Origin of the sequence: Clostridium kluyveri (genome assembly GCF_001902295.1) — a bacterium.
GTDB lineage: Bacteria > Bacillota > Clostridia > Clostridiales > Clostridiaceae > Clostridium_B > Clostridium_B kluyveri_B.
The window spans coordinates 3,114,262-3,171,932 of sequence record NZ_CP018335.1; the positions used below are offsets into that span (position 1 = coordinate 3,114,262).

55 protein-coding genes and 2 riboswitches (1 of these 57 running past the window's edge) are annotated in these 57,671 nt (G+C 33.2%); of the genes, 14 read left to right on the top strand and 41 right to left on the bottom strand.

The window, feature by feature from the left end:
- From BS101_RS15030 to BS101_RS15065, 8 genes are all read right to left on the bottom strand, one after another.
- Window positions 1–461, bottom strand: the start of a protein-coding gene (locus BS101_RS15030; RefSeq protein WP_073539562.1) for an SNF2-related protein. 901 nt of this gene lie to the left of the window's left edge; the window shows 461 of its 1,362 coding nt (coding positions 1–461); its start codon is at window positions 459–461; its stop codon lies off the left edge, out of view.
- Window positions 442–723, bottom strand: coding sequence for a VRR-NUC domain-containing protein (locus BS101_RS15035; RefSeq protein WP_073539563.1), 282 nt, complete (start codon window positions 721–723; stop codon window positions 442–444). Before BS101_RS15035 ends, BS101_RS15030 begins: the two co-directional genes overlap by 20 nt.
- 143 nt (window positions 724–866) lie before the next feature.
- The gene (locus BS101_RS15040) at window positions 867–3,116 is read right to left on the bottom strand and encodes a phage/plasmid primase, P4 family (protein ID WP_073539564.1); all 2,250 of its coding nucleotides are present in this window, start codon (window positions 3,114–3,116) and stop codon (window positions 867–869) included.
- Window positions 3,113–3,541, bottom strand: a complete 429-nt coding sequence (locus BS101_RS15045) for a DUF4406 domain-containing protein (RefSeq protein WP_073539565.1) — start codon at window positions 3,539–3,541, stop codon at window positions 3,113–3,115. Before BS101_RS15045 ends, BS101_RS15040 begins: the two co-directional genes overlap by 4 nt.
- A 4-nt stretch (window positions 3,542–3,545) precedes the next feature.
- Window positions 3,546–4,343 carry a phage antirepressor KilAC domain-containing protein gene (locus tag BS101_RS15050; protein WP_073539566.1) on the bottom strand — a complete coding sequence of 266 codons (798 nt, stop codon included), beginning with the start codon at window positions 4,341–4,343 and terminating at the stop codon, window positions 3,546–3,548.
- Window positions 4,344–4,418: 75 nt separating this feature from the next.
- Window positions 4,419–4,904: a hypothetical protein gene (locus tag BS101_RS15055; RefSeq protein ID WP_073539567.1), complete on the bottom strand. Its 486-nt coding sequence runs from the start codon at window positions 4,902–4,904 to the stop codon at window positions 4,419–4,421.
- 391 nt (window positions 4,905–5,295) lie between these two features.
- A complete protein-coding gene (locus BS101_RS15060) occupies window positions 5,296–7,092 on the bottom strand; it encodes a hypothetical protein (protein ID WP_073539568.1) in 1,797 nt (598 codons plus the stop codon).
- A gap of 73 nt (window positions 7,093–7,165) precedes the next feature.
- Window positions 7,166–9,049: an ImmA/IrrE family metallo-endopeptidase gene (locus BS101_RS15065; RefSeq protein ID WP_073539569.1), complete on the bottom strand. Its 1,884-nt coding sequence runs from the start codon at window positions 9,047–9,049 to the stop codon at window positions 7,166–7,168.
- 210 nt (window positions 9,050–9,259) lie between these two features.
- On the opposite strand from BS101_RS15065, the gene BS101_RS15070 reads away from it, so the two are divergent.
- From BS101_RS15070 to BS101_RS15090, 5 genes are read left to right on the top strand one after another with little or no spacing between them, the layout of a single operon-like run.
- The gene (locus BS101_RS15070) at window positions 9,260–9,475 is read left to right on the top strand and encodes a helix-turn-helix domain-containing protein (protein ID WP_073539570.1); all 216 of its coding nucleotides are present in this window, start codon (window positions 9,260–9,262) and stop codon (window positions 9,473–9,475) included.
- A gap of 18 nt (window positions 9,476–9,493) precedes the next feature.
- Window positions 9,494–10,642 (top strand): restriction endonuclease PLD domain-containing protein, encoded by a 1,149-nt coding sequence (locus BS101_RS15075; protein ID WP_073539571.1) that lies wholly within the window; start codon window positions 9,494–9,496, stop codon window positions 10,640–10,642.
- A gap of 11 nt (window positions 10,643–10,653) precedes the next feature.
- Window positions 10,654–12,510, top strand: coding sequence for a Z1 domain-containing protein (locus tag BS101_RS15080; RefSeq protein WP_073539572.1), 1,857 nt, complete (start codon window positions 10,654–10,656; stop codon window positions 12,508–12,510).
- Window positions 12,511–12,524: 14 nt separating this feature from the next.
- Entirely contained in the window at window positions 12,525–13,493 is a 969-nt protein-coding gene (locus BS101_RS15085) for a restriction endonuclease PLD domain-containing protein (protein ID WP_073539573.1), read from the top strand.
- 19 nt (window positions 13,494–13,512) lie between these two features.
- Window positions 13,513–13,935 (top strand): very short patch repair endonuclease, encoded by a 423-nt coding sequence (locus tag BS101_RS15090; protein WP_073539574.1) that lies wholly within the window; start codon window positions 13,513–13,515, stop codon window positions 13,933–13,935.
- 48 nt (window positions 13,936–13,983) lie between these two features.
- On the opposite strand, the gene BS101_RS15095 is transcribed toward BS101_RS15090, so the two are convergent.
- The 6 genes from BS101_RS15095 to BS101_RS15115 form a co-directional block, all read right to left on the bottom strand.
- On the bottom strand, window positions 13,984–15,036 hold the full coding sequence (locus BS101_RS15095) for a DNA cytosine methyltransferase (RefSeq protein WP_073539575.1): 1,053 nt from the start codon (window positions 15,034–15,036) through the stop codon (window positions 13,984–13,986).
- Window positions 15,037–15,038: 2 nt separating this feature from the next.
- A complete protein-coding gene (locus BS101_RS15100; protein WP_073539576.1) occupies window positions 15,039–15,389 on the bottom strand; it encodes a helix-turn-helix domain-containing protein in 351 nt (116 codons plus the stop codon).
- A gap of 144 nt (window positions 15,390–15,533) precedes the next feature.
- Complete coding sequence (locus BS101_RS22880) at window positions 15,534–15,674, bottom strand: hypothetical protein (protein ID WP_156876062.1); 141 nt, start codon at window positions 15,672–15,674, stop codon at window positions 15,534–15,536.
- A gap of 461 nt (window positions 15,675–16,135) precedes the next feature.
- Window positions 16,136–16,990, bottom strand: a complete 855-nt coding sequence (locus tag BS101_RS15105) for a hypothetical protein (protein WP_073539577.1) — start codon at window positions 16,988–16,990, stop codon at window positions 16,136–16,138.
- Window positions 16,938–17,867 (bottom strand): recombinase family protein, encoded by a 930-nt coding sequence (locus BS101_RS15110; protein WP_073539578.1) that lies wholly within the window; start codon window positions 17,865–17,867, stop codon window positions 16,938–16,940. The genes BS101_RS15105 and BS101_RS15110 overlap by 53 nt, the downstream gene beginning before the upstream one ends.
- Window positions 17,868–17,902: 35 nt before the next feature.
- The gene (locus BS101_RS15115; RefSeq protein ID WP_073539579.1) at window positions 17,903–18,463 is read right to left on the bottom strand and encodes a hypothetical protein; all 561 of its coding nucleotides are present in this window, start codon (window positions 18,461–18,463) and stop codon (window positions 17,903–17,905) included.
- Window positions 18,464–18,574: 111 nt separating this feature from the next.
- On the opposite strand from BS101_RS15115, the gene BS101_RS15120 reads away from it, so the two are divergent.
- Window positions 18,575–18,976, top strand: coding sequence for a hypothetical protein (locus BS101_RS15120; protein ID WP_073539580.1), 402 nt, complete (start codon window positions 18,575–18,577; stop codon window positions 18,974–18,976).
- Between the two features lie 220 nt (window positions 18,977–19,196).
- Here BS101_RS15120 and rlmD read toward each other — a convergent pair whose 3' ends face one another.
- Both rlmD and BS101_RS15130 read right to left on the bottom strand, forming a co-directional pair.
- Window positions 19,197–20,558, bottom strand: a complete 1,362-nt coding sequence (gene rlmD, locus BS101_RS15125; protein ID WP_073539581.1) for a 23S rRNA (uracil(1939)-C(5))-methyltransferase RlmD — start codon at window positions 20,556–20,558, stop codon at window positions 19,197–19,199.
- A gap of 30 nt (window positions 20,559–20,588) precedes the next feature.
- Entirely contained in the window at window positions 20,589–21,317 is a 729-nt protein-coding gene (locus BS101_RS15130; RefSeq protein WP_073539582.1) for a hypothetical protein, read from the bottom strand.
- A 254-nt stretch (window positions 21,318–21,571) separates the two neighbouring features.
- On the opposite strand from BS101_RS15130, the gene BS101_RS15135 reads away from it, so the two are divergent.
- Both BS101_RS15135 and BS101_RS15140 read left to right on the top strand, forming a co-directional pair.
- On the top strand, window positions 21,572–23,434 hold the full coding sequence (locus BS101_RS15135) for an LTA synthase family protein (protein ID WP_073539583.1): 1,863 nt from the start codon (window positions 21,572–21,574) through the stop codon (window positions 23,432–23,434).
- 18 nt (window positions 23,435–23,452) lie between these two features.
- Window positions 23,453–24,190 (top strand): TatD family hydrolase, encoded by a 738-nt coding sequence (locus BS101_RS15140; protein WP_073539584.1) that lies wholly within the window; start codon window positions 23,453–23,455, stop codon window positions 24,188–24,190.
- 75 nt (window positions 24,191–24,265) lie between these two features.
- Here BS101_RS15140 and BS101_RS15145 read toward each other — a convergent pair whose 3' ends face one another.
- Window positions 24,266–24,583, bottom strand: a complete 318-nt coding sequence (locus BS101_RS15145) for a hypothetical protein (RefSeq protein ID WP_242951300.1) — start codon at window positions 24,581–24,583, stop codon at window positions 24,266–24,268.
- Between the two features lie 171 nt (window positions 24,584–24,754).
- Between BS101_RS15145 and BS101_RS15150 the strand changes: the two genes are divergently transcribed.
- Window positions 24,755–25,651 carry an MBL fold metallo-hydrolase gene (locus BS101_RS15150; RefSeq protein ID WP_073539586.1) on the top strand — a complete coding sequence of 299 codons (897 nt, stop codon included), beginning with the start codon at window positions 24,755–24,757 and terminating at the stop codon, window positions 25,649–25,651.
- Here BS101_RS15150 and BS101_RS15155 read toward each other — a convergent pair.
- From BS101_RS15155 to purE, 9 genes are all read right to left on the bottom strand, one after another.
- Window positions 25,648–26,700 carry a hypothetical protein gene (locus BS101_RS15155; protein ID WP_073539587.1) on the bottom strand — a complete coding sequence of 351 codons (1,053 nt, stop codon included), beginning with the start codon at window positions 26,698–26,700 and terminating at the stop codon, window positions 25,648–25,650. The two genes, BS101_RS15150 and BS101_RS15155, sit on opposite strands and share 4 nt — an antisense overlap.
- A 15-nt stretch (window positions 26,701–26,715) precedes the next feature.
- Window positions 26,716–27,732, bottom strand: coding sequence for a phosphodiester glycosidase family protein (locus BS101_RS15160; RefSeq protein WP_073539588.1), 1,017 nt, complete (start codon window positions 27,730–27,732; stop codon window positions 26,716–26,718).
- A gap of 184 nt (window positions 27,733–27,916) precedes the next feature.
- Window positions 27,917–29,158 (bottom strand): phosphoribosylamine--glycine ligase, encoded by a 1,242-nt coding sequence (purD, locus tag BS101_RS15165; protein ID WP_073539589.1) that lies wholly within the window; start codon window positions 29,156–29,158, stop codon window positions 27,917–27,919.
- A 62-nt stretch (window positions 29,159–29,220) separates the two neighbouring features.
- Window positions 29,221–30,720: a bifunctional phosphoribosylaminoimidazolecarboxamide formyltransferase/IMP cyclohydrolase gene (gene purH, locus BS101_RS15170; protein WP_073539590.1), complete on the bottom strand. Its 1,500-nt coding sequence runs from the start codon at window positions 30,718–30,720 to the stop codon at window positions 29,221–29,223.
- 19 nt (window positions 30,721–30,739) lie between these two features.
- A complete protein-coding gene (gene purN, locus BS101_RS15175) occupies window positions 30,740–31,354 on the bottom strand; it encodes a phosphoribosylglycinamide formyltransferase (RefSeq protein ID WP_073539591.1) in 615 nt (204 codons plus the stop codon).
- The gene (gene purM, locus BS101_RS15180; protein ID WP_073539592.1) at window positions 31,342–32,337 is read right to left on the bottom strand and encodes a phosphoribosylformylglycinamidine cyclo-ligase; all 996 of its coding nucleotides are present in this window, start codon (window positions 32,335–32,337) and stop codon (window positions 31,342–31,344) included. Before purM ends, purN begins: the two co-directional genes overlap by 13 nt.
- A 13-nt stretch (window positions 32,338–32,350) precedes the next feature.
- Entirely contained in the window at window positions 32,351–33,802 is a 1,452-nt protein-coding gene (gene purF / locus BS101_RS15185) for an amidophosphoribosyltransferase (protein WP_073539593.1), read from the bottom strand.
- A 40-nt stretch (window positions 33,803–33,842) separates the two neighbouring features.
- The gene (gene purC / locus BS101_RS15190) at window positions 33,843–34,550 is read right to left on the bottom strand and encodes a phosphoribosylaminoimidazolesuccinocarboxamide synthase (RefSeq protein ID WP_012103030.1); all 708 of its coding nucleotides are present in this window, start codon (window positions 34,548–34,550) and stop codon (window positions 33,843–33,845) included.
- 2 nt (window positions 34,551–34,552) lie between these two features.
- The gene (gene purE, locus BS101_RS15195; protein WP_073539594.1) at window positions 34,553–35,032 is read right to left on the bottom strand and encodes a 5-(carboxyamino)imidazole ribonucleotide mutase; all 480 of its coding nucleotides are present in this window, start codon (window positions 35,030–35,032) and stop codon (window positions 34,553–34,555) included.
- Window positions 35,033–35,234: 202 nt separating this feature from the next.
- Window positions 35,235–35,335: riboswitch (purine riboswitch) on the bottom strand.
- 180 nt (window positions 35,336–35,515) lie between these two features.
- On the opposite strand from purE, the gene BS101_RS15200 reads away from it, so the two are divergent.
- Both BS101_RS15200 and BS101_RS15205 read left to right on the top strand, forming a co-directional pair.
- Window positions 35,516–36,094 (top strand): GDSL-type esterase/lipase family protein, encoded by a 579-nt coding sequence (locus BS101_RS15200; protein ID WP_073539595.1) that lies wholly within the window; start codon window positions 35,516–35,518, stop codon window positions 36,092–36,094.
- Window positions 36,095–36,303: 209 nt separating this feature from the next.
- The gene (locus tag BS101_RS15205; RefSeq protein ID WP_012103033.1) at window positions 36,304–36,495 is read left to right on the top strand and encodes a hypothetical protein; all 192 of its coding nucleotides are present in this window, start codon (window positions 36,304–36,306) and stop codon (window positions 36,493–36,495) included.
- 53 nt (window positions 36,496–36,548) lie between these two features.
- Here BS101_RS15205 and BS101_RS15210 read toward each other — a convergent pair whose 3' ends face one another.
- From BS101_RS15210 to BS101_RS15230, 5 genes are all read right to left on the bottom strand, one after another.
- Window positions 36,549–37,139, bottom strand: a complete 591-nt coding sequence (locus BS101_RS15210; RefSeq protein WP_073539596.1) for a YdcF family protein — start codon at window positions 37,137–37,139, stop codon at window positions 36,549–36,551.
- Between the two features lie 414 nt (window positions 37,140–37,553).
- The gene (locus BS101_RS15215) at window positions 37,554–38,960 is read right to left on the bottom strand and encodes an NCS2 family permease (protein WP_073539597.1); all 1,407 of its coding nucleotides are present in this window, start codon (window positions 38,958–38,960) and stop codon (window positions 37,554–37,556) included.
- A gap of 76 nt (window positions 38,961–39,036) precedes the next feature.
- A riboswitch (purine riboswitch) is annotated at window positions 39,037–39,137 on the bottom strand.
- Window positions 39,138–39,252: 115 nt separating this feature from the next.
- A complete protein-coding gene (locus tag BS101_RS15220; RefSeq protein ID WP_073539598.1) occupies window positions 39,253–39,462 on the bottom strand; it encodes a hypothetical protein in 210 nt (69 codons plus the stop codon).
- Window positions 39,459–41,147, bottom strand: a complete 1,689-nt coding sequence (locus BS101_RS15225) for a TaqI-like C-terminal specificity domain-containing protein (RefSeq protein ID WP_073539599.1) — start codon at window positions 41,145–41,147, stop codon at window positions 39,459–39,461. The genes BS101_RS15220 and BS101_RS15225 overlap by 4 nt, the downstream gene beginning before the upstream one ends.
- Before the next feature lie 39 nt (window positions 41,148–41,186).
- Window positions 41,187–42,572 (bottom strand): MATE family efflux transporter, encoded by a 1,386-nt coding sequence (locus BS101_RS15230; protein WP_073539600.1) that lies wholly within the window; start codon window positions 42,570–42,572, stop codon window positions 41,187–41,189.
- Between the two features lie 236 nt (window positions 42,573–42,808).
- Here BS101_RS15230 and BS101_RS15235 point away from each other — a divergent pair, with 236 nt between their 5' ends.
- Entirely contained in the window at window positions 42,809–44,026 is a 1,218-nt protein-coding gene (locus tag BS101_RS15235; RefSeq protein ID WP_073539601.1) for a S1C family serine protease, read from the top strand.
- A gap of 35 nt (window positions 44,027–44,061) precedes the next feature.
- Here BS101_RS15235 and lgt read toward each other — a convergent pair whose 3' ends face one another.
- The 3 genes from lgt to pckA all read right to left on the bottom strand — a co-directional run bounded on the left by lgt (window position 44,062) and on the right by pckA (window position 47,514).
- On the bottom strand, window positions 44,062–44,829 hold the full coding sequence (gene lgt, locus BS101_RS15240) for a prolipoprotein diacylglyceryl transferase (protein WP_073539602.1): 768 nt from the start codon (window positions 44,827–44,829) through the stop codon (window positions 44,062–44,064).
- Window positions 44,830–44,916: 87 nt separating this feature from the next.
- Window positions 44,917–45,750, bottom strand: coding sequence for an undecaprenyl-diphosphate phosphatase (locus tag BS101_RS15245; RefSeq protein WP_073539603.1), 834 nt, complete (start codon window positions 45,748–45,750; stop codon window positions 44,917–44,919).
- A gap of 177 nt (window positions 45,751–45,927) precedes the next feature.
- The gene (pckA, locus tag BS101_RS15250; protein WP_073539604.1) at window positions 45,928–47,514 is read right to left on the bottom strand and encodes a phosphoenolpyruvate carboxykinase (ATP); all 1,587 of its coding nucleotides are present in this window, start codon (window positions 47,512–47,514) and stop codon (window positions 45,928–45,930) included.
- A 526-nt stretch (window positions 47,515–48,040) separates the two neighbouring features.
- Between pckA and BS101_RS15255 the strand changes: the two genes are divergently transcribed.
- Both BS101_RS15255 and BS101_RS15260 read left to right on the top strand, forming a co-directional pair.
- Window positions 48,041–49,399 (top strand): Mur ligase family protein, encoded by a 1,359-nt coding sequence (locus tag BS101_RS15255; protein WP_073541355.1) that lies wholly within the window; start codon window positions 48,041–48,043, stop codon window positions 49,397–49,399.
- Window positions 49,400–49,426: 27 nt separating this feature from the next.
- The gene (locus BS101_RS15260) at window positions 49,427–50,158 is read left to right on the top strand and encodes a type 1 glutamine amidotransferase (RefSeq protein WP_073539605.1); all 732 of its coding nucleotides are present in this window, start codon (window positions 49,427–49,429) and stop codon (window positions 50,156–50,158) included.
- Between the two features lie 73 nt (window positions 50,159–50,231).
- Here BS101_RS15260 and clpB read toward each other — a convergent pair whose 3' ends face one another.
- The 7 genes from clpB to BS101_RS15295 all read right to left on the bottom strand — a co-directional run bounded on the left by clpB (window position 50,232) and on the right by BS101_RS15295 (window position 57,635).
- On the bottom strand, window positions 50,232–52,832 hold the full coding sequence (gene clpB, locus BS101_RS15265; protein WP_073539606.1) for an ATP-dependent chaperone ClpB: 2,601 nt from the start codon (window positions 52,830–52,832) through the stop codon (window positions 50,232–50,234).
- Between the two features lie 90 nt (window positions 52,833–52,922).
- Window positions 52,923–54,182: a helix-turn-helix domain-containing protein gene (locus BS101_RS15270; protein ID WP_073539607.1), complete on the bottom strand. Its 1,260-nt coding sequence runs from the start codon at window positions 54,180–54,182 to the stop codon at window positions 52,923–52,925.
- Window positions 54,183–54,201: 19 nt separating this feature from the next.
- Window positions 54,202–55,506, bottom strand: coding sequence for a helix-turn-helix domain-containing protein (locus BS101_RS15275; RefSeq protein WP_073539608.1), 1,305 nt, complete (start codon window positions 55,504–55,506; stop codon window positions 54,202–54,204).
- Between the two features lie 212 nt (window positions 55,507–55,718).
- The gene (locus BS101_RS15280) at window positions 55,719–55,883 is read right to left on the bottom strand and encodes a YtxH domain-containing protein (RefSeq protein WP_073539609.1); all 165 of its coding nucleotides are present in this window, start codon (window positions 55,881–55,883) and stop codon (window positions 55,719–55,721) included.
- 162 nt (window positions 55,884–56,045) lie between these two features.
- A complete protein-coding gene (locus BS101_RS15285) occupies window positions 56,046–56,693 on the bottom strand; it encodes a cyclase family protein (RefSeq protein WP_073539610.1) in 648 nt (215 codons plus the stop codon).
- A 42-nt stretch (window positions 56,694–56,735) separates the two neighbouring features.
- Window positions 56,736–56,972, bottom strand: a complete 237-nt coding sequence (locus BS101_RS15290; RefSeq protein WP_073539611.1) for a DUF2164 domain-containing protein — start codon at window positions 56,970–56,972, stop codon at window positions 56,736–56,738.
- Between the two features lie 30 nt (window positions 56,973–57,002).
- The gene (locus BS101_RS15295; protein WP_073539612.1) at window positions 57,003–57,635 is read right to left on the bottom strand and encodes a DUF6198 family protein; all 633 of its coding nucleotides are present in this window, start codon (window positions 57,633–57,635) and stop codon (window positions 57,003–57,005) included.
- Between the last annotated feature and the right edge of the window lie 36 nt (window positions 57,636–57,671).

Genomic DNA, 57,671 nt, shown 5'->3' on the forward strand with positions numbered 1-57,671 from the left:
ATACGTTTTACTTTAGGTCTTACTTTCAATAAACTTTTAAATCTTTTTGCCTGATAAGACTTAAATGACGATAATTCATCAATTACAACCATATCGTAGTCAAAAGTCAGACCACTTTCATTTATCAGCCAGTCTACATTTTCACGATTGATAAGATATATATTTGCTTTTTGCATAAGTGCTGATTTTCGCTGTATTCCACTGCCGATAGCAACTGAGTAAGTAAGCCCTTTAAGGTGGTTCCACTTTTTTATTTCCGCAGGCCATGTATCTCTGGCAACTCTAAGTGGTGCAATAACTAAGACCTTTGAAACTTCAAAGCTATCAAGGCAAAGATCAAATATTGCAGTAAGTGTTATTACACTTTTACCTAAACCCATATCAAGTAGTACTGCTGCGATAGGATTTTCTAATATGAATTTAGTTACAAATCTTTGATAATCATGAGGATTGTATTTCACTTAAAATTCCTCCAATCTGACTGGCATCATCTATGCAGTAAACCAAAAATCCTAACTGTTCCAGCTGTCTTTTTCTCTTTACTTGCAGTGGTCTCATTTTCTTACCTTTTGCTTTTAATTCAACAAAGGCGAACTTGCCCTTTGGTAAAAGCACCAATCGGTCTGGCATACCATCAAATCCCGGAGATGTGAACTTCGGACAAATGCCACCCATCATTTTTACTGCTGATACCAATTTCTGCTCTATTTCTTTTTCTCTCAAATGCACTACCTCCATCATATTTATTTTAGTGTGGAGGTCATTGGAGTGTATTTCCATAACTTTATATATATCATTATTTTTTACTTCTAAGAATAGTTATATAAAAGACCTCCATAGACCTCCACACTTTAAGAAAAATGGCTTTATTCCAAGAAATCTGACTTTAATCTTAATCCAATGATCAGGTTGCAATCTCGGGTCTTTTTACGGTCGAAACCGCTGCTTTCCAAGGCTGTGTAAAAATCAGCTGTGCTACGAATAAAGTCACCCACCTGCGTACAATATGCACGGTATGAGTTATAAACCTCTCCTGATTTTGCCGTATAACCTTCATCCACTTCACAGCACTCCATCAAAAAGTGGGACATCCAGTCATTATTTTCCTTGTATTTATGAATAGCGTCCTTAACCTTCTGAGGAGGTTCAATATTGAAGTTTTCTTGGATCACTTTTTTCGCACCCTGGATTACCCAAGATAAAATAGCACCACCCGCATTCTCAAACAGATAATCTGCAAAATTCTTTACATCTGCACTGCCTTCAATCTTCGCCTCAAAGGGAATAACAATCAGTCTTCGCCATGTACCTTTATCGATGGCACCAACCTTTGGCAGGTGGTTGGTATAAAGCACAAGCGTATGGTTTGGAATATAGGAAAAAGGTGCTTTGTATTTTTTCTCTGCGTAGATTTCATCCGTGGAGCAAAGTTGTTTTACATTGGAGGTATTAAGTCGCATCCCTTCCTCCAGTTCTGCTGCAATTAAAAGTCTTTTACCCTTCGCCTCCGCAAGTTCCGGCTTTACATTTCTTTTGCATCCTACCGTTAATACATCAGCAGAAATATTACCACTATAACTACCAAGTACACGGGATACCACATTCCAGAAAGTAGATTTTCCGTTTCGGCCCTCACCATAGGCAATAATAAGAGCCTCCACATATACCTTTCCGATAGCAGACAAACCCACGATTTTCTGAACATAATCAATTAGGTCCTTATCTCCACAGAAAAATGTATCAAGAGCATCCTCCCACAATTTCGCAACCATATCGGTTGCATCCACTGCAGTCTGCTTTGTAATATAGTCAAGTGCCTCATGATTTCTAACTTCGCTGATGCCTTTTCTAAGGTCATAAGTGACACTGGGAGCGTTAAGTAAAAACTCATTTTCATCAAGTAGGTTCTGCATAATACCTACCATCGGTCTTACTTCCTTTAGTGCCGATGAGATGTATTTTGAGTCACGTCTTTTGATGGCATATTTCTTATAATTGATGGCATCCTCATACAGTTCAAAGGAATGTACCTGAACTTCATTAAATGCTGAAACAGCTTTTTTCGCACCCATCTGTGCCAGTATCTCAAAGGCACCGTTTTGCTCCATTTCCTTTAGTCTTTTTTTAATTTCAACCTGCGCCTCGGCAAGCTGTCTTGTGGTTAGCTCCTGTGCCACCTCCTGCGACAAAGGGTCTGACTCTTCCCAAAAACTACCGTTATATACAAGGTATCCTGTAGATGGAGAGTATCTTAAACGGTTATAATATTCCCTTGATAGCACAACTGCCTGTCCCACATCAGAGTAATCTTCCGGTTCTAATTGAAAACCTGCATTATACTGCTCTGGTGGAATATATCCTTCCTGCGCAGATACCTTTGCACCAAACTTTAAGGCACTATTCCATATAGTTTTCAGTTCAGCGTTCTCAAGGGGAGGATTGCATTTTTCAGCTTTTTGCAAATATAACTGATATGCCTCCTCGGTATCCCCATAGCGTTTGATGATTTTTCCAGCATAGTGTGACATGGTATTATTACGCTTTCCCTGCGGAACTTGGCTTTGCTGATTATCCCATTCTTCAAAGTCCAGATCATCAAGAAAATCTACAATAGTTCTTCTGCCCTCATAAAACTCCACTTCTGGATTTGTAACACCAAAAAGCAGCCTTGCACTATCAAGAGCATTACTGTCAAAGTAGGGGAAAGCAGCTGTAATTCTCTTTTTTAGTGATGCATATTCCTTGGAATCTGTAACAGCTGGTATCACAAAATACACATGAAATCTTGGACGTGCAGACTTTTCGTCTTTTACCTTCATATGCTTTCTGCTATATACAGCCACAAAGGACACATCCGGAAATGCCATTGCAACTTCAAACGGAGTAATCCATTCATCCGAGTTATCACTATGGTCATTGTCGCAATCAAGAGGAACATTGTCGGCACTGATAAAGTTGGAATTGCTACGGTAATTATCCTTATACTCTGCCGTTACATGGTCATGCTGCATTGCAGCTCTCATTGACTGCTCATCCGTAATAATATTTTTATTTGGATAAATACAGTTAGACAGACCGCCAACGCAGTCTGCCATATAAATCGTTAACTTTATCATTGCGACACCTCCTGTAATTCTGCCGTGAAATATCTTATTTTCTTTCTCATTTTTCCTGCCTGTTCTATTTCTTCAGACATTCCTGCAGATACTTCACTTCCGAACACCCATAATTCATCACATTTACCGAGAAACACCTTATTCATAAACATAGCAAGTCCACGCTCATGCCCCTCTGAAATATACTGAGGCAACAACAGATGTGGTGCAAATGGTATGTTTTTCTTTGCCACAGCAAATCTTGAGTACATTCTTGCATTTGCTGTATTTTTTTCGATATTCCCGGAATAAGGACTGCAAATATACACCATAGGGCGAAAAGCGGCAACCTTTCGTGCTGCTCGCTCTTCCTTTTCAATTTTCATTAATGCCTCATAAGTAACAGGGGCGTAATAACCCTCTGTATTGTATTTATTAATTGACATAAGTTTAATCCTCCTGTTCCATCGTAGGCAAAATACCATCTGCCTTTAAAAGTCCATAGATGAACAAGCGTCCCTGTTGTGTCCAATAAGTATGAACCTTGGTATGCATTGTTCCGTCACTTCCGGGATAACTGTGGGTTTTGGTACTTGTGTAACCCACCTCTGCGTACTTCTGATACAAGAGCCATATTTTATTGCCCTGCTTGTACTGAATACCCTTATCGTGAAGATACTGATTCATTCTATTGGCACTCCAGCCGTAGTCTTTAGCAATCACGGAAATAGCAACAAGGTCTTTGCAGTTAAGTACTACATCGTAGTAACTGGCTTTCGGTTTCATCTCCACAATCTGCTGATTCTGAACAGCCACCGTAGCCATAAGTGCATTAGTCTTTTCACGCTCTGCTTTCAGTTTTGTAAGTGCTGCAATCAACATATCTGGGTCATTAAGCAATTCATCTACTGCATAGATGCCATGCTTTCTAATAGCAGGAAGAACCTCTGATGTAACCCAACGCTTAAATTTTTTAGCATTCTGTACCTTGCTTGAAAATACAAGACTGTAAAGACCACTTTCGTTGATAACTGTCAATCCTCGGTTTGGAATTTCAAAGGTCGTATTTTCCGACCTTTGGATTACCATCTTATCTTCAGCATCAACATGAGTAGCAAGTGCATCCTTTGTATTACTGTAACCAAGGCTTTCTGCTACATCTTTACCTACAAAATACGGCTCATCATTAATCACAAGTGTACGAATAGAGCCAAACTCCGCATTCTTAAAAATCTGTAATTCGCTCATAAGAATTACCTCCTAAAATTTAATTGAGGTCGACCCTCACCTAATAGCCTTGAGTGAGGGTCAGATTGGACACTTTTATAAAATTTCTTGATATTTTTTCTTGGCTCTCTGCAAACGCTTGTACACCATATCTCTTTTTTCACCTATTTCTGCTGCATATTCTTCCGGGGTCTTTTCCTCTAAACAAACAGCAATGATGACTTCAGCGTATTCCGATTTCAATACCTCACGGAGTTTTTGGCACAAATCCTCATATTCATATTGGCGATTTAATTTTTCTTCCTGCGAATTATCTGCTACTGTATCCATTCCATCACTGTCATCAGCATCTTCATCATCTTTTCTGAACTGCTTTTTCAGGTTCCCTCGATGGCGGTCGAACTTATGCCAGTTATTGTATTCCGGTTTATTGAATTGCTCCTCAAAAGTATCTTGAATAAGAGTTTCCTTTTCTTCCTGAGTTAGGTCTTCGCTACCTTCAAGTGACAAGCTGACCCACATCTCTTCACTGTTAACCTCCACTATTTCGTACTTTTGTTCATAACGAATCTTTAATTTCATTCTCTTGTCCTTTCTGCCTGTTTCTTACAGAAGGGCAAGGAATACAACTATACGTTGGTGCTTTAGAAGTACTGACTCAAAAAAAGCCTGATTAGACCATAAGAAATAAAGGGTACCTCTATCGCACCTTTCACAGCTTTCGCTGCGAAGGTTCCGATATTTGTATCCCAATGCCCTATAGCTAATCAGGCCTTGTGATATTGATTTTAATTGAACAGTTTTTTCTGCTCGATTATAAGTATAGCGATGAGCAAGCTATTTTTCTCGGACATGCTATGTCCGTCAGCTGTACTTCACCCAAACAAAAAGAGCCATGAAAACAAGCTTACTTTACTTGTCTTCATGGCTCTCATTGTACCTTTTATAAAATTTTGTAACGGGAGTAATTCCCCTAAAAAAACATCGGATAGTTATTATTAGCAAATTTTTCTAAGCCGAGATTTCTCATTCTATCGATATCCTCATCTGGACATACTTCTACAAACTGTTGATATTCAAACTGATTATTGTATCTGTTAACTGTAAATGTCAAAAGAAAATCTCTATAATCCGTTTTACTAGTACATACCTCAAAATCACATCTCATACCTCTTGAAATGACTGTGCTATCTTCTTGGTAGAATTCATTAATCTGTTTTGCTAAATCTGCTACCACTAAATCCTCGATATTATATTTGTCCACGGTAAATTCTCTAAACATATCATAAACATTTACCGCCTCTGGCCACATAATAAATCTGACTCTTCTTGCATTTCCCTTTAGCTGACTATAGATTTTATCAGCAAACCTATTCCCTATGAACCTTGCAAGGTCGCGGCTTACAACAGAGCGAGCAACGAAATGATAGAGTACATCATTCGAAAATTCTAAATCTTCCAAGTTTTGATAGGAATAAACGAACTGCTTAATTTTATAAATTGTATTCTCTACTTGACGCTTTTTCTTGATTAAATCATATGCTCCAAAATTTACCGCTACTCTGTTTTCTATCTTTTTCTTCCAAGCTTGCACTGCAACAGCCTCAGCCTCTTTAGGCTTTGTAACTGCTACTGAGAGTGACCGATTTGGATTATTGTAGCCATAATAATCATTACGGAATCCTTCTTTATTCTTCTTCACAGAAACCATCTCTTGTATGATTACTGCAAGAGTATCTAATGCAACTCCATTTGAAACATCAATATCTTCGTTTTTTGCAATCCACCACTCAAGAACTGTTCTAAAATGCTTAAATGCAAATTTATAATTCTTCAAGTCAGAATCTTCAATCAGTTGACCATATGAAATAAAATAAAGAACTATATCAGCATCCGAATCTTCAATTTCCCCATCAAGACGTTTTTGAATTATGGGAAATAACTCCCACTTTACTTCACAGCCCTCCCATTTTCTAAAATTCTTTATATATTCATCCTCAGGAGGTTCTTCAATACAAATACGATAGTTGATGTTCAATCTGTCTGCCTCATTACACATCAGTTTATGACAAACAAGAATATTATAGAATGTATTCATAACCCCTTCCTTATTAGATATGGATGAAGGATAGGTTGTTGACAATCTCCCGAGTACATTCTCATTCAAGAAACGATCAATTCTCTCTAATTCTCGGATTGCATTTTCTGGCTCATCTAAGGCTCTATCGGAAATAACATAATCAAATATCTTTCCTGTGATATATTCCCAATGCATATTTATTGCTTCTATTTTCTTATCTCGTACATCAGCATCAGTGATTTCACTCCGTACTTTATCAAACATCTCGCTAAAAATGCTACCATAAACACTCTTTTCAGAATAATCTGTCATAATATTTTCAAGCCTTGGTTTGGCAAGAATGTCAGTAATTTGTATTTTCAAATCCTTATTATCCAACGGTTTGTATTTTGGTTCTCCAGACTTTTCTATATAATATAAAAGTTTCAGTAGTTTTAGTTCATCAAACTTTTCGGCATTACTTTTTTCTGCTATAGCTTCAATGTCAAAATGCAAACAGCGTTTCAGTTTATCTATCAATCCAGACTCATCATCATTTTTGAACAGTTTCCACAATGTTTCTGGGTTTCTCCATTTATTCTCATCATTCGGATATTTATCTTCATATTCATTTACCAATTCTTTACACAGTTCTATAAAGGTCAGCTGGCATAACCTACTTTGCTTTTTTCCAATATCATATTTCCCCAAAATTACTCCCCCCTATGGAAAATGCAACCAGACATCCTATGTCCGGCTACAATGAAAATTATTATGAAATTTTCTAAGCAACTCTATTTTGCTTGCCAAGTGGTTTCAAATCCTGTGATACCAACATATCATTGCACTCATATATGGTCTTCGTATAACAGGAATTCAACAGAAACTGATACATCAGGTGCTGTTCTGTCATCATAAAGGATTTCCCAGAAACTCTCAATAGACAATTACTTAACATTGGTGGCAATTTCATCCCAATACAAAGCTGTACTACTGTTTCAATGGTTACATTATCTGGTTCATTATTTCTAAGTCGCTGTATTGTCTTTTCACTCATTTCAGCAGCTTCAGCAAGTTCCTCTTCCGTCATCTCAGACCATTCGATAAGAGCATCCAACGCTCCTGAAAAATTCATTGGTAGCTTACGAGCCACTGACAACAAATCAGCATTGTATTGCTTAATCATTTCTGTGTGGTTTAAATTATCCTCATTTTCAGAAGAGAAATGTGCCTCAAAAACAATACTTGATGCGGCATCTCTATTAAGATAACATTCACTATGGTATTTTTCTCTATAACCAGCCTTTACTGATAAATCAAAAATCAAGCAGCACTCGTCCATATGATTTAGTACATAATTAGTTAATACTATAAGCCCATTAGCATCTTGTGTTAAGTATTTTTGATTATTTAAAACAAAATGTGAATCTACATATTGATAAATACCATCTGCTCCAATAGAACTCAGTTGAGGATTAATCATACTTTCAATCGCAGCATCTATTACACCAATTGAAAAAGTTTGATTTCTTTGCAATGTGCCTTTCTTGAATCTGTGTGGCTTGACATAATGACCATCAATGTAAGTAAAAGTACCTATAGCCTCTTCATATCCAGCATCAATCATGCGAATTTTAGCTGCTAACCTTGATACACAGAAGAATGTTGCTAATGCATCAATAACTGGTTCCATTACATCTATAAGTTCAGATGTTCCAAGTTCAGCTCGGAACTGCTTGATAAATTCAAAAGCCTTTGTTTTAAACATAACTAATGGCATTTGAATCCTCGGCGCAAGTGCATTTGCCTGCCACTCCATCCAGTCAGTTGCATCTCTAATGTTATCTTTTATACCACCTACTACTTGACACTTAATTTTACTAGCACTGCTGTTATATAATCGCTCCAATTCAAATGCTTTCCTATGTTTGTCCCAATGAACGCACTCGTGCACAATGGTGTTATTGACTGATCCAAGATTACGAAGAAAGTACGCTTTTGGATCCACAAATATAGTACTGGCATCCACATGGGTCTGCAGCATTTCATCGCTGTTTTTATTATAAAATTCTGCATCACAGTCATGAAAGTATATCTGTCCAAAAGTAGAGAAATCTTTTGTAATCTCTCTCATTTCTACTGTAAGGCCCATTTTTTCTGTCAACACTTGTGGTTCAACTGCCATTGGGGTTTTTAATGCTTCTGGGTAATTTCTACGAAGGAAGTCTGTAGCAACAGACTCTAGTTGTTCTTTATTAATAATAGGGACAAGAGAGTCCGACATAGGTTTTGACTGTTTATTTTTGCTGGTATACTCTGTTACACTGGAGATTGTAAAATCATCCAAATTGCAATCCAGATCTCCAGAACACTTCAGCATAAACCACTGCCTACAATTTTCGGATTCATCATAGTGATAATCTGACTCCCGGACCTCTAGTTCAGCTTCAACAGCAACATCAAAGTCTATTTTCATATCCGGCAAATCATTAACAGATACAAACTTTACCTCTATATCTGACATTTCTATGCCACCGATGTTTCGAACTCTATATAACCTTAAGTCTAAGTCATCGTAGTTATCTGCAGTGTAACTTTGTATGGCAGTAAATAATTCATTATAGAATCTATCAGTCACATAATCTTTAAAAGAACGATTACCTGCCAAGACATTCCCTCCTCACTCCATATGAAATTAATATCTTTAATAATTTTCATTGTTTCAAACATTCAAACATTAGTTTATAGGTAAATTATAGCATATGTTACACCTATCTCAATGTTTATTTTGCATTCATGAATTTTAATTGTTACATCGCTAATTTTGTGATAAACTTTATTTTGTAACTAAAATGAGTAACTAAGGTGAGGTGGCATTATGTCCATAAGTTATAAAAAGCTTTGGAAACTTCTAATTGATAAAGACATGAAAAAAAAGGACTTAAGAGAAGCCTCTGGTATTAGTACTGCTTCAATGGCTAAACTCGGAAAAAACGAGAATGTTAATACTGACATTTTAATAAAAGTATGTAAGGCTCTTAACTGTGATATTTCAGACATTATGGAAATTGAAAAAACTGAGGAAACCCATTAAACACAAAGGAGTGAGCTAATGAAACTGTTGTATTCAAATATCCTGCCGCTTGCTACATTACAGGGTCAAGAAACAATTATTGACTGCTTTAACCAACAAATTGCAAAGTCAGACCGAGTTGAAATTGCGGTTGGATACATCTCCCGTGTAGCCTTGGAAGAACTAGGCCGCCTGGTCGAAGAACTCAATATATCCAGTATATGCCTTACTATTGGTATGTACTTCATCGAAGGAATGCCGGAAGGATCATACAATGCTGTGCTTGAACTGAATAAAAAATGGAGAGAGGCGGGCATTGGCGAAATTAAGATTGTAAAGGCATTTAAGTACCACGGTAAATTATACTGTTTCTATAAGGATGGACAACCTTTTTCAGCTATCATTGGTTCTGCAAACTTAGGTGTAATCAAATTAGATGCAAATAACCGCCGACAGTATGAAATCTCATCAATTACTGATGATGCTAATGAATGCAGAGAAATTGCAGATTTTATAGAGAGGCTAAAAATGCAGAATTGCTCAGATAATATTGCCAGCATAACGAGAATGCCAATAATCAGGGAAATTAACACATCACTTAGCGGTATTGATATGGTAACACAAATTCCCCAAACTGGTGTACAGCTTTATGCACAGCATAAAACAGGTGTTTCTTTTGTGTTGCCGTTAAAAGTTCCTGCTTACAAAGAGCGACACATGGACGATGGCAAGCATTTTACAAAATCAAATATTAACGTTAGCTATGCCGCACCGAGAAGCAGGAGAAAATCCCGTGATTGGTATGAGACCCAGTTGACCGTGAGCAAAGAGATAACTCGCTCCGAGGGATACCCTGAAAAGAACAAAACTTTCTTTGTTGTTACCGATGACGGCTATTGGTTTAAAGCTCATACTACAAGTGATGGCAATAAACAGTTCAGTGCTGTTGGAGATGAACTTATTCTTGGCCGTTGGATTAAGGGCAGACTTGCGGCTGCAGGACTTGTAAAACCTGTGAATGATACTCAAGCTGATACAGACCGTAAGGGCATGATTACGAAAGAAATGCTGCAGGCATATGGCTGCGATAGCCTTGTGCTTTCTAAAACTGACCAGAAAGCATTGGACGAAGACGGCTCTGAACTTGATGTATGGGTTTTATCATTTGAAACAACTACTAACGAATGAGAGGTTAAACTATGCAATACTTAAAAACATACCTTCAAAAGATTACAGACCGAGGCAATGTAAAATTGGCGGAATCTATTTTAACAACTGCTGAAGATGTTGGCGAGCAGTATATTCGCAATTTTTCATTTACTAGTCATGAGATTGGACTATTATTTGGAAATGTACAGTCTGGAAAAACTGGTCAAATGTTTGGCATCATGTGCAAAGCCGCCGACTTAGGTTTCCCGGCATTTATCTTGCTCACTACGGACAATGTTGCTTTGCAGCAGCAAACTTTGGAGCGTGTCAGAGAAGATTTAGATGGTTTCTGTATTTGCGGTGAAAACGACTCAGGATTGTTTATTGAGAATAGCCTTGTAAAGCCAGCGATTGTCATCTTAAAGAAAAATTCAAGAATGCTGAGACTGTGGGCGAATATATTTAACTCCACGGGTTTCATGAAAGGAAATCCTCTTTTTATAGTTGACGACGAGGCAGATGCCGCTTCCTTGAATACACTTGTAAACCGCAATGGTCAGTCATCGATTAATAGGTATTTGGACTCTATAAAGAATGGTGCATCAAGCAGTCTATATCTACAGGTTACCGGTACTCCTCAAGCAATCTTACTACAGACACTTGCTTCCGGATGGCATCCGTATTTTACATATTACTTCCATCCCGGCGATGGTTATTTAGGTGGAGACTTTTTCTTCCCAACAAGTGGCAAACCTGAATGCATTGATTATCTTGAGACAATCAAACGACCAACAAGAAGTGTTGTTATACGACATATAGCTGTTTCTGCTCAAATTTTAGCATCCAACGGCAAAGTGTCAAATTGCCTTATACATCCGAGTGTACGTCAAGCTGTCCACCAGCGTTTTGCTGACGACGTCACAAAAGAAATAAATTGGTGTATTGAACATATCAATGATGAGTTCATCACCGAATTACAAAACCATTACGACGCTTTAATGCCTGACAAAAGTAAAAAACTTTCCTTCGATATTATATATAAAACTGCTAGGGACTTGATGGAAAACAAGTGTATAAAAGTTCTTATAATGAATGGAAAGACAGATGTTGAGAGCCCTGAATATGCAGCAGGCTGTAATTTTATCATTGGCGGAAATACTCTTGGTCGAGGCGTTACTTTTCCCGGTCTGCAGACAATTTACTATACAAGAACAAGCAAAAAGCCTCAAGCTGACACTATGTGGCAGCATAGCCGGATGTTCGGTTATGACAGAGACCCCGGCATGATCAAAATATTTATAAATGAACAACTCTATAAATTATTTGCGGATATTAATGCTACTAACAATGCCATAATCGCCCAAGCAGAGCAGGGAATTGATAATATTAAAATCTATTATCCAGTTGGATTGAATCCAACTAGAAAGAATGTTCTTGATAATAAACGAGTCAACATTCTCTCCGGTGGAACGAACTATTATCCATTTTATCCTGATAATGACTCTATAGAGGATATATCAAAGCTGTTGAAGCCTTTCTCTGATAATGAACCTTATTACCAAGTAAATTTAAGATTTATTAAGAAAATTTTGACCCATATTATTGCCAGTCCGGATTTTAAGTTAGACGCATTCCTTTCTGTCATTGACATATTTCTTTCAGAGCAGCCTGCTGGACAGGGTATTTTGGTAGTTAGAAGAGAAAGGAATGTAGCACAAGGCACAGGTGCGTTGTTATCTCCAAATGACTGGACACTTGGCGGCACTTTTCTCAATAAAGTCGTCCTTACCATGTATCAAGTGACTGGTACTAAGGGATGGGGCGGGAAAACTCTCTGGGTGCCAAATATTAAACTTCCTCACGATACAATGTATTATGATGTGTGTGAAGATAATACAGAAGCATAGGAGGGCAAGCATGGATGTTTACCAATAATATAGCACAAAAAATTTTATTTGCTCCTCCACTCCAAGGAGCAGATACATTATTAATATTAAGTGGATATGCTACTCCTAATATGGCATCGTGGCTAATAAAGAGTTTTCAGGAGCAAAATATGCACCTTGTCAATATTTCATTGCTTATAGGCATGGTACCTTACGATGGGTTAAGTGTTCCTATACATGAAGGTTTTAAGGAACTCCATGGCAAGGCATATCCAAATGCCGTGGATAGCTTTTCCTGCAGCTATGTTTGCGAAAACCCTCCGGTCCATGCAAATTTGTACATTTGGCTAAAAGGTGAATTGCCAATGCAGGCATATACAGGTTCTGCTGATTTTGTGCAGAATGCATTTATTCCATCTCGAAAGGAAATCGTGGAATGCTGTAATCCAGAAGAAGCATATAAATTTTTTGAGAAAGTTGAAGCAAATTCCATCTATTGTAACCATGCAGAGGTCGAAGACCATATTGTTCTCCGTCCAACACATCAAATTCTAGATGCTGAAAGTAAGCCAATAACCACTTTGGCTGGAGAAGGTATTATTTCCACAACACTATCTCTTCTTACAAATAGAGGTGATGTTGGAGAAAAGTCCGGTTTAAATTGGGGGCAACGTAAGGGCAGAAATAGAAACCAAGCTTATATACACCTTCCTGCTAAAATTGCAAGAAGTGGTTTCTTCCCGCTTGACAAACAGCATTTTACTGTTGTTACAGACGACAGTCACACGCTTCTTTTAAGGGTCGAGCAACAAAACAACAAGGCAATTACAACACCTCTTAGCAATGCTCAGCTTGGAGAATACTTTCGAAACCGTTTAGGTCTCGGAAATGGTGCATTTGTTACAAAACAAGATTTATTGAACTACGGAAGAACAGATATTACCTTTTACAAAATCGATGACGAAGAATATTATATGGATTTTTCTCCGCATCCCTCAATATGAAGGAGGTGATAAACTTATTATGTCAGATAATCACTCAAAAGAAGTTCGCAGCATGAACATGTCCCATATTCGAAGTACAAACTCTAAGCCAGAAGAAATTGTCAGAAAATATTTATTTGCCTGCGGATTAAGATATAGAAAAAATGTACGAACTCTTCCCGGATGTCCAGATATTGTTTTACCAAAATACAAAACCATTATATTTGTAAATGGCTGCTTTTGGCATCATCATGACTGCGGACGTTTTGTCTGGCCGTCAACAAATAAAGAGTATTGGTACGAAAAGATAAACAAGAATGTTGAACGTGATAAAAAGAATTTTCAGTTACTTAAGCAGCAGGGTTGGAATGTCCTTGTTATCTGGGAGTGTCAATTAAAAAAATCTGTTGCTGAATCCAATTTAACTTCACTTTACAACGATATTATTGCACAGCGACATTAAAAAACAACAAAGCATAAGTTTTTATCTTGCTTACTGCTTTGTTGTTTTTTATTCATCAATGTTAGGTTCTACTGATTCATAGGGAATCCCTGCAAAACTTTTTAGAATAGATTCAAAGATAATTTTTGCCCCTCTGCACGGAACAGCCATACCAATTTGCTTTCTGACACTTTCCTTGCTTCCAATAAATCTATAGGTATCAGGAAAAGTCTGCAGTCTTGCTCGTTCTCTGTTTGTTAATGCACGTGCTTCATCCCAATGATATATATGGGTTCCGCCACCGCCGCTTCCGGTTACCGTGTAGGATGGTTTATTGGGGTCAAGCCGTTTGTAAATTTGGCTGATTTTTGCACCCGTTATATTAAGTCTCAGATTTTCAGGTAAATCAGCTGTAAAAGCGTTCTGTCCTGGAAGAATGTGCTGCAGTCTTCTGATAACAATCTCTGAATGCCTCGTCCTCTCATTATTATATGAATCTTCAGGAATAGGAGGGACTTCAATTGCTGTTCTGCAAGTATTGTCAGCATCTGCATACGGTGCTGCAGACGGAACTCTGTATTCAACATCAATATCATTTCTAATTCCTACAATAATCAGCCTGTGCCTCGTCTGCGGAACTCCGTACTCTTCAAATTTGTATAAATGCGGTGTTATGGTATAACCTGATTTACGCAGCTCCGTTAGAATTTTCGTAAATGCCCTGCCATCATTTGCGTTCCTAAGTCCTCCTACATTTTCTGCCAGGAACCACTGTGGTCTAAAATGCCTCAGCGCCTTAACACCATATGAATACAACGGGCCATATACTCCATCCATTCCTTTCTGTTCACCTACAACACTATAATCGTTGCACGGAAATCCGAACGCTAAAGCATCAATGGGAGCAAGCTTTGACATATCAAATTTTCGAATATCTTCATGGTAAACAGTCTCCGGTGCATCTGGGCAAATATTTTTACGATATGTTTCACAAGTATCTGCATCATAATCATTTGCCCATTGATGTGTAATTATAAATTCTGGATTTCCAATATCGGCGTGCATTGCCCCCCAAGCTATTCCACCCGGTCCGCAGAATAATTCACCTAATCTAAATGGCATAACTACAGCCCTCCTTCTGAAATTCCATCGGTGCTTTTTCTTGATATCATGAAGTCTATAAGCAGCTGCAAATATTCCATGTCTTTATCGCTCAATTTCTCCAGACCACGAAGTTGTGTACTCGGATGGATATCATTTTCGGAAATATATCCTGCTGCTAAAAGCAGTTCAAATGGATGGAATTCAAGTGCTTGAGCAATCTTGCACAGATTCTCCCAGTTCGGTTTCTTACGAACCCCATTCTCAATTTTCATTATTTCGCTGTCGCTTAATCCACAGGCATTTCCTAATTTTTTCTGAGACAACCCTGCAGCTTTTCTTTTATTTTTTATCAGTTGGCCTATATCGGGCATATTCTCACCTCTATATTAGAATAGCACATACGCTGCCAATTGTCAATATATTTCTAATTTATGCTGCTTAAAAGCAGCATATAGCAATTATTATAGTTGTTATATATTCCGTGCACTCAACATGAGATATCTATCAATACATATTTATATATTAATTTGTGCTTCTAGGCTTTCTTCTTGAAAATCATGATTTATACTAACCCTACAGTATACTGCTACCCTTTTATTGGATTTTATTTTAGCTGGAATGTATGTTACTTTTGGGTTTAAACTGTTATTTAACATAATTAACCTCTCATTTAATTTATACTAATTATATTTAATTATTCCCAGCTAAATGATAAGTAGTCAAAAAGAGCAATTATTTTATCCATAATCTTCAAGCATCTATTTCGCCTACTCTTGAAAGCCTCATCTATTCTGACTTCTCAACCCTTATGACATCTATCCTGCCTACTACACTATACAAATATTATAATTATTAAAACATTTCTCTGCAAAATAAAAATAAGGATTCCAAGATTAGAGATACTTAAAAATAAACTTTATAGTGATATCCTAATCTTGAAAACCCTTTATTTATCAGTGTTTTATACACTTTTATTTTTCAGCCCTTGACATCAATACGACACACTCAACATGTGATTTTTAGGCTATTTCACACTTTGTCTCAAAGTGTATATAATGCCTGTAATTATTCGGTTTAACATCATTCTTATCATATCCATATATCAATTGTGATTAGGCTATTTTATCATAGTTTTTTTACACAGATGTAATTCATTAAAATAGTTCCATAATTCATCAGCATATTTTGATTCAGAAATTGCTATTGCCCTCAACTTAATCTTGCTTTTGATGTTATCAACAACATCTTTCCCGTCATTGTTTTCATTGCTATAATTACACACTTCCATACTCTCAGACGTATAACTTCCAACAAATATGTGTACTTTCGCAAAATCCTTAATACAATTAATCTTTGCAAAATAACTAGGATACAACCTCTTGTATTGTAATGAATTCCATTTATATAGGTTTAAAAATCTATCCATATAATCTTCAATATTATATTCATAACTTGTTTTAGACCACTCTTTAAATTTATCTGGTGTATATTTTGAAGTACGTCCAATATGCATTGGAATGAGCCAAAAATTAGCAAGACAATGATACTGATTTTTATATTCATTTAAATACTCTGTAGGTTCCTTGAGTGATTTTCTTTTGGCTACAGTTACATAACTATTCATCGTGTCCCCTGCAAATTCATCATTGTAAAGGTTATCATCCCCATTTAAAACAGATTTACCGTTAAGAAGTTCCTTATATAATATTGAATAAAAACCAATAGAAAAATCTGACATATCCTCATCTAAGCCTTGCGGGTAATTTTTATTTCTCCAATATGTTTGAGTAGTTCTTATTATTGCTCCATCTCTCGTAATGTTGATTTTTCCATTGCTATAGCCACTACACTCTATTGGTGTAGTTAATATGCCAATAATATCTTGTTTCTGTTCTTCATTTATCATTTTCTCTTTACCTTTACTTCTCCTTGTTCTTGGAACTGTACTTCTTATCTTTACGCTGTTTACCATATTCACCTTTAATCACATTACTCCGGCGAGACTTTTCGATCTGCACTGCTTGGAACATTTCTTTTGATACGATTGCCGGATTATTATTTTCTGAAACATACTGCACTTCATGTTTGCCGGAATCTAAGAGCCGAACTGCACCAATATATTTCTCGTTGCTCAGCATCACGTCAATGGTACGTTTACACCATTGATCTTTTCCTGTAGGGGAATTAATTCCAAGTTGCTTCAATTCTTTAACAATGCCTATAACACTTTTGCCATGAAGGTAAAGATCAAAAATCAGCCTTACATTTTTAGCTTCGGCATCATCAATAATAAGGCCGCCGTCAGTATTGTGCTTATACCCATAGCACTTTCGATCATACAGTTTTGAACTGCCATTAGCGGCTCGCTGCTTGATGCCCCATTTTATATTCTCACTTCTGGATTCATTCTCTGCTTGAGCAAGCGATTCTATTATAGAAATCATCAAATCAATGTCCGTATTTGCTGTATCCAAATCTTCTTGCTCAAATATTACACGAACACCGAGAACCTTTAGCTGATTTAAAGCCTCCAATATCTCAACGGTATCCCGCCCGAATCTACTGATGTTCTTTGTAAGAATAATTTCTATTTTATGAGCCTTGCAGTCTTCAATCATACGAGTGAATTCTTTTCTTGCTGTGCCAGCTTTACCAGGCGCTGTATCCATGTAAACATCAACCAATAGCCATTGAGGTGTAGATGCCACTAATCTTGTAAACGCAGATACTTGTGTAGCAAGGCTTTTTAATTGCTCCGCATCGCTTGTACTTACCCTAGCATAAATAGCGACCCGTTTTTCTCGCTTTAGTACAGCAGGTATAAAATGTATTTTTGAATTTTCTGGCACACTACACCTCCTTCTAACCGATAGACAAATCAGAATTAATCCAAGTCAAATATTGGATAAATATTTACAATATTTTCAGTTTTTATATAAGATAAATGTGCTTGAATCACATTACTTGGAAACTCCGAAACTCTAATTTGACCTTTACTAATATCGTCGCATATCCTGTCAATAGATTGTTTTGTGTAAGGAGGGAAATACATAATCGGTGGCATTAAAAACTGAAAATCATTAATATCCACGAATATGGGATTAAACTCTTCGTTATAAATCAATTCAACAATTTCAACATCACCTTTAGCTATCATTTTCCATAAACCGTCTATTACTGCTTTTTTATTTTTAATAAACGCACAAAACTCATCGATATCTTTTATTGAATTTATCCTTCTACCATCACTTTGTGCAAAAGCATAAACCACCCCATGTAAATCCATACCATTTATTTTATTAAAAGCCTTTAATACAAAATAATATAAATCTTTCAAATTAGAATTTATACTCAAATATCGACTTTTATCAAAATCTGGTTGAAAAATACCTTTCTCATTAACAGTTTCAATTACGTCTTTCGTTTGTATTGTCCAATATTTCATACATTTACCCCCTTAACTTAAATTAATAAACTTCATACTATTGTTCATAGTACGCCTTGCTATTACTGGCGTGTAGAGTTAATATGTGATACTACCAAAGGAGGTATCGTCATGAATAACAACCAGCCAGTATTGCATTTATCGCTTTACGTAGATTGCAGTCCCTCTCAAAAAAGAGAGCTGCGGAAACTTTTATCCGATTACATACAACGGATAGACCAATGGAGTCCTGTCGTGGATATAAGTATCGATTCTTATGAAGAACACATGGAAAAACAAGTTCAACAGGAAATGCTCTATGATTCGACCCAAACACTCAGTATTCAAAAATCACTCCCCACTGTAAATCAAATTTATATGGCCAACGTAATAATAACCAGCTATGCTTTACAGCGGCTATATGAAGACAATCCCAATTCCAGAGCCGAAGGTTGGATGTTCCTGTCCTTCACTCATTCCGGGGAGAACCAGTATATGTACAATATTGAGTTGGCAATCGGTTATGAATCCTGAAATGGCTACTCATCATTTCAATGATTTTATTATATGATGATTAGCCTATTTTTACAACATTTCTGTCTACTCAACCCGCCCAAAAACAATCCTGTCAACTCAACTATTCGCTTTCTTAAAGTTGATACATTCCCGCCAAGTGCCTAATTAAAAGGGGTTCTGCCATTCTGCAAATCAGCAAAACACGCAAAACCCCTTGTTTTCTACACTTTTCAGTTATTTATTTCTCAACCCTTGACATCAATACTACCGTTTCAACGTGAGGCGTATGCGGAAACATATCCATAAGCTTTACTTTATCTACCTTGTAACCTCCCTCTATCAAAACCTTTAAATCTTCAACTAAGGTTTTAGGGTTACAGGATACATAGATTATTTCATTTACATTAAAATCAACAATTTGTCTCAATGCTTTAGGATGGATTCCAGGTCTTGGTGGATCCAGTATTATTAAATCCGGTTTATCCCTCAGCGTTTTTACTACCTTTGCCACATCTCCAGCTATAAATTTGCAGTTTTCTATTTTGTTTAAACAGGCATTTTCATTTGCAGATTTCACTGCTTCCTCTACAAGTTCCACTCCTATTACTTTTCTTGCACTAGAGGCCACTATCTGTGATATAGTTCCGGTGCCGCAGTATAAATCGAAAACTGTCTTTGAGGATACATCCCCTAAAAACGCTTTAACTATACCATATAACTTTTCTGCTCCCTTGGAATTAGTTTGAAAAAAGGTTTTAGGCGATATTTTAAATTTCAAGCCTAGAACTTCTTCCATAATATAATCTCTGCCATATAAAACTTCCAGTTTATCTACCTGAACTACATCCGATAGACTGTCATTTATAGTATGGACTATACCTGATAACTTACCTTTATATTCTAAACCCTTTAGAATTTCAGTGATTTCACCAAAATCAAATTCAATCTGAGAGGTAGTCACAATATTTATCAGAAGTTCTCCTGTATTTTTTCCCTTTCTAATTACTAGATTTCTTAAATATCCATTGTGACTTCTCACTCTATAATAAGGTAATTTCATTTTTCTAAAATATTTTACAACTTTATCTAACACCAATGTGAAATCCTCATCAACTATTTTACATTCATCCACATTTACAATGCTAAATCCTCTTCCCTGCACATGCATTCCAAGTGTAAGCTCACCGTCTTTTTCCTCATCACCAAAGGAAAACTCCATCTTATTCCTGTATTCAAATTCTTCAGGACTTTTTTCTATTCCTAAAAATTTAAAGTCCTTAATATCTGCAGAATGAAACAAATCCAAAACCTGCTGTTCTTTTAGCTCAATTTGTTTATCATAGGGTATAAATTGAGAAACACAGCCACCACAAAGGGAGAAGTGTGGGCATGATACCTTTTCTGCATATTTTACGTTTTCAATTATTTCTGTTACTTTAGCTTCCAGGTAGTTTTTCTTTTTTCTACTAATCCTAGCTTTTATTTTTTGACCCGGAAGAGTGTTCTTTATAAATACAGTTGTTCCATCTTTTTGTGCCACTCCTATATATGGAAATTTAAGCTTTTCTATATAAAATTCATATTCATTACCCTTTCTCAATTCACAATCTTCCCCTTCTCATTTTAATATTTAACTAAATTTTTGTCCTATAGTCTGTTTATATTTAAATTTACCCATCACAAAAGGATATAAGATCAATACTATTATAAATATCAGTATATACATGCCTTTCATATCTGACACCTGATATCCTACAAGTCTTAAAATAACATCAAGCAAATACAGAATTGCCAAAGAAACAATTGACGTTACAGCCGTATCTATTATAGATGCTTTTAAAGTTTTAGGCAAAAATACTATTTTAAATTTGCTGCGGGAAACCTTTTTATCCTCTTTAATTATTTTATCTTTATTTATATTATCTTCATTTTGTTGTACTTTATCTTCTAATTTAATTACATCATTTTTTTGATGATTTTCTTCTGCCTCATCTTCTGTATTAGAACCATCATTTTCATCTATATGTTCCAAAGCATGTTTTAACTCATCTTTTTCCACATCAACCACATCATGTTCACTTGCACTTTTTTTCTCTGGCTCCACTTCTTCATCTGAGTCCACATCCTCAAGTTCACTTACCGATTCATCAGCAATCTTTTCTTCTCTATCTTCATCAGCTATGTTATCTTCATCTATATTTTCCAGTTCATCTCCCGATTGATTTTTTTCCTGTTGATTTTTAAATTCTTCTAATTTTCTTTTTTCTTCCATGTTTTTATTCTTAAGTTCCTCTAAGAACTGCTGTTTAGCTTGTTCATCTACTGAGAGCTGTTCTTGATTATCATTTTTTTCTGTCATCAAATATGCCCCTCCTTGTTCTTTTAACTTTCCTATAACAAATATATTATGCTACACTACAACATTTATGTAAATAGATATAAAAAATTCTTTCATTTTATTAACATATTATTTTATAATTGCGTCTTAAAATATTTACCGGAATATATGGTAAATATATATGAAATATCCTTATTATCTTTAACTTGTCATTTATTTTTAGATATCTTATTATAATTATATTCAGATAAATTCATAAAATGGGGGTAATTGCTATGAATAAATTTAATTTTTCTCTTTTAGACTTTATAGATATAATTTTTTTTATAGTTATTGTAACAATTAAAATTTTAATATATGGAAGCCATATAGAAACCGGATACATATCTTCCGCCAAACTTTTCATTCCAGTTATTGCTTCCGTGCTAATTTTTACTTCCATAGCCTGTATTTTTAAAAATAAAGGGCGTGCCAGATTTTTATATCTATGTAATGTTATAATAAGTATTTCTATAATTAGTAATTCTATTTATTTTAGATATTTCAAAGATCTTATATCTATACCTGTGTTGATAAGTGGATTCCAATTAAATGCAGTAAAATCCAGCGTAATTAACTTAATTAATTTTAAGGATTTTTTATATCTTTTTGATATTTTATTTATAATTCCTTTTATCAATAAATATGCGGCCAAAGGCAACCAGAAACTTTCCTTAAACTCTAGGTCGTCAATATCTTCAATATTACTCATATTAGGACTTTTAATGAATTATAGGAGTTTTTATAATTTATCTAAAGAACAACCTAGACTTTTAAGTACTATGTATAATAAGGTGTATATATCGAGAAAATTAGGTATACTGAATTATCACTGTCTGGATATTTGTAACACCATTTATGCAAATATAAATAAACTGGTTCCCGTTTCCAAAGAAAAATTAGATGAAATACATAACTTCTTGGTATTAAATAGATCCAGTCATGAAAATTTAAAGGGTATTGCTAAAAATAAAAACCTAATGATGATTCAAGTAGAAGCCCTGCAGAGCTTTGTTATAAATAGTTCTATTAATGGTCAGGAAATAACTCCAAATTTGAATAGGTGGATAAAAAGGTCTGAATACTTCGATAACTTCTACTATCAAACAGCCGCTGGCGGAACTTCTGATGCAGAGTTTATGACAAATACCTCATTGTATCCTGCTTCAGCAGGGGCAGCTTATTTTCTTTACTCTGGCAACTATTATAATGCAATGCCTAAAAATTTTAAGAATAAAGGCTATTCTACCGCTGCCTTCCATGGATTTAGAGAAAGTTTCTGGAATAGAAATATAATGTATCAAAAATTTGGTTTTGACACCTTTTATGGTGAAAGCAGCTATAAGCAGGATGACTCCATAGGACTTGGGTTAAGTGATAAATCCTTTCTTACCCAGTCTTTAGATAAGCTAAGCAAAATGCAATCTCCCTACTATGCCTTTTTAATAACACTTACAAGTCATTTTCCCTTTGACGATGTAAGCAAGTATGGAGATTTTGATACGGGTGACTTTAAGGATACCCTTATAGGTAATTATATAAAGGCTATACATTACACAGATAAACAGCTTGGAATATTTCTTGATGAATTAGATAAAGAAGGCATATTGAAAAATTCTGTAGTAATATTGTATGGGGATCACCATGCAATACCCAAAGACAAACAATTGCAGCTTTTTAAATACTTAAATAAAAGTTCTCACTCTGATGTGGAATGGGAGAAACTCCAAAAAGTTCCTATGTTTATCCACTTTCCTGATGAATCCATAAAAGGTGTAAACTCTGTTTATGCAGGACAAATGGACATATATCCTACTGTATGCAATTTATTTGACTTACCTGAGAAAGAAATGCTGGGAAAAGATCTATTCAACGCTGAAAATCAAAGTGTTATATTTAGAAATGGATCTTTTATAAATAAAAATTATTACTATTCCTCTCAAGATGATGCATATTATGATATAAATACAGACAGCAAAACCTCAAAAAATGATATACTTAAAACAGAAAAAGAAAATGTATTAAATCAATTAGAGTATTCAGATTATATATTGAAGCATAATTTAATTAAAAAATTAGATTCCTATGAAAATAAATAATTTATATGGAGGTAAAATATGTTTGTTGATGCACATAACCATTTAGACTTTTATGAGGACAGTTTGAATTTAAATAAGGCGTTGAACATAATAGACTGTGATAATATTAAAACGCTGGGTTGTTCCATGAATCTGGAAAGTTACCTTTTCACTAAAAATTTAAGTATATCCCACCAAAACGTAATCCCCTGTTTTGGAATTCACCCCTGGGAAGCTCATGAAAACTACAGAAACCTAGATACCTTTGATGAATATATAAAAGAGTGCAGGGTCATTGGTGAAATAGGTCTTGATTATCACTGGATTTTAGAAAGTGACAAATTTCCTTATATGAATAGAGTTTTTGAATACTTTTCAGATAAAGCTAGTAAATATAATAAAATTACCAACATACATACAAAAGGAGCTGAAAGTGAGGTACTACAGACTATAAAAAAATATAACTTAAGGACACCTATTATTCATTGGTACAGCGGAGATTTGGATACATTAAAAAGACTTTTAGATTACGGCTGCTATTTTACAATCAGTATTGATATAGGTCATTCCAGCCTTACCAATGAAATAGTAAAATTACTTCCTTTAGATAGAATTTTCACCGAAACTGATGGACCAACAGCTTTAAAAAATAATAAATATATATATCCAAATGAGGTAAAAAATATAATAAAATGGATTTCTTTTATAAAAAACACCCCTTATGAAGAAATCAAAGCACAAGTTTGGAATAATTTTAACACGCTGTTTGGCAACTAACCATTATATAATTAAATGAGCAAATTTTATTATAATTTTGCTCATTTATATAGTATGTAGTATATTATTTTAAGCTTATTTCTTTTGATTTTTTCTAATTCTGGATTTTTTATACATAAAATCTATAGTAATAGCTAAAAGTAAAAATGCCGATAATAATATATCCATATTACTTCCAAGTGGTGAATAATAATATGAAACAAATTGAACTATTAATATCACAGCTCCCAATACAATAAGAAAATTCACTTTGAAATTTACATACTTTTTATCTACACCTTCTGCATCCAATCTAAATTTTTCTCTAACTGTTTTACTGTATTTCATTCCTAACCCCTGAATAACACCCATAAACCCTAAAAGAGTTAATAAATTTGTCATAGCTGACTCCATAGTAAATACCTCCACATAAATTTTCATTGTCAGTAAAAAACCTCTTTAAAAATTATATCATGGTATCATTAAAATTTCAAAATCAACATTCAGTTACCTTGATTACATAGTGGAATATGATATGATTAGATATATACTAATTTTATCAACAATATAAGGAAGTGTCACAAAATGAATTTAAACAAAATAAAAGGAAGCACCTATTACATAGATGCACCAACCAACTGTGGAATATTCACCTTTAAAAATAAGAACTGCTTGATTATAGACACCGGTATAAATAACGGAGATGCTAAAAAAATAGAAACTATACTGATTGAAAATAATCTCCATCCCAAATATATAATAAATACCCACAGTCATATGGATCACTGCGGCGGCAATCCATATTTCAAAAAAAATTATCCTGGCTGCCTGGTATATACTTCAAAAGGTGAAAAAATATTTATGGAAAATCCAAGTCTCTTTTCCTCCATACTCTCATGCTGCCATCCTTCAAAGGCATTCAACAAAATTAATAAGTCCATAGATGTAGATTTTATTTTAGATTATGGTATTAATAAATTAAACGATGAAAAATTTAACATAATTTCACTGCCTGGCCATTCTAAAGACCATATAGCTATAGTTACTCCGGAAAAAGTTTGTTTTCTCGGAGATTCTATATTCAGCAGTGAAATATTAAATAAATATTCTTTACCTTACTTATATAATATAGAAGATAGCCTGTCCTCTCTAAATACTATAAAAGAATTGGAAGCAGATTATTTTGTAATAAGCCATTCTGAAAAAATACTAACCAAAGACGAAATAATTAATTTAACCCAGGCTAATATTACAAATATATATAAATACAAGGATGAAATATTAGCTCTCCTAGACCAACCCTTAACCAGGGAGGATATACTTGAAAATATCACCATATTAAATGAATTATCCCTGGATTTTCATCAATACCACTTAAATTTTGCAGGCATATGTGCCTTTATAAACTATTTGTACGATAATAAACTTGTGGATTATTCCATAGAAGATGGTAAACTATATTACTTTAAAGTATCTCACTAAAATAAACTACTTTTTATCTTATTGCTGCTTTCACTAATTACTCCATAATCATATACGGCTATTAGATTTCCCGAATATTTGGTGACCTGACCTGTGGTAATCTCTTTTACCTGACTATTGACAGGATCATCTATATATATTTTACCAGCCCTTGTAATATGTATATTATTCTTATCCACATATTCTGACAATGCATGGGTCTTCCAGTTGGTACCAGTAGATTGGAGATCTGTTACAAATATTTTATTTACCTTATCATTATCTCCATTACCTATATAAACATTATTTTCTTTATCCGTGTTTAATAGATAGTGCATTGCATTTTCTCCTGTAGCTATTACTCCACCTTTTCCAGTTCTTATCCTGTTATAAGTTCTGTCCTCATAGATTAGCTCATCACCATTTTTTGTATTTACAGCTTTTATATTTCCAAGTTCACAGTTTACAAAATTAACTAGATTCATTTGATTCATAATATTTACTCTGTATATTCTGCTTCTTGCTCCTTCTCTCCCTGAACTTACGTAAGTTACATTACTTGCTCCGGAAAAGGCTATATTTTTAACTTCATATTCCTCATCTGGAAGCAGTATAGATAATGCTTCGCTACTTTCATCCTTTTTTAGAGTATAGGTAGCATCTTTTTTAGGATTATAGGATTCAAATTTTAAATAGCTGGATTCTCCTTCAATGGATTTTTCCGCTATAAGAATATTATTGGTGTCTAAAAACCAGGTATAATAGGATAATTCATTACCATTGGCTAAAGTTACTTCTTTTTTATCATTATTTGATGTATCAATTACAACTAGTGATTCACCATTATAGTAGGATATATACTCTCCACTGTGAGAAATTTTTATATCCTTTGCATCCTCTGGAACTTTCACATTAATTTTGTTGGGTTCCTTCTTTGAAGATATATCTACTTTTTTTATGTTGAAGTTTGACTCATCATTAAAATAAAATTTATCCATAAATAAAAGAGCTGTCACCTCTATAATTATTGGAATTAAAGTCCACATAATTATTCTCTTAAGTTTTTTCATCTATCACACTCTCCTCTAAGGCTTCACATATAATACTGTAGACACGGTTCTCTCTCCATTCCAATCGCAAGGATCGTTTATTACTTCCCCATTAAAATACATAGTAGTAGAGGAACCTCCATCCAAATTGCTGGCATTAACTACCCCCTGCTGCAAGAGTATGTTTTGTATTTCTTTTAAGGAGGCACCTGTTTTCAATCCCTTTCTTCCATCTACAACTAGCATTACTATAGTCCCATCTGATTTCTGTCCTATAGCTGTTCTGGGATTTAAGCCCTCATTTTCTACAGATACAGTCTTTCCATTTATTATTAGAGAATTCCTGAAAGAAATTGCCTCCTGTACATTTTTGTCTAAAAGTTCCTGCAGGGTATGATCCCCAACTATAAGTCTGCCATCTGAAGTAAAAGCTGTAACATTTATTTTCTCTGAATAGTTAACATCACTATATATTAGCTTTCCCCCAGATATCACAATTCCCTCAGGATAAGCTCCCGTTCCCACCCACAGCTTGCCGCTGGTGGTTTTATCTGTAAATCCTCCTCCATTTATAGCAGCTACAGCCCCATTACGTTCTGCTATTTCACTGGTTCTCTCCCCTACTTCTTTTAACTTGCTGGTATATCCCACCTTTATTCTCTTTGGATCATTTATTTCAAGAATATAACCATCAAATTTCCTATTACTTATATCATACCTTTTAATATCATTATCACCCTCATGACTTATATTTACACCATTGGGATTTTCTTTTTCCGCACTGGTAGTTTCTCCGCTTTTTCCCTGATTGAGTATTTTAGTTATCTCATCATCAGACAAAAAAATGGTAGCTATATACTGATGGCTGAAAGTTGCCATAGCCGTGCCTACTACCTGGCTTTTTACATTCTTAAAAGGTCCATAAAATACCAATATAGGACCTGCAATAATAAATACTATTAATTCATATATTAGAAATAAAACAAGTGATTTTAAAACACTCTTTTTCTTTTTCCTTTTTTTCTTTCTACGCCTATTTTCTGAGTTACCCATAAAATTATACCTCCATACAATATAGGTACTATTTTACTATTATTTTAAAATTATTTCCACTGGAAAAGATACGGGTACTAAATTTGTAACATAATATTTATAAAATTTCCATTGATAATTTATAAATCTAAATAGAAAAGCTGACCCCCCTTACAAAAACAAGGTGGTCAGTTTTTAATTTAAATTATCGTCCTATATCAGTTCTAAAATACATTCCTTGAAAACTTACTTCCTTCAAATTATTATACGCTGATTCAATCGCCTTATTTAAATCATCTCCAAGTCCGTAGACAGATAAAACTCTTCCTCCAGATGTTATAAACTCTCCATTTTTTATTTTAACTCCTGCTGCAAAAATATTATTTGAGTTTTCCATACCTTCTATGGTAAAACCAGTACTATATTTCCCCGGATAGCCTTTAGAGGCGGCTACTACCGAGCAGCAGGCACCCTTTTCCCACTGTAAATCAAATTTGTCAAGTTTTCTTTTTAGGGAAGCTTCTATAAGCTCTACCAAATCACTTTTCATTAGAGGAAGTACTGCCTGGGTTTCAGGATCACCCATTCTTACGTTGTATTCCAGAAGATAAATACCTTTTTTAGTTATCATAATTCCAAAGAAAATTATTCCTATATAATCCAAGTTTTCCTGCTGTATTCCCTTTAATGTGGGATTCATTATATTTTTCTCAAAATCCTTTAATACTTCCTTACTACAATAAGGGTTTGGAGATATAGCCCCCATACCTCCAGTATTTGGTCCCTTGCCCCCATCATAAATCTGTTTATGATCCTTTGCAGACATAAATGGAATAATACTCTTTCCATCTGTTATTGTAAGTATGGAAGCTTCCACTCCCTCCAAAAACTCTTCAATAACTACATTTTTTCCTGCCCCATTGAATATGTCTTTAACCATAAAATCCTCTATTGTAAACTGGGCTTCTTTATAATTTTTACATATGGATACACCTTTTCCTGCTGCCAATCCATCTGCCTTTATAACTACTGGATATTCACATTCTTTAATGTATTTCAAAGCCTCATCTTTATCATTGAATACACCATACTCTGCAGTTTTAATCCCATACTTCTTCATGAAATCCTTAGAATAAATTTTACTTCCTTCAAGCATTGCAGCCTTTGACGTAGGTCCAAATATATTCAATCCCTTACTTCTAAATTTATCTACCATACCTTCTATAAGCGGGTTTTCAGGTCCTACTACAGTTAAATCTATTTCTGACTCAAGTGCAAAGTTTACAAGCTCTTCTATGTCTGTTATATCTATATTAGTACATTTATCTTCCGCATGGGTTCCACCATTTCCAGGAGCACAAAATATTTTATCTACTTTGGGATTCTGTGCTATTTTCCAGCAAATAGCATGTTCCCTTCCTCCTGAACCAATTACGAGTACTTTCACTATATACACCCCTTTTCAATTCACAATTCACAATTTACAGTTCACAACTCACAATTTGTAATTTAATGTTTAAAATGTCTTACCCCTGTAAATACCATTGATATTCCATTTTTATTGCATTCTTCTATGGAGTCCTTATCTCTTACAGAACCTCCTGGCTGAATTATTGCCTTTATTCCGTATTTTGCAGCTTCACAAACTACATCATTAAATGGGAAAAATGCATCAGATGCAAGTACTACTCCATCTCCTGCCCTATCCAGTGCATGACAAGTAGGCCATATTCTATTCACCTGGCCTCCCCCAATACCTTTAGCCATAAAATCCTTAACTACTACAATGGCATTTGATTTTACATATTTACATACTTTCATTCCAAAAATCAAATTATCTATTTCCTCTTTTGAAGGTTTTTCATCCGTAACTACTTCCATGTTTTCTACTAGTTTGTCGTCCGCAGACTGCACCAGTATTCCTCCATCTACTTTAGCTATTTCCATACTATTAGTTGGTTTTACACTGCATTTAATTATTCTCAAATTTTTCTTTTCCATCAATACTTTTAAAGCTTCTTCATCAAAATCCGGTGCAATAACTATTTCAACAAAAATTTTTGATATTTCCTCTGCAGTTTTTACATCCAATTTTCTATTTACAGCTATAATTCCTCCAAAAATCGAGGTAGGGTCACATTCATAGGTTTTAACATAAGCTTCATACAGATCTTTTCCAAGTGCCACACCACAAGGAGTGTTATGTTTAACTGCCACACAGCATATTTCTTCAAATTCATTTACTACTTTCCAGGCTATATCCATATCTTTTATGTTATTATATGAAAGCTGTTTACCATTTAGCTGGGTAAAATCTTTCATAGGGGCAGTTCCTGCTGTGGCAGTATAATAAGCTGCACTCTGGTGTGGATTTTCTCCATATCTTAAATTATCCATCTTTTTATAAGAAAGACTTAAATATTCGGGATACTCTTCTTCCAGCAGAAAATTGCTTATAGCCCCGTCATAAGCAGACATTAAATTAAATACTTTTCCCGCCAATCTTTTTCTAAAGTCATAGGGTACATCTCCCTTTGAATCTATTTCTTCAATTAATTTTGAGTAGTCTCCTACATCTGTAACTACTATTACGTCCTTAAAATTTTTAGCAGCAGCCCTTATCATGGTAGGCCCGCCTATATCTATAAATTCCACCTTTTCCTCAAAGGTAATATTGTCATCTACTTTATCAAAGAAAGGATACAAGTTTACTACTACCATATCTATAGGAAAAATATCCTTTTTAGCTATGGTATCCATATGTTCTTTATTATCTCTTTTGGCAAGTATACCTGAATGTATAACTGGATGAAGAGTTTTTACCCTTCCATCTAATATTTCATCAAAACCTGTAATTTTTGACACTTCTGTAACCTGTATATCATTTTGTTCCAGGTACTTATAGGTACCTCCTGTGGATATTAACTCCACTCCTTTATTTTTTAAAAATTGTGCCAACTCCAATAAGCCTTCTTTATTATAAACACTTATTAATGCACGATTTATCATATTTAAGCCTCCAATTACTTTATTTATAAATTTTTACTCTTTTCCCTTCCACTACTACTTTATCCTCAGAAATTAGCTTAATTACCTTTGGAAGAGCTTTATGCTCCTCCTTTAGCACCCTCTGTTGAAGTTCCTCTGGAGTATCTTCAAAATATACAGGTACTGCCTCCTGAAATATTATAGGTCCGCTGTCTGTACCTTCATCTACAAAATGTACGGTACACCCTGATATTTTAACTCCATGTTCCAGTACTTTTTCATGAACCTTTATGCCATACATGCCATCTCCACAGAAGGAAGGTATAAGGGAAGGATGTATATTAATCATTTTATTTTTAAATTTTGAAATCAAATTACCTTTTAGTATAGAAAGCCAGCCTGCACACACTATTAATTCAACTCTATTATGTAAAAGTTTCAGTATTTCATCGGAGATATTAGATTTATAAATTTTTCTATCCAATACGTGATATTCAATATTATTTTTTTTTGCCCTTTCCAGAGCATACACTCCAGGCCTGTCACTTATTAAAATATCTATAATACAATTTTTTAAATACCCACTATGGACAGCATCTATTATGGACTGAAAATCAGTACCTCCCCCTGAAGCCAAAACTGCTATTTTAAACATACCCTTTTTTCCCTTCTTTTCACATGTCCAATGATATAGGCTTTTTCCCCCATCTCATTCAAATCCTTTATTATATTTGGAGCATCTTTACTATCTACACAAAGTACAAAGCCTATTCCCATATTATAAGTATTGTACATATGTTCCTCATCCACACCTAAATCCATTATATATTTAAATATCTCAGGCATCTCAAAACTATTTTTATCTATAACCGCTGTAAAATCTTCTTTAAACATTCTCGGTATATTTTCATAAAAACCTCCCCCTGTTATGTGAGCCATGGCTTTTATTTTAAACTTCTCCAAAAGTTTTAAGACTGGTTTTACATATATCTTTGTAGGAGTTAAAAGCACTTCGCCCAAGGCACTTCCAAAGAAGTCAACTTGAAAGTTATCTACAAGTTTCCTAACCAAAGAGTATCCATTGCTGTGTACTCCACTTGAGGCTATTCCAACAAGTACATCTCCTTCTTCTACAGTACTTCCATTTATTATATTGTCTTTTTCCACAACTCCCACAGCAAATCCTGCCATATCATATTCTCCTTTGGAGTAAAAGCCCGGCATCTCAGCTGTCTCTCCCCCAATTAGTGCACAACCTGCATCCATGCATCCTTTCGATATTCCTTTAACCAATTCCGCTGCTACTTCTGCCTCTAAATCGGAACAAGCCAAATAATCCAGAAAAAACAGTGGTTTTGCACCATGACATAAAATATCATTAACACACATGGCAACGCAATCTATTCCTACAGTATCATATATTTTCATTTCAAAAGCTATTTTAAGCTTTGTTCCAACTCCATCTGTTCCAGATACAAGTACTGGATTTTTGTACTTGCCAAGTTCAAACATACCTGCAAAGCTTCCAAGTCCATTTAAAACTCCTGGAATAAAAGTCTGCGCAGAATATTCCTTCATAAGTTTTACAGACTTATACCCCTCTTCAATATTTACACCAGAATCCTTATATGTTACCATAGTATACCTTCCTTTACTCTAAATAATTTTTATTTTTCTCCATAGGGGCTGATATAGGATATACCCCACTAAAACATCCAAGACAATATCCCTTATTTTCATCATCACCATAATCAAGAGCTTCCAAAATTCCATCTATACTTATATATCCAAGGCTGTCCGCTCCTATTTCATCTCTTATTTCTTCTAATTTAGCATTGGAACCTATAAGTTCATTCCTGTAAGGAGTATCAATACCAAAATAACAGGGATATTTAACTACAGGGGAAGAAACTCTAAAATGCACTTCTGTAGCTCCTGCTCTTCTCAATATTTCCACAAGTTTTTTACTGGTAGTACCTCTAACTATTGAATCATCTACAATTATCACCCTTTTACCTTCTACATTTACTTTAAGAGGATTAAGTTTTACAGCCACTGCTTTAGATCTAAGTTCTTTAGAAGGAGATATAAAAGTTCTTCCCACATATTTATTTTTTATAAAACCTATACCATAGGGTATTCCTGATTCTTCTGAATATCCTATGGCAGCTGGTATGCCAGAGTCAGGAACCCCGATTACCACATCTGCTTCTACTGGATTTTCCCTGTAAAGTATTCTTCCAGCTTTCAGTCTTGAAGTATATACATTTATTCCATCTATGGTACTATCCGGTCTTGCAAAATATATATATTCAAAAGAACAGGTTTCACATTTTGTCTTTTCTGCAAAATTTATGGATGTAACCCCCTCTTTATTTATTATAACAATTTCTCCCGGCTCTACATCCCTTATAAAATTAGCACCTATGGAATCCAGGGCACAACTTTCGGAACAGAGTATGTAATCTCCATTCAATTCTCCCATACAAAGCGGCCTTATTCCATTTGGATCTCTTACCCCTATAAGCTCATTTTCTGTTAAAATTACAGTGGCATAGGAACCTTTAACCGCCTGTACTGCATCTACTACAGCTTTTCCTATATCTTTTTTTGATCCCCTTGCAATAAGGCTTAAAATAATTTCTGTGTCTATAGATGTTTGAAAGATATATCCTGCTTCTTCTAGAAGATCCCTTATAATATCCGCATTTACTAAATTTCCATTGTGGGCTATAGCAATAGAACCTAATTTATACTGTGCTATAAGAGGTTGTGCATTATTCAAACTACTAGCTCCTGCAGTAGAATATCTAACGTGTCCTATTGCACTATTACCCTTTAGTCCATTTAACAATTCCCTGTGAAATACATCAGAAACCAATCCCATTTCCTTATGATACTTTAATTCACTTCCATCTGAAACTACAATTCCTGCACTTTCCTGCCCTCTATGTTGAAGAGCATAAAGGCCATAGTAGGTCAAAGATGCCACGTCTATATTATTTTTAGAAAATACCCCAAATACTCCACACTCATCCTTAAATTTATCTTCTTCCATATCAATGCAGGAGCACTCATTAAATTGCTCATTTAAACCACTCATTAAAATTTCTCTCCTTTTTACCATAAATAGTAGAATGAAATTAGTTGTCACTTATTCTTCTTAGTATTTCTTCATAAGCTTCCTTTACATTTCCCATATCACGTCTGAATCTATCCTTATCCAATTTCTCATTGGTTACTGCATCCCATAATCTGCAGGTATCTGGAGATATCTCATCTGCAAGCACTATTTTATCTTTAAATTTTCCAAATTCTAATTTGAAGTCTATAAGTTTTATACCTAGTTTTCTAAAAAACAACTCAAGTATATCATTTATGGAAGCTGTCATGTCATATATGGTTTTAAGTTCATCCCAGGTGGCAATTCCTATTGCAACTGCATGATAATCATTTATAATCGGGTCTCCCAAACTGTCATCTTTATAGCTTAATTCAAACACAGTAGTTTTAAGAGGTGTTCCCTCTTCAAGACCCAGTCTTTTTGCCATACTTCCTGCAGCTACATTTCTCACTATTACCTCTAGTGGTATTATATCTACTTTTTTACAGAGCTGCTCTCTATCATTCAATTTTTTCTCAAAATGAGTTGGTATGTTATTTTTTTCTAACAGCTCAAACAAACTGGAAGTAATATTATTATTAAGTATTCCTTTATCAGTAATCTGTCCCTTTTTTTCACCATTGAATGCTGTAGCATCATCTTTATAATAAATTATTACTTTATCCTTATCATCTGTTTCATACACTTTTTTTGCTTTTCCCTGATAAATCATTTCTCCTTTTTTCATCTTTACAATTCAACCCCTTCTCCATTTTCCATTATAAATTTTTCTTTCATATTTTTTCTATACTCAACCAATTTTTCTCTAATTTCAGGATACTTAAGTGCTAAAATTTGTACTGCCAGCATACCTCCATTATAACTGTTATTTATTCCAACAGTAGCTACAGGTATGGATTTTGGCATCTGAACTATTGAAAAAAGAGAATCAAGCCCAGAAAGTGCTGCATTCAGTGGAACTCCTATAACAGGAATAACAGTTTTAGATGCTATGACTCCTGGAAGGTGAGCCGCAAGTCCAGCACCGGCAATAATACATTCACAATTTTCCCTCTCTAATTTCTCTATAGTCTGTAAAAGCTCTTCAGGTACTCTATGTGCCGACAAAATAAAAGCCTCATAACCAATATTAAATTCTTTTAAGGCTTTAGCAGCACCTTTCATCTTTTCTATATCAGATTTACTGCCAAATATAATTGCAACTTTCATCTGAATCCTCCTTAAAATTTTATAGGTTTCAGAGATATATTAAATAAAAAACAGGTAGGTATTTCATCTGATATTTATTTTTCCATATCTGAACCTAAAATATTTCATAAATATAAAAAAAGATTTCATAAACTCATAACTTTGAATCTATATGAAACCTTAAAATCGACAAATTAATTTAAAACTTAACAAAGAACATCAAGCTTTAAAGGAATTCATCCATAGACGGGAAATTTACGGCTTCCTGTAGAAACTCCTAAACCACATTATTAGGATTATATGGATACTTTATTTGTTTATGATATAATTATATTAACATATGAAATTATATAGTTCAATATATTAGACTTAATTTTCGATTCAATATTCGTGTATTTTAAAATCGCACTACATTTTACAGTAATAATGTTCATACCATTACGAACATTATTGTGATAATATCAAAACTAAAAAATTTTATTACAAGGAGGAAAAGTATTTTCAATGAAATTAATATGCCTAGGAGATAGTTTAACTTCGGGATATGGAGTCTTTAAAGAAGATTGTTGGGTATCTCTTATAAGGGATCTATTAAAAATTGAAGTTTTGAACAAAGGAATAAATGGAGATACCATGCCTGGAATGTCATCCCGTTCCTATAGAGATGTGGTTAATAATCATCCGACTCATGTAATTATACTTGGAGGCTCTAATGACTTTATGGCTGGCAGACGTCTAAAACTTGTAACAGACAATTTAACTGAAATAATAAAAGAATCTTTAAATGAAGGAATAATCCCTATAGTAGGCACAGAACCCATCATAGATAAAACACTGGCTGAAAGAAAATGGGACGGAACTGTAGATTATGATAAAATAAATATTCTACTGAACCATTATAGAAATTGGATATTGGACTTTTGCACCAAAAATAATATTTATTACATAGATCTTTATACCTGCTTTCTTGAACAATTAAAAACAACGGATAACAGCTCTCTATTTATAGATGGCATACACCCCACAAAAACAGGTCATAAATTAATAGCAGAATGTATCTTGAATTTTTTCAGAACTCTTTAGAATGCCTAAATTACAGTATTTTGAAAAAAGAAGAAGATGGGGGTACAGCTAATTCTAGCCTTCGGATAAACATTTTGGTATTAGCCTACTCTATATTGAATTCTAATGGGGAAAGTGGTATACTTAAATCGAAATATAAGTTATATAATATTTAAAATTATAATATGTGTTTTACTAAATACTTATATTATAGAGGAGGATTTATTAAAATGAATACTACTTACTGCCTTTCCCATATACCCGAAGAGATAAAAAAGCAGGTAACAGATTTAATATCCAAATCTGGAATACCAGCAGAAGATTTTATAAAGGGACTAGCTGATTACTATAATGTAAAGAATGCAAAGGCAGATTCAATAGTCCTTGATTATTCAAATTACTGGAATAGTTTCGTAGATTAATACATGTTGAAATTCATACCTTATAGCCAAGCTATAAGGTATATTTTATGATATTAATATATTTTAAAAAGTTTATACAAATAATATTTCCACAGGGCAGGTATTTCCCTGATATACCCTGTAATTTCCCTGTTCTTATAGGGATACACAAATACTCCTGAATAACTTCCCTCTATCCCATGGCTTTCAGCCATTAAAGATGCTCTTTTTAAATGATATTTATTAGATATTATTACTGCAGTTTTAAAACCTTTCTCCTCCATTATCTTTTTAGAATTTGATAAATTCTCCATGGTAGACATAGATTTGTCCTCCATTATTACCCTTGATGAATCCACTCCCTTATACACCAGATAATTCTTCATAGCTTTGGCTTCTGATACATTTTCTCCCGGACCTTTTCCCCCAGAAACAATTATATAATCTCCATAGCCTTTATCATAAAGCTCAAGACCTTTATTCAACCTCCATATGAGAAAAGGACTTGGAGTGCTGCCATAAACCCTGCATCCCAGCACAATTATACAATCTGATTTTTTAGGTTTTGCATTTTTCCCAAAATAAATTATCTGAATTTCTGTTATTAAAGTGAATAAAAATACAACAATTATAAAATACAATACAAATTTAATACATTTTTTCATATAAACCACCTAAAATTATCCTCTTTAATATCATAAATTATTAAAGATATAATTTCAATCCAATATGATTTAACAATCTATTAACAACTAGTCGAATTTTAACATTAAATCAAGTGATTCTTAAGTTCAGGTGGAGTTTGCTTGTAAGGAATACCTTTCTCCAGCTGAACCTTATTAACAGTATTCTTAGTGTCTTTAGCACTTAGAATACTTATCCTTTAGGGGAAGAACTTATCCAGGGGTGTAGCAGTGCTTATCCCCACTTTGAAGAAGATGGGGGTATTAGCAATGGTAGCCTTCGGATAAAAACAACCCGTTGAAAACTATTAGTCTTCAACGAGCTTTACCCTGCATTTACTCAAAATTTTTTAATTAAAATATCAATAATAAGTTCAAATAGATTTAACATGGATTTTATGCCAGCATGGCAAATCTAAATATAAATAATATTGCAAGTACATATATTATAGGATGAACTTCCTTGTATTTTCCTGTAGCAATCTTAACTATTGGATAGAATATTACCGCAGCAGCTATACCATTTGCTATGCTATAACTAAATGGCATGAATGCTATAGCAAAGAAAGCCGGAAGCGCTTCTGAAAAATCATTAAAATCTATTTTAGTAACTGCTCCCATCATAAGCACTCCTACAATTATAAGCGCTGGAGCTGTAGCTTGTGTTGGAACTATTCCAACTATCCCTGAGAAAAACAATGCAAGTATGAATAATATTCCTACTGTAGCAGAAGTAAGTCCTGTTCTTCCACCTGTTGACACCCCTGATGTAGATTCTACATATGTAACAACAGTACTGGTTCCAAGCACTGAGCCAACAGTAGTTGCTATTGAATCTGAAAAAAGAGCTTTATGCATGTTCTTGAACTTTCCATTTTCATCAACCATACCTGCTTTTTCAGCTGTTCCAACCAAAGTTCCTATAGTATCAAATAAATCAACTAAAGTAAATGTAATGATTACTGTAAGTACACTGGTAATGGCCCCTATTACTCCTGCTTCCACACTAAAGAGACCTTTAAAATCAAAAGCTAGAAATGTAGGTGCCAGTGAAGGTGGCGCACTTATTACCTTTATTCCAGCAAGATGGGTTACTCCAAAAGGTATGCCAATTATTGTAGTTAAAATTATCCCAATCAATATTGACCCTTTAACATTCCTTGCCATAAGTACAGCTGTAATTAAAATACCTATAATAGCGAGCAGTACTCCAGGACTAGTCAATTTTCCAAAAGCAACCAATGTAGCAGGATCCGATATTATAATACCTGAATTTTTAAGACCTATTAGGGCTATAAAAAGTCCAATACCGCCTGATATGGCAAATTTTAAATTTCGTGGAATGGCATCAACAATTTTTTCTCTTATAGAAGTTACAGTAATTATTATAAAAATTACTCCCGAAACAAAGACTGCTGCCAGAGCTTGCTGCCATGTATATCCCATACCTAAACAAACACTATAAGTGAAAAATGCATTTAACCCCATTCCCGGTGCCTGTGCAAAAGGAAGATTTGCATAGAGTGCCATAATAAGAGTTCCTATTGCCGCAGCTATACAGGTAGCCGCAAATACAGAAGCCACCAGAGGATCATTTGCTACGGATAATCCAGCTTTTACAGCTGCATCTCCCATAAGTCCCCGAGAATTCATCCCTGATTGCATAAGTATATTGGGATTTACAAAAATTATGTAGGCCATAGTTATAAAGGTGGTGATTCCCGCTATAATTTCTGTCTTTACACTGGTATTATTTTCTGTTAACTTAAAAAATGAGTCCAGCTTGGTTTTTTCAACATTCATATTAATACCTCCAAAAATAAAAAAATTTCTAATATGAATTACGGGCAATCCAAATTAGAAAATAATAAAAAATATTACCTTCCCGTGATTCACTCATAGTCAAGGATTTTTGGTGCCTTGGTAGATACTCTTGAACCATATTATCAAGATTATACGAATGATTTATCGAAAAATTTAGTAAATTTACGTAATTATCTTATCATTATATATGTAATAAGTCAATATTTATGTTTTAAAAAAGTTAACAATATATCCTAATACACAGTTATGATATATTGGGTTTATAGCTTGTCTACTTTCTTGCAGTATATAAAATATACAGTATTATAATTACTATTAAAAAGGGAAGAGAAAATACTATTTTAAAGGCCATGCCAATTAGTGCCATAAATAAAGCTATAGCCATTACTATTCCTACCATTGGCAGCACTATAACTCCTATTACTGATAATGTAAGGCAAAAAGTTAAAATTATCATTATAATACCGATTAAAGTAATCATACATTGTTCCCTCCTTTTTTCAATCCTATCATATTTTCTATATCCTTCAATATAATACTTCTATAATTATAATCAATGTTATATAACTCAAATATTGACTCATCTAACTTTTTTTCAAGTATATCATTTTGTTCTCTTTGGTGAATCAATTTACTCACTAATTTTTCTATATTCTTTGCGTATACATCACTAGAATTTATTATAGGAACCCTATCCAAACTAAATTTTTTGATTTGGGGGGTAGAGTTAGCATTGGTTATTAGAAAATTTACATAATACCATTGAATTAATTTTGAATTCAATAACCCTAGAATGTAATAGGGAGAAAACCTTTTATCCAAGCATATTATACCATATAGTGATTGTTCTATTATACTCCCTTTTGTATCTAAAGCTGCTATTAAATGTTTTCCTGTTTTCCTTATAATTATTTTATTTTTGCTTGTAAGTTTTTTTATATCACTGGTTCCTCCTTTTATGTTGCAGGGAATAAAATCATAGTAATAATTATTTGATATGTGAAACTTTTTTATATTCTCACCCTTTAATATTTCAACTTGATTTTTATTTAACCTAAAAGAAGTTATTTTTTCCTTATATCCTATAAATCCTGTAAAGGTTTTACATATATCACCAAGTAATAGGCTGTTTTTATCAATAAAATTTTTTATATGTAAACTTTTACTACTGTGATAATAGAAAAATTCACAATTTAAATTTTTTATATATTCATTTTGTTCTACATTATATATACTTTTTTTATATACATTTACTTTTATTTTATTGTGTCTACTATACTTATTTTCAGCTATTATAATCATAGTATCTGTATTTATCTCCGGAAATTTTATTTCAAATACAACATTTATTATATTATATCTTTCAAGCAATTTTTTTCTGAAATCTTTATATTGAAGATTACTTGCCAATCTATCTGGAATTATGAACCCAAATCTTCCCCCTACCTTTAAAATTTCCATAGATCTTTTTATAAAATATTCATACAAATTAGGCAAATATGTATTACCCTCGTAATTTTTACTATAGTACTCCTTCAAATTATCCTCTATGTCCTTTTTATGCTTTCTGCTTAAAGAAACCCAGGGAGGATTTCCAAGTATATAGTCATATTTTTGCTCCCAGAACTTTCCCATATATGAAGATTCATGTTCCTTATGTTCTCTCTCCCATCTTATCAGACTGTTACAGCATATAATATTATTTTTAAAATCAAAATTAATTCCACTTTTTCCTAGCAGATTTATTTTGGCAAGCTCTACAGCTTTTTCATCTAAATCTGCCCCGTATATACATTCTTTAAGTATATGATAACTCAAGTTAGAATACTGCCAGTATTCTAACCCATATATATTTTTCAATCCATTTTTAGTTTCAATAATATACCTTTCATCTTTAAATTTACATCGTATGCTTTCTAAATTTTCATTGAATTTCTTCATTAGAATGTCATATGCCTTCAATAAAAAATAGCCGCTTCCACAGGAAGGATCCAGTACTTTAACAAAAGGATTTAACTTAACGTCTAAATTTGACAAGGTATTTTCTACTATATATTCTACTATAAAATAAGGGGTATAAAAACTTCCCCTTTCTTTTCTTTCTGACTTGTTCATCGATTTTTCATAGACCTCACCAAGTATAGTAGAGTCATAGCGTTTCTCCATAAGTTCATATTTCTCCTCTCCTTAAAAATCCAAAAATACTTATATCTCTCCTAGGGATATATTATCACCAGATGAATCCATTTTATCCTTAGAATTCAGTTTTTTGATTTGAACCATTAAAAATATTCCTGTCAGTATGGAAGCTACTCCATCGGATACAGGTGCTGCCATCCATACACCGTTAAGTCCAAAAATACGGGGTAATAAAAAAAGCATTGGAATAAGAACTATTACCTGCCTTGAAAGTGCTAGAAACATAGAAATTTTTGCCTTTGCTATAGCTTGGAAAAAATTAGAACTTACCACTTGAAATCCTATCACAGGAAATAATAACATATATATTTTTATTCCATTTACTGTTATATTAGTTAAATTAGCATCTGACTTATTAAAAAACCCTACCAAAATATTGGGAAAAATATGAGCACATAATGCTCCTGCAGTAGATATTACAGTGGCCGCTATAATAGCCAGCTTCAATGCCTTTTTTACACGAGGATATAACTCTGCTCCATAATTGAACCCAATTACCGGTTGAGATCCCTGGTTGATTCCAAATATGGGCATAAGAGTTACAGTAACTATTCCATTTATTATTCCCATGGCACCTATGGCCAGATCTCCTCCATATATTCCAAGACTCCTATTCAATACTATATTTACAACACTGGCTGCAAGCTGCATGGCAAAAGGAGACATACCTATGGAAAATATACTTATAACCGTTTCCCATTTCAATATTAAATTTTCTTTTTTTATCTTAAGCATACTATTTCCCTTTAAAAAATAGTATAACACCCATATCATATTTATACATTGAGCGGTAACAGTAGCAAAAGCGGCTCCTTTTATGCCAAAATGAAATATATATATAAATACAAAATCCAGTATTATATTTGTTATTCCTCCTATAAGCATTGTGGTCATGGCTTTTTTAGGATTTCCTTCTGATCTTATTACATTATTAAGTCCAAATCCTATTATTTGAAATATGGAGCCCCAAAGTATTATAGTAATAAATTCCCGGGCATAACTTATGGTATTATTACTTGCTCCAAAGGCTATAAGCATAGGATCTACTAATATAAGCCCTAATACAGTTACTATAATAGACACTATTATAAGAAGTACTAGTGCATTACCTAATATATGTTCAGCTCCCTGTTTATTATTTTGCCCAAGTTTTATAGATATTCTGGCGGCAGCTCCTATACCTACCAACATACCAAAAGCCATCACCATAATTGCTATGGGAAAGGTCAAGCTCACTCCAGATATAGCCATAGCTCCTACAACTCTTCCTATAAACATTCTATCTACTACAATATATAATGAATTCACTAGCATACCAACTATAGCTGGTATAGAAAACTCAAGCAGCAATTTACTTACTTTTTCATTTCCTAATTTAATAGAACGTTCCAAATAAAAAGCACCTCCTTCATACATTTAAGTGTAATACTTTTCTGTTTTATTGTAAAATAAATTCTATATATCAAATTATAATATATGTTCTATCATAATTATTATTTTCAAATAATCGTAACACATATTCAACAAAATTGTCATAACTCATTAACAGTTCTGACATACAACTGTAACAAAACGCATTTATTATATAATAATAAAATGGTTATATTAATTTAAGGGAGGGTCCTTGTATGGATAACTTTAATAACGGTGAAAATACTTCAAAAGCAATAGTAAAGTACGACTTTAGAGATAAATTCAAAAAAACTTCCAGTTTTAAAAGACTTTTATCCTATATAGCAGTGGGATTAATATCAAGCTTGATAGGAGGAAGTGTATCAGTAGCAGCATTTTTATATCTGATACCAACTACAACTTTTTTCAAAAACACACCACTTTATGAAAGTATTAATTCAAGTACAAACACGAATGCATCTACTACCTCGCAGACCAAAGCATCTACCATATCTACTACAAGTACAAATGGTCTTACTGTAGCTGAAATAGCAAAAAAAGTAAGTCCTGCAGTAGTAGGAGTATCTATTAAGACTGTTTCTCAAAATAATGTATTTGGCTTCTCAAATAATGGAGATACTGAGGAAGATGATGGAATGGGATCTGGAATAATAATAAGTTCTGATGGATATATACTTACCAATTACCATGTAGTACAAAGTGCTCAAAGTATAACTGTAATACTGAGTACCGAGAAAGAAGTACCTGCTAAAGTTATAAACTATGATGCAGATCAGGACTTAGCTGTAATAAAAGTTACTCAATCCACTACCATGCCTGCTGTAGCAGAACTTGGGGATTCAGATAAAGTTCAAGTGGGTGATTCTGTGGTAGCTATTGGAAATCCTCTAGGTAAAGAACTCATGGGATCTGTAACAAGTGGTATCATAAGTGCTACCAAAAGAGAAATAAATACCGGAAGTACCACTCAAACTTTTCTGCAGACAGATGCAGCTATAAATGCAGGAAATAGCGGAGGAGCTCTTGTGAATTCACTGGGACAGGTAATAGGTGTAAATTCCGCTAAGATAGGCGGAAATGGTGTTGAAGGTATAGGTTTTTCAATTCCTATAAATACAGTAAAATCCAAATTAACGGGCCTTTTAAAACCGGCATTAAAAATTGGAATTGCAGGAAGGGATATAGATTCCACTTTATCCAAGCAATATAATCTTCCAGAAGGTGTATATGTAGCTGAAGTAGAAGAATTTAGTGCTGCTGAAAAAGCAGGATTGAAATCAGGAGATATTATACAAAAATTTGATGGTAAATCTGTTAAGTCCATAAGCGAAATAAATACTATAAAGGCTACTCATGAATCTGGAGACACTGTTTCTATAGTAGTCTATAGAAATGGCTCTACTAAAAAATTGGATTTGAAATTATCAGAATAAACATTAGGGGCTGTTCATCCAGCCCTTAAATTATATTAATCAACTCTTTTACCCCTACCTTTTAAATATATAAAAAAACTTATACTCAATACAATCCCTATAAAACTAATTAATTGGGCAACTCTGATATGTCCAATCATTAAGCTATCCGTTCTCAGTCCCTCTATAAAAAATCTTCCCAGTGAATACAATCCAACATAAGCACATATTACAGAGCCTCTTTTATGCTTCTTTCTAAAAATATAAATTAAAATAATACATACTATTAAATCCCAAAGGGATTCATACAAAAATGTAGGATTATAGTAATCACCATTTATGTACATTCCTCTTTGTATAAACAAAGGAAACTTACTTATAAATTCATAACTTACAACCCCTCCGTGGGCCTCTCCGTTAAAAAAATTTCCCCATCTACCTATTGCCTGGCCAAGAATTATAGAAGGTGCAAAGCAATCCCACAATTTTATAAAATCCATTTTTTTGTATCTAGAAACTATGTACGCTGTTCCAAGTCCAAATATAATACCTCCATGAATAGCAAGCCCCCCCAGCCTTATATTAAATATATCCATGAGGTTGTTTCTATAATCTTGAAACTGGAAAATAACATAATAAAACCTAGCCCCTACAATTGCCAATGGAAAAGATATTAAAAATACATCTATTAAACTATCAAAATTATATCCTTTATATCTGCAGTTTAAATTAGCCAGAATAAGAGCTGCTAAAACTCCCAAGGCTATCATTATTCCATACCACCTGATTTGAAAGCCACCGATAGAAAAAGCTATGGGATCCATAAGTATTACAACCTTTCTTTATGAATTAAAAATCACAGCATATTAGCTGATGCTCTTGTTAGTATATACATTTTAGGTAATATTATTTTAAACACTTATAACTTTTGCAGCAGCTAGTATAAGTACTATTATACCTATAAATATTCTATATATGGCAAAAACCCTCATAGGTTTTCTCTTTAAAAAATTCATAAACTTTTCCACTACTACTAAGGCCACTAAAAATGAAACTATAAATCCAACAGATAGGGCAATAACCTGCATTATACTCATATCTATTTTTACTTTTATAAGAGACCATCCTGATGCAGCTATCATAGTTGGTATGGCAAGAAAAAAAGAAAACTCCGCTGCAGCTACATTAGTAAGTCCGCTTATCCATCCTCCCATTATTGTAGATGCGCTTCTTGACATTCCAGGCCACAGTGCAAGGCATTGAAAACATCCTATTTTAAAAGCCTGAAAAATATTCACATCTTCAATATTTTTAGTACTATTTCCCCTTCTATATTTATTTTCCATATATATCATAAGTACTCCTCCAACTATTAGTGCAGAGGCCACTGTAATTGAGTTGAACAGTTTTTCTTGAATAAGATCATTAAATATGACCCCCACCACAGCAGAAGGTAAAAATGCAATTAAAATGATAACCCATAGTTTAAATCCCCATTTACCCGGTTTAATATTTTTAAGTGAATTAAATATTTTATCCCAGTAAAGAACCACTATAGCAAGTATAGCTCCCAGCTGGATTACAATTTCAAACATGTTTATATAAACTTTATCATAAGTTGGTGCTTTAAAGTTTATCAAATCCCCCACCATTATCATATGTCCCGTAGAAGATATTGGCAGAAACTCCGTTATACCCTCTACCACCCCAATAATGGCAGCTTTAATAATAAAGATTAATTCCATTATTTCCACTCACTCTCTATATTTTTAATTTTTACAACAACTACTATTATACTATCATTATGAGCTTGGCCACAACCACTATATTATTAATAAATTGTTACACAAAATATATGACTTAATTTAGAGATAAAAGAAAACTGTTTTCCATAACAATAAAGAAAACAGTTTTCAATAAGTTTATATGCAGGTAAAGCGTCTAACCTCAGGTCCTGCTTTAACTATATCTTCTGAAACACTACCAAATTTTTTGAAATTCTCATTAAATTTTGCAGCTAATTCTTTTGCCGCAGCATCATAGGCCTCTTTATCTGTCCAGGTGTTTTTAGGATCCAACATTTCTTTTGGAACTCCCGGGCATTCTTTAGGCATCATTACTTTAAATATAGGATGCTCTACAAACTCTATATTCTTAAATTTGCCATTTAAAGCTTCTCTAATCATAGCTCTCGTATAAGGAAGATTTATTCTATCTCCTTTTCCATAGCCGCCACTTAACCATCCTGTATTTACTAAATACACTTCTGTATTATGTTTGTCTATTTTTTCTCCTAACAATTTAGCATATACCGCAGGATTCATAAGCATAAATGGCTCTCCAAAACAAGATGAAAAAGTCGCTTCAGGATCAACTATACCTCTTTCTGTACCAGATACTTTACTAGTGTACCCCGACATAAAATGATACATAGCAGCTTCCTTTGAAAGCTTGGATATAGGAGGCATTACACCAAAAGCATCTGCTGTCAGAAATATAATAGTCTCAGGATTTCCCCCAACTCCGCTTTTTTCTATATTATCTATATAATCAATAGGATAAGCCCCTCTTGTATTTTCTGTATATCTTCCATCATTGTAATCAGGTACTCCATATTCATCCGTAACTACATTTTCAAGTACAGTACCAAATCTTATAGCATTATATATTTCATGTTCTTTTTCTTTATCCAATCTTATGGTTTTTGCATAGCACCCCCCTTCAAAATTGAACACTCCCTTATCACACCACCCATGTTCATCATCACCAATTAACTTTCTCTCTGAATCCGCTGATAAAGTGGTTTTTCCCGTTCCTGAAAGTCCAAAGAAGAGAGATGTTTTTCCGTCCTTTCCTATATTGGCAGAGCAGTGCATTGGAAGAACTCCTTTTTCAGGCAGCAAAAAATTCATTACAGAAAATAAGGATTTCTTTATTTCGCCCAAATACTGGGTTCCTCCTATCAGTATAATTTTCTTATCAAAATTTATTAATATAAAAGCCTCTGAATTTAAACCATCTGCTTTTCCTTGGGATTTAAAGTCCGGTACTGCTATTACATTAAATCCAGGTATAAAAGATTGTAAATCTTCCACTATTGGTCTTCTAAACAGTTGATTAGCAAATAAAGCCTCATATGCTTTTTCACATATAACCCTTATAGGAAGAGTGTACTCTTTTAAAGCTCCTACAAATCCATCAAATACAAAAATATCTTTATCCTTCAAATAATTTAAAACTTTATCATACATTCTATCGAAAATTTCTTCCTCTATAGATAAATTTACACTTCCCCAGTTTATTTTATCCTTTACACTGTCCTGATTAACTATAAATCTATCCTTAGGGGATCTGCCTGTATACTTTCCTGTATTAACTATTAAAGCCCCTTTATTAGATAGGCATCCTTCTCCTCTTTCCATAGCTAACTGTACTAATTTCGCAGGTGATAAATTTTTATACACATTTTTATATTCTTTAATATTTAAATACGATAAGTCTATACTCATACTACTTCCCCCTAATATTTTATATTATATATATTACACCATTTATAGAAAAATGCAACACAAAAGATTATTTTATTTTTATTATGCAGCACTTTTATCACTATCCTTGCATTAATATAATATATATTTTAAAAAACTCCTATATAAGTTATACTTTTTCCCTATGTGCTACATTATTTATGCAACTTTAATTTTTACATCCTTCACAGTTATTTCTTTAAATTTTAATGAACTAAATTCTAATACATATATTTTTTAGAAATTTATCTCCATAATATTTCCTTTCAATATATCATTCTTTTATATTTATGCTTGCAATTTTTATATTTATACATAAACTTTATACTTGTAGTATGTTAATATTCAAATATAATTTTATGACATTTAAAATTCTATTAAAATATAAGAATTAATAGACAACTTTTACTTTTTTGATGTAAAAATTCTCATATTGTATTATAATATTTAAGAGTTACCTTAAAGCTTATATAGCTTACATATGATTAATGTGTCTGGACAAAGGGTGGTGTGCAAGATTAATATAAATTCTTTTTTTAGTATTATTATTTGCAAAATTGTAATAAAATTATCAAAAATTTTATTTAAAGGGGGAAGTAATTTTCCTGGAAAAGTTGCATTAAAATTAGATAAAAATATTTTAAAAACTGTATGTAATAACTATAAAATTATAATTATCACCGGTACAAATGGTAAAACTACAACTACAAGCATGATATATAATATACTAAAAGATGCAAAAAAATGTGTAATTACAAATAACACAGGAGCTAACATGCTTACAGGAATAGTATCCTGCTTTGTAGAAAATTACTCATTTAAAAAATGCTGCAGCACAAAATATGCAGTAATAGAGTGTGACGAGGCAAATATACCCCTATTCACAAGCCATGTAATACCAGAGATTATAACTGTTACTAACTTATTTAGAGATCAACTGGACAGATACGGTGAGGTTTACTCCACATTAAACAAAATTATCCAGGGAATTGAAAAAGTTCCCCTTTCAAATTTAGTTTTAAATGGTGATGAATCTCTGCTTGGCGATTTAAATCTACCAAATAGAACTATTTATTATGGATTTAATTGTTCTCTTACTAAAGGTAAAACAGTATCCCTTAATTCTGATGCGAAGTTCTGCAAAAAGTGTAAAAGTCCTTACATGTATAATTTTCTTACATACAATCATTTAGGAGATTACTATTGCCCTGACTGTGGATATAAACGTCCTGAATTAGACTATACTTTAGATGAAATAAAGGAACAGACCCCAGAGGGTTCTCTTGTAATTATAAATGGAAAAGAATATTATATAAATCAACCTGGTACATATAATATGTACAATGCTCTGTGTGCATACTCTGTAGCTGTGGTATGTGATATACCTATTTCTAATATATACAATTCCCTAAAAAATCAAAAAAGTAGTTTTGGGAGACATGAAAACATAAAGATAGGGGATAAACAAGTTAAGATAATTTTGGTGAAAAATCCTGCAGGCTATGATCAGGCTATAAATACCCTAAGTCTCGACAACAGAACCTTCAATCTAGTAGTACTTTTAAATGACAATTATGCAGATGGGAGAGATGTTTCCTGGATATGGGATGTTAATTTTGAAAAACTATCCTCTTTAAATATAGATAAGATAATGATTTCCGGTATAAGACCTTATGATATGGCTGTAAGATTAAAAATCGCCGGCCTGCCAGATAAGAACTTTATAATCTCCGAGACCTATGAATCTCTTACTGAAGAAATAAAAAATTGCAAATTGAACACAGTATATGTACTCGCTACTTATACTGCCATGATAAACTTCAGAAAATTTCTCAATTTCAAAGGTTATATTAAAAAATTTTGGTAAAAATATTTCAATAAGGAGTTATATAAAATGGAATTGAATATATGTCACCTATATCCTGATTTACTAAATGTATACGGGGATTTAGGAAATATACTTATTTTAAAATACAGGGCACAAAAAAGAGGCATAAATGTAAACATATTTAACATATCGTTAGGAGATCCTTTTGATGAATCTAAATACGATATAGCTTTTTTTGGAGGCGGTCAAGATTATGAACAATCCATAGTATCTGAGGATCTAGTTAAAAATAAAAGGGAAGGCATTTTAAATTACATTGAAAATGAAAATGTATTTTTATCGATTTGTGGAGGATACCAGCTTTTAGGAAAGTATTATTCTACTCCTCAAGGTGAAAAACTTTCCGGCCTTAATGTACTGGATATTTACACTGAAAGCGGTAATAAAAGATTTATAGGAAATACGGTAATATATAATGAACGGTTTAATGAAACCTATGTGGGTTTTGAAAACCATTCTGGAAGAACTTATATTGGAGGCTTAGAGCCTCTTGGAAAAGTAATTGTAGGCTATGGAAATAATGGTGAAGACGGTTATGAAGGGTGCATATATAAAAATTGTTTTTGTACATATTTTCATGGTTCTCTTCTTTCTAAAAATCCAGAATTGGCAGATAGATTCATAAGTATAGCCCTTACAAAAAAATATGGTACCGTAACACTGGAACCTTTAGATGATGAATTGGAAATACATGCTAAAAATTTTATAATAACAAGGGAAACCAGGAGAAAATCATAACTTCCCCTGGTCTGTTTTCATATAAAAGGTGAAAGACATTAGAATATATTTCCATTCTCTTTCACCTAGCTGTTCAGTTTTTATCTAAATTTATATTAAAGTTGCCATCATAATCTACCTTTATAGCACATCCATTGTATATTTCCCCATTAATTATCTTCTTCGCTATAGATGTTTCAAGTACACTCTCTATATATCTTTTTAAAGGTCTGGCTCCATAAACGGGATCATATCCTTCCCTAACCATAACTTCCTTGGCACCCTCTTCTACACTTAAAGAAATACTCTTGTCTTTAAGTCTATTTTCTATACTCCTTAAAAATATATCTATTATAGACTTAATTTCTTCTGTATTTAACGGTTTAAACATTATTATGTCGTCTAATCTATTTAAAAACTCAGGTTTGAATTTTAATCTCATTTCATTCATTACCCTATGTTTTATTTCTTCCTCTATTCCACTTTCCTTCTTATTTTCAAGCAGATAACTACTTCCTATATTGGATGTCATAATTATAATACAATTTTTAAAATCTACTACTTTACCCTGATTATCCGTAAGTCTTCCATCATCTAATATCTGCAAGAATACATTGAATACATCATCATGAGCCTTTTCAATTTCATCAAATAATATTACGCTGTAGGGTTTTCTTCTTACCGCTTCTGTAAGCTGCCCTCCTTCTTCATAACCCACATATCCTGGGGGAGCCCCTATAAGTCTGGAAACAGAATACTTTTCCATATATTCTGACATATCTATTCTGATTATATTTTCTTCACTGTCAAACAATGTTCTTGCTAAAGTTTTTGCCAGCTCCGTTTTGCCTACACCTGTAGGTCCCAGGAATATAAAAGAACCTATAGGCCTTCCAGGATCTTTCATTCCTGCCCTAGCCCTTATTACAGCATTGGATACTGCTCTAACCGCTTCTTTCTGTCCTATAACTCTTTTTGAAAGTTCTTCTTCTAATTTAAGAAGCTTCTCTCTTTCTCTTTCTACCAGTTTGGAAACAGGTATTCCAGTCCATTTAGATACTATCTGTGAAATTTCCTGTTCTGTTACTTCTTCTTTTAGCATTGCATTGTCATTATTTTCTTTTAGCTTTTCTTCCTCTTTTTCTATTTCCTTTTCTAGTCTTGGAACAACTCCGTATTTCAATTCTGCCATTTTATTCAAATCATATTCTCTTTCTGCTTTTTCAATTTGTCCCTTTACTTCATCCAATTGCTCTTTTAAATTTCTAACTAAAGATATATTGGATTTTTCCATCTCATATTTTGAAGTGAGCTCATTGTCCTTATCTTTTAAATTACTCAGTTCTTTTTCCAAATCCTTAAGTCTCTCTATAGAGGCGGTATCCTTCTCTTTAGATAAGGCTTCTTTTTCAATTTGCAGCTGAAATATTTTTCTTTTAACACTGTCCATAACAGTAGGCATACTGTCAATTTCCGTTCTTATCATGGCACAGGCCTCATCAATTAAATCTATGGCTTTATCTGGCAAGTACCTGTCTGTTATATATCTATCTGAAAGTTTAACCGCCGTTACAATAGCAGAATCATGAATTCTTATGCCGTGGTATATCTCAAATTTTTCTTTGAGACCCCTAAGTATTGAAATAGAATCCTCTAAATTAGGTTCGTCTATTACTACAGGTTGAAATCTTCTCTCTAAGGCTTTATCCTTTTCTATATACTTTCTGTATTCATCAAAAGTAGTAGCACCAATGCAGTGAAGCTCACCTCTTGCAAGCATTGGTTTGATTAGATTTCCTGCATCCATAGACCCTTCTGTTTTTCCAGCTCCAACTATAGTGTGAATTTCATCTATAAACAATATTATTTTCCCCTGGCTTTTTTCAACTTCCTTAAGTACAGCTTTTAGTCTCTCTTCAAACTCTCCCCTAAATTTTGCTCCTGCAATCAACGCTCCCATGTCTAGTGAAAATATTATTTTATCTTTTAAGCCTTCTGGCACATCTCCTCTTACAATTCTCTCCGCTAATCCTTCGATTATAGCAGTCTTTCCTACCCCTGGTTCTCCTATAAGTACCGGATTATTCTTAGTTCTCCTTGAAATTATTCTAACTACTCTTCTAATTTCTTCATCTCTGCCTATCACCGGATCTAATTTATGCTTCTTAGCTTCTTCTACTAGATTTCTTCCATACTTAACTAATGCCTCGTAAGTTCCTTCAGGATCCTGGGTATCCACTCTTTGATTTCCTCTAATTAAGGTTAAGGCCTCTAAAAATCCATTCTTTGTTATATTAAACTTTTTTAAAATTCCTTCTACTTCTCTAGAACCACTTCCCATAATAGCCAGCATTACATGTTCTACACTTATATAAGAATCTTTAAATTTCTTAGTTATGTTTTCCGCCTTTATAAAAATTTCTTCAAACCTTCTGGTAGCATAAACCGAAGAACTTTGTGCACCTTCGCCTAATACTTTAGGCATTTTATTTAACACATCTTCAGTTGAGTTTACCAATGCTTTTACATCTACAGACATTTTCCCAAATATATTTGGAATTAAACCATTTTCCTCAAATACCAATGCTGAAAATAAATGAATAACATCTATCTGTTGATGGTTATACCTTACAGCTATGCTCTGCGCACTATTTATTGCCTGCTGAACTTTAATAGTAAGTTTATCTATATCCATACTACAATTGGCTGCATAAAACTTTTCTTTAAGTTTTAATGCAACTATTCCTCCTTTCTCAAAATTAATTTTAAGAGATTATCATATCTATTAAAAACCATATTTTTGGCCTAACTTTATAGCAAAATGAAAATATTTAATTGACTCTGAAACATCGCCCATATTATAATACATTTCTCCCATCTTTATATATCTTTTATATATTTTGGTGTTTGCAGCAAATTTAAGCAGCGTATCCAGTGATAGATTCATATACATCTCACCAAATTCAAAATTTCCTTGTTTTATAAGTATAACAGCTTTATAATAATAAGCTCTCTCTATATACTCTACATTATCTAAGAATATAGCATAGTTTAAAACTACATCACATACCTTCTGTGCTTTATCCAAAACTTCGTTTTTTATTAAAATATTTATAATCATGAGGTAAAATTTTACCAATTCTTTTATATTGTCTTTAGGATACATATCTTCTGCTTTAATCAAATAATGTACTGCTCTATCTTTCATGCCTAAAGCAAACAGAGCATAAGCATAATCAAATAGAGCTTTAGCTTTATCTCTTAGAGCATTACCATAAAACATATCTACCTTTTTTTCATATTTTTCAAACTCCCCTATATTGGTTTTAAGGGAAAGAAGCGCCATTAAATGATATATTTTTGCCTTCTTTATATCTTCATCTAAAAAATCCATTAAGCCTATAATCCTATTGACAATCTCATGAGATTTTTCATAGTTATTCATCTCAAAATAACACATGGCTTGATAATAAAGAACCCTTACCAAAAGCTCTTTATTATCAATTTTCAACCCAATATCTATAGCATTATTATAATAATTTACAGCATGTAAAAATTCCCTACACATAAAAAACCATTTAGCAATATCTATATAGTATACTACTGATCTTTCATAAGAAAAACATTTCTGTAAATAATAATAATAATTATGTATTATATGTTGTGCTTTTTCTAATTCTTCTTTATTCAAATAACAGTTAAATAAAAGATGTAATATTTGAAAACATATATCACTATAATTGCCCTCTCTTGCAAATCTTAAATTATACTTTAAAGTGTCTTCGTGATCTTTTCTATCATTACTTTTAACTATATCCTCTATATTTTTTACTATTTGATCTTTTATATCCTGTTTTAAATATAAAAGATCAACTTCAAGTTTATTGGCTATAAATTTTAATACCCATTCCTCGGGCTTTACCTTATCATTTTCAATACAACTCATTTTAGACACCGATATTTTCTTATCGCATAATTCTTTTAAGGTATATCCCCTATATATTCTCGCCCTTTTAATTTTTTCTCCAGTAGAAAGTATCTCCATAATTACTCACCCGTTTTATTTAAATCTCTTTCAATATTCCAATTTTTTTAAAAATATTAACACCTTCATTTAAATATTTGGCTGCTTCCCTATCTCTTTTATTATCTATATAAAATTTCCCTAATATTATAGAAATATCACCAATCTCTTTAATATAATCCATATTCTTTACAAAACTCAATGCACTGATAAGCGTATTTTCTGCTTCTTTTTTATTGGATTCAAGCATATCTATTCTAAATTTCAATAAATAATAATATACTAAAGTTCTATCATTACCTTCGTCTATCCTTTCCATTATTTCCTGAAGAACTTTTTTAGAATTGGATATATCCTTTAATTTTATGTAATTCTCACATATATTTACAAGAGTTTCGATTATATTACCATCTTTAAGTTTTAATCTCAATTCTTTGGCCTTATTTAAATGTATAAAAGATTCTTCTATATTATCAAATTCAAAAAAAAGCTTGCCCAAATTATTCTCAATCTTTGCAATGTTAACTATGTCATCTAATTTCTTATATACACTTAAGGTCTTTTTAGAATATTTTATAGCATTATCTATGTCGCCTCTTTTTTTATACTCCTCAGCTAATAGAAAAAGCGTTTTTGCATATTCTTTCTCATCATCCATTTGTTTGAATTTTTCCTTTGCCAGATAAGAATAATTTATAGCTTCTGGAATATTTTCTAATTTAAAATTCACACAAGCTATGTAATAATATATTTGTGCAAGTAAGAAATCATCTCCTACATTATTTTCCTTATATACTGTTTCCGCTTGTTGAAAATAACTTAACGAGGAATAATAGGCCTTCAGCTTCTTAGATATTTTTCCTAAATTCACAAAGGTATTTATAGTTTCTTCATATTTATTGTCTTTTATAAATATAACATTTGCTGACAATAAAAATTGCTGTGCAATAGGATACTCCCCTTTGGCCATATGCACCATGCCTCTTAAATATAGATTCTTTGCTTTTTTATATTCCAAAAAATATTTTTCAGCATAATATAAAGCCTTATCGATATATCCCTCTGATTGATTTAAATTTTCACTTATTATATAAGATTCAGCTATGTTTTCAAAATAAGTACAGATTTTTTCTGCTTGAGTTTCTTCTGACTCCATTAGATACTCAATGGAGGTCTTTAACTCAAATGCTAAATATTCTAATAAATCCATACTGGGATTTGACTTTCCGGATTCTACAAGGCTTATCTGACCCGGTGTAATTCTATCTCCTGCTAAATCTTTCAAGGTCATATTGAGCTCTTTTCTTCTTCTTTTTATTTTCTCTCCTAAAGAAAGTATTTCCATATATTCCCTCTTCCTTTGCCCTTGTGTTTTTATTTTAACCATATTAAAATTTTACTAAATAACTATTTTAATTATATCATATTTTTAGGGATAAAAGAAAAAATTTTAACTATATTGGCATCAATACAGACTATTTAGTACATAATAGTAAAAATACAGTATTAAAAGTGTATCATTTATATAATACACTTTTAATATTACATTTGAAAACATCATATTATAAAATTTGACATTTTACCATATATGTTCCCCATACTGTTTCTTAAATATCTGGAAGTTCTTCTTATTCTCCTTCTAGTGTTTTTATCCAATTCAGGTGCTATCATCATACCCACTGCTGTTCCAATTATAGCTCCTGCTACAAATTTTCCTTTCATCTAATTCATTCCTTTCATACTTTTTTATGAATTTATTTAAGCTCAAAATTCAGATATCTAAAATAAGTAGTAAGCTATATTTTATTCTATATAGCATAGAATATGCAGTTTTAACTTTTTTAAACCAGTTAATTGTCAAAGGATATATAAGTAAAGCTGCTGCTATTCATCTAAAATAGCAGCAGCCCTAATAGGTGCTCCATCGGAATTATTATATTTTATTGGAAGCGCACATAATGTGAATAATTCCTTGCCTACTTTTTCTAAACAAGTCAAATTTTCCATAATAATCATATCTGTTTTATGAAGAAGTTTTTTATGTATGGTCAAATTTTCATCTGAAATGGGATCAACACTTATCACATCTAACCCCACTCCCTTTTTTTTGCTGCAAATTAGATATTCACAGACTTCCTCTGTAATATAGGGATATTCTCCAAAATAAGAACTTGTACCCCATCGTTTATCCCAACCAGTATGAAATAAAATAAACTGTGCCCTGCGGGCTGTTTCTTTCACTTCATTAATATATTTCATGGTAATTCTTTCGCCTTCCTTTAAATCACTGCAATCAATTACAAGTGCTCTTCCTATAAATTGATTTACAGGAAAATAATTCAAGGTGATTCCATTTGGAAACAAATGAGCTGGGGAATCCATATGTGTTCCAGTATGGGAAGACATGGTAAGTAGAGTTTCTTTAAAACCGTCTTTTTCATATATATTTGCAACTTTCAATTTAGGTGGTTCTGTGCCTGGATAAACTGGCATGAGTTCTGAAATAGTATGCGTTAAATCAATTATCTCCAAGATAAGACCTCCTTCTCTTAAATAAATATCTCTTCAATTACTTCAATATTTTTGTATTGACAGTAAGTCTTCAATTCTGTCGTTCATATACTTATAGGAATCATAAACTCCTTGATTATAAAATTCCGGTGCCAATTCTTCTATAATAAATCTTAAAATAAGACCCGAAGCCAAATCACCTAATTCTTCTCCTCTTTCTTCCAAGAAATAATTTTTTATTAAAGAAATCATTTCTTCTTTTTTCTCTTTACTTAATTTAATTGTATTATTATTTCTCATATATACCTCCTATTATAGAGATTATTTCCCCTAGTTTACAAGTGCACTCATTTGCTTTTTAAATAACATATTCACAAGAGCTATGGAACGCCCCACCCCAAGTACTGCTGCCAGAGTTCCAATGCCAATTCCAATTACTTTTCCTCCAAATATCACTCCTATAAGTACGGTTATTGTAACGCATACTATGTCTATCATGTTTTTTGCAAATCCAAGACCTTTATTCATCCGCTCTCCCAATGCCTGTGTAAGACCGTCCGCCGCATTTGGAACAAACTTCATCTCAACAGAAATAGCCACCCCCATTCCAGTAAGCATAATGGCTGCCCCAAGTAAAAGCAATCTCAGCGTTAAACTATTAAAATTTATAATTATCATATCATTAAATACATTGATTACTCTACTAAATATCACACTCATAGGAATCTGCAGCAGATCAAAGTAACGAAATTTTCTTCCACGAAGCACCATCTGTCCCACTACACACAGTATATATGTACATAAAGTTGCATTTCCTAAATTTACTCCCCAAATATTAGAAACACAATAGGGAATGGAGATAATGGGTGATACTCCTAGACCAGTCTTTGTATTCAATATAATCCCCAATGCAAGTATTACAAGTCCAATACAATACATCACTGCTCGACAGAATTTCTTCATATGTCTTCCTCTCTTCTTAACTCTATTTATAGATGA

What these genes read in the sequence shown, in the direction of transcription:
- BS101_RS15040 (WP_073539564.1), bottom strand. Translation starts at nt 3,116, where the DNA reads ATGATAAAGTTAACGATTTATATGGCAGACTGCGTTGGCGGTCTGTCT.
- BS101_RS15045 (WP_073539565.1), bottom strand. Translation starts at nt 3,541, where the DNA reads ATGTCAATTAATAAATACAATACAGAGGGTTATTACGCCCCTGTTACT.
- BS101_RS15050 (WP_073539566.1), bottom strand. Translation starts at nt 4,343, where the DNA reads ATGAGCGAATTACAGATTTTTAAGAATGCGGAGTTTGGCTCTATTCGT.
- BS101_RS15055 (WP_073539567.1), bottom strand. Translation starts at nt 4,904, where the DNA reads ATGAAATTAAAGATTCGTTATGAACAAAAGTACGAAATAGTGGAGGTT.
- BS101_RS15070 (WP_073539570.1), top strand. Translation starts at nt 9,260, where the DNA reads ATGTCCATAAGTTATAAAAAGCTTTGGAAACTTCTAATTGATAAAGAC.
- BS101_RS15075 (WP_073539571.1), top strand. Translation starts at nt 9,494, where the DNA reads ATGAAACTGTTGTATTCAAATATCCTGCCGCTTGCTACATTACAGGGT.
- BS101_RS15080 (WP_073539572.1), top strand. Translation starts at nt 10,654, where the DNA reads ATGCAATACTTAAAAACATACCTTCAAAAGATTACAGACCGAGGCAAT.
- BS101_RS15085 (WP_073539573.1), top strand. Translation starts at nt 12,525, where the DNA reads ATGTTTACCAATAATATAGCACAAAAAATTTTATTTGCTCCTCCACTC.
- BS101_RS15090 (WP_073539574.1), top strand. Translation starts at nt 13,513, where the DNA reads ATGTCAGATAATCACTCAAAAGAAGTTCGCAGCATGAACATGTCCCAT.
- BS101_RS15095 (WP_073539575.1), bottom strand. Translation starts at nt 15,036, where the DNA reads ATGCCATTTAGATTAGGTGAATTATTCTGCGGACCGGGTGGAATAGCT.
- BS101_RS15100 (WP_073539576.1), bottom strand. Translation starts at nt 15,389, where the DNA reads ATGCCCGATATAGGCCAACTGATAAAAAATAAAAGAAAAGCTGCAGGG.
- BS101_RS22880 (WP_156876062.1), bottom strand. Translation starts at nt 15,674, where the DNA reads ATGTTAAATAACAGTTTAAACCCAAAAGTAACATACATTCCAGCTAAA.
- BS101_RS15105 (WP_073539577.1), bottom strand. Translation starts at nt 16,990, where the DNA reads ATGGTAAACAGCGTAAAGATAAGAAGTACAGTTCCAAGAACAAGGAGA.
- BS101_RS15115 (WP_073539579.1), bottom strand. Translation starts at nt 18,463, where the DNA reads ATGAAATATTGGACAATACAAACGAAAGACGTAATTGAAACTGTTAAT.
- BS101_RS15120 (WP_073539580.1), top strand. Translation starts at nt 18,575, where the DNA reads ATGAATAACAACCAGCCAGTATTGCATTTATCGCTTTACGTAGATTGC.
- BS101_RS15130 (WP_073539582.1), bottom strand. Translation starts at nt 21,317, where the DNA reads ATGACAGAAAAAAATGATAATCAAGAACAGCTCTCAGTAGATGAACAA.
- BS101_RS15135 (WP_073539583.1), top strand. Translation starts at nt 21,572, where the DNA reads ATGAATAAATTTAATTTTTCTCTTTTAGACTTTATAGATATAATTTTT.
- BS101_RS15140 (WP_073539584.1), top strand. Translation starts at nt 23,453, where the DNA reads ATGTTTGTTGATGCACATAACCATTTAGACTTTTATGAGGACAGTTTG.
- BS101_RS15145 (WP_242951300.1), bottom strand. Translation starts at nt 24,583, where the DNA reads ATGGAGTCAGCTATGACAAATTTATTAACTCTTTTAGGGTTTATGGGT.
- BS101_RS15150 (WP_073539586.1), top strand. Translation starts at nt 24,755, where the DNA reads ATGAATTTAAACAAAATAAAAGGAAGCACCTATTACATAGATGCACCA.
- BS101_RS15155 (WP_073539587.1), bottom strand. Translation starts at nt 26,700, where the DNA reads ATGAAAAAACTTAAGAGAATAATTATGTGGACTTTAATTCCAATAATT.
- BS101_RS15160 (WP_073539588.1), bottom strand. Translation starts at nt 27,732, where the DNA reads ATGGGTAACTCAGAAAATAGGCGTAGAAAGAAAAAAAGGAAAAAGAAA.
- purH (WP_073539590.1), bottom strand. Translation starts at nt 30,720, where the DNA reads ATGATAAATCGTGCATTAATAAGTGTTTATAATAAAGAAGGCTTATTG.
- purN (WP_073539591.1), bottom strand. Translation starts at nt 31,354, where the DNA reads ATGTTTAAAATAGCAGTTTTGGCTTCAGGGGGAGGTACTGATTTTCAG.
- purM (WP_073539592.1), bottom strand. Translation starts at nt 32,337, where the DNA reads ATGGTAACATATAAGGATTCTGGTGTAAATATTGAAGAGGGGTATAAG.
- purF (WP_073539593.1), bottom strand. Translation starts at nt 33,802, where the DNA reads ATGAGTGGTTTAAATGAGCAATTTAATGAGTGCTCCTGCATTGATATG.
- purC (WP_012103030.1), bottom strand. Translation starts at nt 34,550, where the DNA reads ATGAAAAAAGGAGAAATGATTTATCAGGGAAAAGCAAAAAAAGTGTAT.
- purE (WP_073539594.1), bottom strand. Translation starts at nt 35,032, where the DNA reads ATGAAAGTTGCAATTATATTTGGCAGTAAATCTGATATAGAAAAGATG.
- BS101_RS15200 (WP_073539595.1), top strand. Translation starts at nt 35,516, where the DNA reads ATGAAATTAATATGCCTAGGAGATAGTTTAACTTCGGGATATGGAGTC.
- BS101_RS15205 (WP_012103033.1), top strand. Translation starts at nt 36,304, where the DNA reads ATGAATACTACTTACTGCCTTTCCCATATACCCGAAGAGATAAAAAAG.
- BS101_RS15210 (WP_073539596.1), bottom strand. Translation starts at nt 37,139, where the DNA reads ATGAAAAAATGTATTAAATTTGTATTGTATTTTATAATTGTTGTATTT.
- BS101_RS15215 (WP_073539597.1), bottom strand. Translation starts at nt 38,960, where the DNA reads ATGAATGTTGAAAAAACCAAGCTGGACTCATTTTTTAAGTTAACAGAA.
- BS101_RS15220 (WP_073539598.1), bottom strand. Translation starts at nt 39,462, where the DNA reads ATGATTACTTTAATCGGTATTATAATGATAATTTTAACTTTTTGCCTT.
- BS101_RS15225 (WP_073539599.1), bottom strand. Translation starts at nt 41,147, where the DNA reads ATGGAGAAACGCTATGACTCTACTATACTTGGTGAGGTCTATGAAAAA.
- BS101_RS15235 (WP_073539601.1), top strand. Translation starts at nt 42,809, where the DNA reads ATGGATAACTTTAATAACGGTGAAAATACTTCAAAAGCAATAGTAAAG.
- lgt (WP_073539602.1), bottom strand. Translation starts at nt 44,829, where the DNA reads ATGGATCCCATAGCTTTTTCTATCGGTGGCTTTCAAATCAGGTGGTAT.
- BS101_RS15245 (WP_073539603.1), bottom strand. Translation starts at nt 45,750, where the DNA reads ATGGAATTAATCTTTATTATTAAAGCTGCCATTATTGGGGTGGTAGAG.
- pckA (WP_073539604.1), bottom strand. Translation starts at nt 47,514, where the DNA reads ATGAGTATAGACTTATCGTATTTAAATATTAAAGAATATAAAAATGTG.
- BS101_RS15260 (WP_073539605.1), top strand. Translation starts at nt 49,427, where the DNA reads ATGGAATTGAATATATGTCACCTATATCCTGATTTACTAAATGTATAC.
- clpB (WP_073539606.1), bottom strand. Translation starts at nt 52,832, where the DNA reads ATGGATATAGATAAACTTACTATTAAAGTTCAGCAGGCAATAAATAGT.
- BS101_RS15270 (WP_073539607.1), bottom strand. Translation starts at nt 54,182, where the DNA reads ATGGAGATACTTTCTACTGGAGAAAAAATTAAAAGGGCGAGAATATAT.
- BS101_RS15275 (WP_073539608.1), bottom strand. Translation starts at nt 55,506, where the DNA reads ATGGAAATACTTTCTTTAGGAGAGAAAATAAAAAGAAGAAGAAAAGAG.
- BS101_RS15280 (WP_073539609.1), bottom strand. Translation starts at nt 55,883, where the DNA reads ATGAAAGGAAAATTTGTAGCAGGAGCTATAATTGGAACAGCAGTGGGT.
- BS101_RS15290 (WP_073539611.1), bottom strand. Translation starts at nt 56,972, where the DNA reads ATGAGAAATAATAATACAATTAAATTAAGTAAAGAGAAAAAAGAAGAA.
- BS101_RS15295 (WP_073539612.1), bottom strand. Translation starts at nt 57,635, where the DNA reads ATGAAGAAATTCTGTCGAGCAGTGATGTATTGTATTGGACTTGTAATA.